The organism is Streptomyces sp. NPDC088097, from assembly GCF_044741845.1.
In the GTDB taxonomy this organism is placed as follows: Bacteria; Actinomycetota; Actinomycetes; order Streptomycetales; family Streptomycetaceae; genus Streptomyces.
On record NZ_JBIUTJ010000012.1, the window covers coordinates 1 to 40,419 of the forward strand.

Genomic DNA, 40,419 nt, shown 5'->3' on the forward strand with positions numbered 1-40,419 from the left:
TGGATCGGCAGCGGCATCAGCTCGGGCGTCTCGTCGCAGGCGTAGCCGAACATCAGGCCCTGGTCGCCCGCGCCCTGCTTGTCCAGCTCGTCCTCATCGCCCTCGACGCGCGTCTCGTAGGCCGTGTCGACGCCCTGCGCGATGTCCGGGGACTGCGCGCCGATGGACACCGACACGCCACAGGAGGCGCCGTCGAAGCCCTTCTTCGAGGAGTCGTAGCCGATTTCGAGGATCTTCTCGCGAACGAGCTGCGCGATCGGCGCGTACGCCTTCGTCGTCACCTCGCCCGCGATGTGCACGAGACCGGTGGTGATGAGAGTCTCCACGGCCACACGCGAGGTCGGGTCCTCGGTGAGGAGCGCGTCGAGGATCGTGTCGCTGATCTGGTCAGCGATCTTGTCGGGGTGACCCTCGGTGACGGACTCCGAGGTGAACAGGCGACGGGACACAACGCTCCCTGGGGTTGCAGCGGCTGCTGGCTGATCATTTGGCGGAACCACACCGGGGGCTGCGCCCGATCACGTTCCTCGTGCAGTTTATCGGTCGCCACCGTTTGCCGGACCACCCGTCTCGCCTTGTGGGAGGCATGTGACCTGCGGCACTCCATTGTTGCGCACGGATTCGGCGCCGAGAAGGGCGACGCCCGGGTGGGCGCGGACTACCGCCGCGGGACGAGGCGGGCGACCACCTGGTCCCAAATGACGTCCGCGAGGACTTCCTTGGGACCGTAGGGGACGGGCGTTTCCCCACCGTCGGAGGAGAGGATGACCGCTTCGTTCTCCTCGGAACCGAAGGTCTTGGCCTCACCGACCTCGTTGACCACGAGAAGGTCGCATCCCTTGCGCAGGATCTTGGCCCGGCCGTTGGCGAGGACGTCGTCGGTCTCGGCGGCGAAGCCGACGACCACCTGGCCCTGCCGGGCGCGTCCGGCGGAGATCTCGGCGAGGACGTCGGGGTTGCGCACGAGGACCACCGGTTCGGGATCCTGCCCGTCCTTCTTCTTGATCTTCCCGTCGGCGTACCGGGCGGGCCGGAAGTCGGCCACGGCCGCGGCCATCACCACGGCGTCGGCATCGGCCGCCGCCTTGAGCACCGCCTCGCGCAGCTGGAGGGCCGTGCCCACGCGGACGAGGTCCACCCCGGCCGGGTCGGGCAGCGCGCTGTTGGCCGCCACCAGGGTGACCCGGGCCCCGCGGGCGGCGGCGGTGCGGGCGAGGGCGTACCCCTGCTTGCCGGAGGAGCGGTTGCCGAGGAATCGGACCGGGTCCAGGGGTTCGCGGGTGCCGCCGGCGCTGATCACCACATGGCGTCCGACCAGGTCGGGGGCGGCCGCGCCGCGGGCCAGGACGCGCCGGCAGACCTCGTAGATCTCACCGGGGTCGGGCAGCCGACCCTTGCCGGTGTCCTTGCCGGTGAGCCGGCCGACGGCGGGCTCGATGACGACGGCGCCCCGCCGGCGCAGGGTGGCGACGTTCTCCCGGGTGGCGGGGTGCTCCCACATCTCGGTGTGCATCGCGGGGGCGAAGACCACCGGGCAGCGGGCGGTCAGGAGCGTGTTCGTGAGGAGGTCGTCGGCCAGCCCGTGGGCGGCCTTGGCCAGCATGTCGGCGGTGGCCGGGGCCACGACGACGAGGTCGGCCGCCTGTCCGATCCGGACGTGGGGCACCTCGTGAACGCTCTCCCAGACCGCGGTGGAGGCCGGGTTCCCGGAGAGCGCGGCCCAGGTCGCCTCGCCGACGAAGTTCAGGGAGGCCGCCGTGGGGACCACCCGTACGTCGTGGCCGGACTCGGTCAGCCGGCGCAGCAGCTCACAGGCCTTGTAGGCGGCGATCCCGCCGCTGACCCCCAGGACGACCTTCGGCTTGCCCACCGCGCACTCCTCGTTCCGCATCCGCTTGCATGTCCGACTACGTCACCTATGACACACCACAGGCCCGACAGATGATCTGCCGGGCCTGTGATGAAAGGAATCTCGGTGCCTTACTGAGCCGGGGCCTCAATGGCCTCGGAGGTCAGCAGACCCGCGTTGATCTCGCGCAGCGCGATCGAAAGCGGCTTCTCGTGGACGTGGGTGTCCACCAGCGGGCCGACGTACTCGAGCAGGCCCTCACCGAGCTGCGAGTAGTACGCGTTGATCTGACGCGCGCGCTTGGCCGCGTAGATCACGAGGCTGTACTTCGAGTCCGTGGCCTCGAGCAGCTCGTCGATCGGCGGGTTGATGATGCCCTCGGGCGCAGTGATGGAAGAGGACACGCTCTACCTTCCGAAGATGTGTGAAAGATCAGGCATTGAGCGGCGTCCACGAAAGAGTGAACATCGTTCAACGATCAGACAACTTCCATCAAGGCTAGCAGCTCGCGCGCCACGTCCTCGACGGAGGTGTTGACCAGGGTGGTGTCGAACTCGGACTCGGCAGCCAGTTCGATCTTCGCGGTGGCCAGCCGGCGTTCGATCACCTCGGGGGATTCGGTGCCGCGACCGGTGAGGCGGCGGACCAGTTCGTCCCAGCTCGGGGGTGCGAGGAAGATCAGCTGGGCGTCGGGCTTGGACTCGCGGACGAGTCGGGCGCCCTGGAGGTCGATCTCCAGCAGCACCGGCTCGCCGTTGTCCAGGCGTTCCGATACCGCGCCGCGCGGTGTGCCGTAGCGGTTGCCCGCGAACTCGGCCCACTCCAGCAGCTCGCCATTGGCGATCAGCTTGTCGAACTCGTCGTCGTTGACGAAGAAGTAGTGGACTCCGTGTCGCTCACCGGGCCGCGGCTTGCGGGTGGTGGCCGACACCGAGAGCCATACCTCGGGGTGGACTTTGCGCATATGCGCGACGACCGTGCTCTTACCGACCCCGGAGGGGCCGGAGAGCACGGTCAACCGCGGACGAACCTCTGCTGCCATAGAGCGATTATCCAGCTTCTCGGGACTGCCTGAGAACGCCGGGAGAACTTCGGGCGACGCCTCAGGCGCCGTTGCCGCCGAACTCGCGCTCCAGAGAAGCGATCTGGTTGGAACCGAGACCTCGAACACGTCGGGACTCGGAGATGCCGAGGCGCTCCATGAGCTGCTTGGCACGGACCTTGCCGACGCCGGGCAGCGACTCAAGGAGGGCGGAGACCTTCATCTTTCCGATGACGTCGTTCTCCTGACCCAACTTGATGACGTCGTGGAGAGTGGCGCCGGAATGCTTGAGTCGATTCTTCACCTCGGCCCGCTCCCGGCGAGCCGCGGCGGCCTTTTCGAGCGCTGCTGCGCGCTGTTCAGGGGTAAGGGGCGGAAGAGCCACGCCTACGTCACCTCGGATGTCGAACTGTCGGATACGGACCGGCGCGGAGCCTGGGGGCACCACGCCTCACGAGCTCCCGAACAGCGGTGTTGCTCGTTCGCTGCTCGTTCACTCTCGTCGGAGACTAGCGGCCATGACCGCTCCAGTCAGCGAGAACGGACGAAAAGTCCTGGTCAGCCTCGACTGAACGGTACATCACGGACAAAATACCCCGGTTTTGTCCGAGGAAGTACGTTCGATTTCCGTCAGACAGTGTCGTGAGCACGTCCGACGGCCGCACGGAACGAGCCGATCCCGCGTCGCGCGAGGGCCGCGCGGAGGTCGTCGCGGATCCTCAGCGGGGCGGACGGGTCGTTGAACAGGGCCGTGCCGACCGCCACGCCCGAGGCGCCCGCGAGGACGAACTCCAGGGCGTCCCGACCGGAGGCGATCCCGCCCATCCCGAGGATCGGCACCTCGCGGACCGCGCCGGCCCGCATGGCCGCGAAGACCTGGAAGACGCAGCGGACCGCGACGGGGCGGATCGCGGGACCCGAGAGGCCCCCGGTGACCCCCGCGAGGGCCGGGCGCATCGTGTCGGTGTCGATGGACGTCCCGACGACGGTGTTGATCATCGAGAGGCCGTCGGCGCCCGCCTCCGCGCAGGCGGCCGCGATGTCCGTGATGCGCGTCACGTCGGGGGTGAGCTTGGCGTAGACGGGCAGCGCGGGGTCGGCCGCCGCCCGCACCGCCGAGACCACTTCGTGGGAGGCGTCGGGGTCGCAGGCGAAGACCAGGCCGCGGTCCGCGACGTTGGGGCAGGAGATGTTGACCTCGATCCCCACCACTCCCGGCTGTCCGGTCAGCCGCGCGGCCACCTCGGCGAACTCCTCGGTCCGCTCCCCCGCGACCGATACGAGGACCCGTGCGCCGCGCTCGGCCAGCCAGGGCAGCTCGTGCGCGACCAGGTGCTCGATGCCGCCGCCCTGGAGACCGATGGAGTTCAGCATGCCGCTGGGGGTCTCGGCCATGCGGGGGGTCGCGCGGCCGGAGCGGACGTAGGGCATGACGGTCTTGGTGGTGAGGGTGCCCAGCTCCGCGAGGGGGGTGAAGCGGTCCAGCTCGCGGCCGTGACCGGCGCACCCGGACGCGGTGGACACCGGGTTGGGGAGGACGACCTGGGTGCCGAGCGGCGCCGACATGTCCACGAGCGCGGGGTCGAGGGGATTCACGGGCGGGCCCCCTTCGGGATCATGGCGGACGCGCCCTCCAGGTCGGGCGGGAGGGTGCCGACCTGGTCCCAGCGGACGGTGGCCCCGTCGAACACGGGTCCGGAAGTGCAGGAGCGAACGAAGCGGGTGACCCCGTCGGGGCCGGTCACGGGCAGCACGCAGCTCATGCAGAGGCCGATCCCGCAGGCCATGGCCTCCTCGACGGCGGTGTGGCTGGTGGCCCCCGCCGCGGTGGCGAGGGCGGTCACGGCGCGGAGCATGGGCATCGGCCCGCAGGAGTAGACGTCGGCGGCGCCGAGCGCGGTCAGGACGGCGGGGAGGGGGTCGCTCACCCGGCCGCGTTCGCCTTCGGAACCGTCGTCGGTGACCACGCGCACGAACGGGGTCAGGGCGCGGGCCTCGACCACGCCGAAGAGCCGGCCGGCCGTCGCGGCCCCGAGGACGAAGGCGACCCGGCCGCCGCGGGCGAGGATCTCCTCGGCGAGGCCGAACAGCGGGGCGGAGCCGTAGCCCCCGGCGACGAGGACGGCGTCGCCCGCCGGGAGCGGGAAGGGCCGGCCGAGGGGGGCGATGAGGTCGACGGTGTCGCCGGGGCGGTGGCGGGCCAGGGCCCGGGTGCCGCGGCCGGCCTCGGCGAAGACGAACTCGACGGTGCCGGCCTCCGGGTCGGCCCGGTGCACGGAGAAGGCCCGTCGCAGGAGCGCGGCGGAGTCCGGTCCGCCGATGGCCAGGGCCCCGAAGTGCCCGGGCCGCACCCCGCGCACCCCCGGAGCATCGAGGACGAGCCGGTGGTAGGCCCCGACGGGCTCGACGCGGAGGATCCTCGCGGTGGTCTGCACTGGCGGCACGGTGGCGCTCCGCTCGGGGGTAGGGGGTTCGTACGCCTCCCCCGGCCCCATGCTCCCCCGCGCGCGCCACGCGACCCCGCGTCCACAAGCCCCCACCTCCAGGGCCCTCCGCCCCGCCCCCGGCGGGCCCTGCGCCCCCCGGCGCGGTCGGGTCGGGGGGCGGGGGCAGCGGCGTTACGCGGAAACGGCCTCGCGGACCTCGTCCGCGAACCGCCGGGCCGAGGCCCGCAGCGCCGCGACGTCCGGGCCGTGCTTCAGGACGCCCCGTGAGACGTTCGGGACCACATTGGCGACGGCCGCGCCGAACACCGCCGGGAGGTCGGCCGCCGTCGCGCCCTGCGCGCCGATGCCCGGGGCCAACAGCGGGCCGTTGATGTCCAGGTCGAAGGAGGACAGGTCGCCCAGGGTCGCGCCGACCACCGCACCGAAGGAGCCCATCGGCTCGGCCCCGGCGTTCTCCGCGGCCAGGTGCGCCAGCATGGTCGCGCCGATGGTCCGGCCGTCCTCGCGCACGGCCCGCTGCACCTCCGCGCCCTCCGGGTTCGAGGTCAGCGCCAGGACGAACAGGCCCGCGCCCGACTCCCGCGCCAGGTCGAACGCCGGCTTCAGCGAGCCGTAGCCCAGGTACGGGGAGACCGTCAGCGCGTCCGAGAACAGCGGGGACGTCGGATCCAGGAAGGCGGCGGCGTACGCGGCCATCGTCGAGCCGATGTCGCCCCGCTTGGCGTCCATGACCACCAGCGTGCCCGCGGCCCGCGCGTCGGCGACCGTACGCTCCAGCACCGCGACGCCCCGCGAGCCGAACCGCTCGAAGAAGGCGGCCTGCGGCTTGAAGACGGCCACCGACTCGGCGAGCGCGTCCACGACCGTGCGGGAGAACCGCTCCAGGCCCGCGATGTCGTCGTCCAGGCCCCAGGAGGCCAGCAGCGCCGCGTGCGGGTCGATGCCCACGCACAGCGGGCCCCGGGCGTCCATCGCCGCCCGCAGGCGGCTTCCGAAGGGGGTCACAGCGGTCACGGGGCTCACAGCGCGGCCTTTCGGTTCCCGGCGCCCACCGCTTCGGCGAGCGTCGCGTAGGGGCTGGCGGCCAGGCGCGCGGCCAGGCCCTTGTGGATGGCGCGGGCGTAGAACGGGCCCTCGTAGATGAAGGCGCTGTAGCCCTGGACCAGGGTGGCGCCCGCGAGGATCCGCTGCCAGGCGTCCTCGGCGTTCTCGATGCCCCCGACGCCCACCAGGACGATCCGGTCGCCGACGCGCGCGTACAGCCGGCTCAGGACCTCCAGGGAGCGCTCCTTGACGGGGGCTCCGGAAAGTCCGCCGGTCTCCTTGACCAGCTCCGGGGCGGACTTCAGACCCAGGCCCTCGCGGGCGATGGTCGTGTTCGTCGCGATGATCCCGTCCAGACCCAGCTCCAGCGCCAGGTCGGCGACCGCGTCCACGTCCTCGTCCGCGAGGTCGGGTGCGATCTTCACGAGCAGCGGGACCCGGCGGTCGGTCACGACGCGGTCCGCGGCCTCGCGCACGGCGGTCAGCAGCGGGCGCAGGGAATCGGTGGCCTGGAGGTTGCGCAGCCCGGGGGTGTTCGGGGAGGAGACGTTGACCACGAGGTAGTCGGCGTGGCGGGCGAGGCGCTCGGTGGAGACCACGTAGTCCGCGGCGGCCTCCTCCTCCGGTACCACCTTGGTCTTGCCGATGTTGACGCCGACGACGGTCTTGAAGACCGGCACGCGTGCGGCCAGGCGTTCGGCCACGGCCGCCGAGCCCTCGTTGTTGAAGCCCATCCGGTTGATCAGGGCGCGGTCGGGGACGAGGCGGAAGAGCCGCTTCTTGGGGTTGCCGGGCTGCGCCCGGCCGGTGACCGTGCCGATCTCGATGTGGTCGAAGCCGAGCATCGACATGCCGTCGATGGCGACGGCGTTCTTGTCGAAGCCGGCCGCGAGCCCGAAGGGGCCGTGCATGCGCAGGCCGAGGGCCTCCGTGCGCAGCTCCTCGTATCGGGGCGCCAGGGCCGCCGCCACGAAGGTGCGCAGCACCGGCGTGCGGGCGGCGAGGCGGATCCAGCGGAAGGCCAGGTAGTGGGCCCGCTCGGGGTCCATCCGCTTGAAGACCAGGTCGAAGAAGAGTTTGTACATGGGCTGAGGATCCTTCTGCGCTCATGAAGAGGGGGACACCCGGCGCGCGTTCGGCGCGTCCGGTGTCCCCCTCTTCGGTACGGGCTGCTAGTCGCGGGCGGCGGTCAGGCGCTCCGCGTGCTCCTGGAGGGAGCAGACGCCCACGTCACCGCGGTTGAGCGCGTCGATGCCCTGGACGGCGGCGGCGAGCGCCTGGACCGTGGTCAGGCACGGCACGGAGCGCGCCACGGCCGCCGTGCGGATCTCGTAGCCGTCGAGCCGGCCGCCGGTGCCGTACGGGGTGTTGACGATCAGGTCGACCTGGCCGTCGTGGATGAGCTGGACGATGGTCTTCTCGCCGTTCGGACCCTCGCCCTCGCTGAGCTTGCGCACGACGGTGGCGTTGATGCCGTTGCGGCGCAGGACCTCGGCGGTGCCGGAGGTGGCCATCAGCTCGAAGCCGTGGGCGACGAGCTCGCGCGCCGGGAAGATCATCGTGCGCTTGTCGCGGTTGGCGACGGAGATGAAGGCGCGGCCCTTGGTGGGCAGCGGGCCGTAGGCCCCGGCCTGCGACTTGGCGTACGCCGTGCCGAAGACGGAGTCGATGCCCATGACCTCGCCGGTGGAGCGCATCTCCGGGCCGAGGACCGTGTCGACGCCACGGCCCTGGATGTCGCGGAAGCGCGACCAGGGCATCACGGCCTCCTTGACGGAGATCGGCGCGTCGAGCGGCAGGGTGCCACCGTCGCCGTTCTTCGGGAGCATGCCCTCGGCGCGCAGCTCGGCGATGGTGGTGCCGAGCGAGATGCGGGCGGCGGCCTTCGCGAGCGGGACGGCGGTGGCCTTCGAGGTGAAGGGAACGGTCCGGGAGGCGCGCGGGTTGGCCTCCAGGACGTAGAGGATGTCACCCGCCATCGCGAACTGGATGTTGATCAGGCCGCGGACGCCGACGCCCTTGGCGATGGCCTCGGTGGAGGCGCGCAGGCGCTTGATGTCGTAGCCGCCGAGGGTGATCGGGGGCAGGGCGCAGGCCGAGTCGCCGGAGTGGATGCCGGCTTCCTCGATGTGCTCCATGACGCCGCCGAGGTAGAGCTCGTTGCCGTCGTAGAGGGCGTCCACGTCGATCTCGATCGCGTCGTCGAGGAAGCGGTCGACCAGGACGGGGCGGGTCGGGGAGATCTCCGTCGACTCCGCGATGTACGACTCCAGGCGGGTCTCGTCGTAGACGATCTCCATGCCGCGGCCGCCGAGCACGTAGGACGGGCGGACCAGGACCGGGTAGCCGATCTCGTCCGCGATGGCCTTGGCGCCCGAGAAGGTGGTGGCGGTGCCGTGCTTGGGGGCCGGCAGGCCGGCCTCGGCGAGGACCTGGCCGAAGGCGCCGCGGTCCTCGGCGGCGTGGATGGCCTCGGGCGGGGTGCCGACGACGGGGACGCCGTTGTCCTTGAGCGCCTGGGCGAGACCGAGGGGGGTCTGGCCGCCGAGCTGGACGATGACACCGGCGATGGGGCCGGCGAGGGACTCGGCGTGGACGATCTCCAGCACGTCTTCGAGCGTCAGCGGCTCGAAGTACAGGCGGTCGGAGGTGTCGTAGTCCGTCGAGACGGTCTCGGGGTTGCAGTTGACCATCACGGTCTCGTAGCCGGCGTCGCTGAGGGCGAAGGAGGCGTGGACGCAGGAGTAGTCGAACTCGATGCCCTGGCCGATGCGGTTCGGGCCGGAGCCCAGGATGATCACGGCGGGCTTGGTGCGGGGGGCGACCTCGGACTCCTCGTCGTAGGACGAGTAGAAGTACGGGGTCTTCGCGGCGAACTCGGCGGCGCAGGTGTCGACCGTCTTGTAGACCGGGCGGACACCGAGCGCGTGGCGGACCTCGCGGACGACGTCCTCGCGCAGGCCGCGGATCTCGGCGATCTGGGCGTCGGAGAAGCCGTGGCGCTTCGCCTCGGCGAGCAGCTCGGGGTGGAGCTTCTCGGCGGCGGCCAGGTCGTCGGCGATCTCCTTGATCAGGAAGAGCTGGTCGACGAACCACGGGTCGATCCTCGTGGACTCGAAGACCTCCTCCTGGGTGGCGCCGGCGCGGATGGCCTGCATGACCGTGTTGATGCGGCCGTCGGTGGGGCGCACCGCGGTGGCGAGCAGCTCTTCCTTGTCGCCGACCGGGCCAACGAAGGTGAACTGGCTGCCCTTCTTCTCCAGGGAGCGCAGGGCCTTCTGGAGGGCCTCGGTGAAGTTGCGGCCGATGGCCATGGCCTCGCCCACCGACTTCATGGTGGTGGTGAGGGTGGAGTCGGCGAGCGGGAACTTCTCGAAGGCGAAGCGGGGGGCCTTGACGACGACGTAGTCGAGGGACGGCTCGAAGGAGGCCGGGGTCTTCTCGGTGATGTCGTTGGGGACCTCGTCGAGCGTGTAGCCGATGGCCAGCTTGGCGGCGATCTTGGCGATCGGGAAGCCGGTGGCCTTCGACGCGAGCGCCGAGGAGCGCGAGACGCGCGGGTTCATCTCGATGACGATGACGCGGCCGTCCGTCGGGTCGATCGCGAACTGGATGTTGCAGCCGCCGGTGTCGACGCCGACCTCGCGGATGATCGCGATGCCGATGTCGCGCAGCCGCTGGTACTCGCGGTCGGTCAGGGTCATCGCGGGGGCGACGGTGATGGAGTCGCCGGTGTGGACGCCCATCGGGTCGAAGTTCTCGATGGAACAGACGACGACGACGTTGTCCTTGGTGTCGCGCATCAGCTCCAGCTCGTACTCCTTCCAGCCGAGGATGGACTCCTCCAGGAGCACCTCGGTGGTCGGCGAGAGCATGAGGCCCTGGCCGGCGATGCGGCGCAGCTCGTCCTCGTCGTGGGCGAAGCCGGAACCGGCGCCGCCCATGGTGAAGGAGGGGCGCACGACGACGGGGTAGCCGCCGAGGGTGTCGACGCCGCCGATGACGTCGTCCATCGTGTGGCAGATGACCGAGCGGGCGGACTCGCCGTAGCCGATCTTGGCCTTGACGGCTTCGACGACGCCCTTGAAGAGCTCGCGGTCCTCGCCCTTGTTGATGGCCTCGACGTTGGCGCCGATCAGCTCGACGCCGTACTTCTCCAGCACACCCTGCTCGTGCATGGAGATGGCGGTGTTGAGCGCGGTCTGGCCGCCGAGGGTGGGGAGGAGCGCGTCGGGGCGCTCCTTCGCGATGATCTTCTCGACGAACTCGGGGGTGATCGGCTCGACGTACGTGGCGTCGGCGATCTCCGGGTCGGTCATGATCGTCGCGGGGTTGGAGTTGACCAGGATCACCCGCAGGCCCTCGGCCTTGAGGATGCGGCAGGCCTGGGTGCCGGAGTAGTCGAACTCGGCGGCCTGTCCGATGACGATCGGGCCGGAGCCGATGACCAGGACGGACTGGATATCGGTGCGCTTAGGCACGCTCGGCCTCCATCTGGGCGGTGCTCATCAAAGTCGTGAAGCGGTCGAAGAGGTACGCGGCGTCGTGCGGGCCGGCGGCCGCCTCGGGGTGGTACTGGACGGAGAAGGCCGGCTGGTCGAGCAGCTGGAGGCCTTCCACGACGTTGTCGTTCAGGCAGACGTGGGAGACCTCGGCGCGGCCGTAGGCCGTGTCGGAGACCTTGTCGAGGGGCGCGTCCACGGCGAAGCCGTGGTTGTGCGCGGTGATCTCGACCTTGCCGGTGGTGCGGTCCTGCACCGGCTGGTTGATGCCGCGGTGGCCGTACTTCAGCTTGTACGTGCCGAAGCCGAGCGCGCGGCCCAGGATCTGGTTGCCGAAGCAGATGCCGAAGAGCGGGGTCTTGCGCTCCAGCACGGCCCGCATGACGGCGACGGGGCCGTCGGCGGTGGCCGGGTCTCCCGGGCCGTTGGAGAAGAACACGCCGTCGGGGTTGACCGCGTAGACGTCCTCGGCCGTGGCGGTGGCGGGCAGCACGTGCACCTCGATGCCGCGCTCGGCCATCCGCTGCGGGGTCATGCCCTTGATGCCGAGGTCCACGGCGGCGACGGTGAAGCGCTTCTCGCCGATGGCGGGGACCACGTAGGTCTCCTTGGTGGCGACCTCGGCGGAGAGGTTCGCGCCCTTCATCTGCGGGGAGGCCTGCACCTTGGCGAGCAGGGCCTCGTCGCGGACGCCGGACCAGGCCTCGCCGGAGAAGATGCCGACGCGCATGGCGCCGCGCTCGCGCAGGTGGCGGGTCAGGGCGCGGGTGTCGATGCCGGAGATCCCGACGACGCCCTGCTTGGTCAGCTCCTCGTCCAGCGAGCGCCGGGAGCGCCAGTTGGAGGGGACGCGGGCGGGGTCGCGCACGACATAGCCGGCGACCCAGATGCGGGAGGACTCGGGGTCCTCGTCGTTGACGCCGGTGTTGCCCACGTGCGGGGCGGTCATGACGACGACCTGCCGGTGGTACGACGGGTCGGTGAGGGTCTCCTGGTAGCCGGTCATGCCGGTGGAGAACACGGCCTCGCCGAAGGTCTCCCCCACAGCGCCGTAGGCGCGGCCGCGGAAGATCCGACCGTCCTCCAGGACGAGTACGGCGGGAGCTTTGGCTGCTCCCCTGGTGGAGGTCGTCATCGTTCGGCGCCTTCCGTCGTGATGGATGAGTTCATGTGGTTGATCGCTTCGACCCAGGCGGCGTGTTCGGCCGCGCGGTCGGAGCGGAATCCGGAGTCGATCAGCTTGTCGCCGTGCGCCCATGTGACGACGAGGAGACCGCCCTCGGTCAGTACCTTGCCCGCGATTCCCTTGTCGAGGCGGGCGCCGCGCAGCCGCGCGGCCGGTACGAAGAAGTCGGTGGCACCCGGACGGACCACGTCGAGCCCCGCGTCGGTGAGCGTGAGCTCCACCCGACTGCGGACGCCCAGGCCGTGGGCCACGATCCGGTCGAGCCACTGCCCGGCGGTGGTGGACCCGTGGTACCGGCCGGTCAGGGCCAGCCGGTGTGCGGGAAGACCGTCGGGGGCGACGGGAAGCTCCGGCAGATCGCTCTGCAGGGTTCCGCGCCATTTCCAGCCCTGCCGCATCAGCCAGTACACGAACGCGATGAAGACGAGGAGACCGACCACCCACGCGATGCGTGCGCCCAGGTCCGTCACCTCCGCCGACTGTCGCTCGGCGGCCTGTGCGGCCAGTTGGATTACTGCAGGTGTCACGCCAGTTTCCCGTCCACGACCGTTGCCCGGCCCCGCAGGAAGACATGAGTGACGCGCCCCGGCAGTTCACGGCCCTCGTAAGGCGTGTTGCGGCTGCGGGAGGCGAAGTGTGCGGGGTCCACGACACCACGGTACGAGGTATCGACCAAGGTCAGGTTCGCGGGTTCACCTGCCGAGACGGGGCGTCCGTGGTTCGGAAGGCCGCCGATGCGCGCCGGGGCGAACGACATCCGCTCGGCGACGCCCGCCCAGTCGAGCAGTCCGGTCTCCACCATCGTCTGCTGGACGACGGAGAGCGCGGTCTCCAGGCCCACCATGCCCATGGCGGCGGCGGCCCACTCGCAGTCCTTGTCCTCGTGCGGGTGCGGGGCGTGGTCGGTGGCGACGATGTCGATCGTGCCGTCGGCGAGCGCCTCGCGCAGGGCCGTCACGTCGCGCTCGGTGCGCAGCGGCGGGTTGACCTTGTAGACCGGGTCGTACGAGCGCACCAGCTCGTCGGTGAGCAGCAGGTGGTGCGGGGTGACCTCGGCGGTCACGTCGATGCCGCGGGACTTGGCCCAGCGGACGATCTCGACGGAGCCGGCGGTGGAGAGGTGGCAGATGTGGACGCGGGAGCCGACGTGCTCGGCGAGGAGCACGTCGCGGGCGATGACCGACTCCTCGGCGACGGCCGGCCAGCCGCCCAGGCCCAGCTCAGCGGAGACGATGCCCTCGTTCATCTGGGCGCCCTCGGTGAGACGGGGCTCCTGAGCGTGCTGGGCGACGACGCCGCCGAAGGCCTTCACGTACTCCAGGGCGCGGCGCATGATCACGGCGTCGTCCACGCACTTGCCGTCGTCGGAGAAGACGGTGACGCGGGCGGCGGACTCGTGCATGGCGCCCAGCTCGGCGAGCTGCTTGCCCTCCAGGCCGACGGTGACGGCGCCGATGGGCTGCACGTCGCAGTAGCCGGACTCCTTGCCCAGGCGCCAGACCTGCTCGACCACGCCGGCGGTGTCGGCGACCGGGAAGGTGTTGGCCATGGCGAAGACGGCGGTGTAGCCGCCGGAGGCGGCGGCGCGGGTGCCGGTGAGGACGGTCTCGCTGTCCTCACGGCCCGGCTCGCGCAGGTGGGTGTGGAGGTCGACGAGGCCCGGCAGGAGGGTCAGGCCCTCGGCCTCGACGACGGTCGCGCCGTCGGCGGACAGGCCCGTTCCGACCGCGGTGATGGTCTCGCCGTCGATCAGGACGTCCTGCGCCTCGCCACCGAGCACCTTCGCGCCACGAATAAGGATCTTGCTCATCTTTACTTGCTCTCCTCGGTACGCGGGGACGTGCTGGTGGTGACGGCGGGCTCGGATCCTCCGAGCAGCAGGTACAGGACGGCCATGCGGACCGAGACGCCGTTGGCGACCTGCTCGATGACCGTGCAGCGGTCGGAGTCGGCGACCTCGGCGGTGATCTCCATGCCGCGGACCATCGGGCCGGGGTGCATGACGATGGCGTGCTCCGGCATCCGGGCCATGCGCGCGCCGTCCAGGCCGTAGCGCCGGGAGTACTCGCGCTCGGTCGGGAAGAAGGCCGCGTTCATGCGCTCTCGCTGCACACGCAGCATCATGACCGCGTCCGACTTCGCCAGCACGTCGTCGAGGCTGTACGAGATCTCGCAGGGCCAGGTCTCGACGCCGACCGGCACCAGGGTGGGCGGGGCCACCAGGGTGACCTCGGCGCCCAGGGTGTGCAGCAGGTCCACGTTGGAGCGGGCCACGCGGCTGTGCAGGACGTCGCCGACGATCGTGATCCGGCGGCCGTCCAGGCCCTTGCCGAGCCCGGCGTCCCGGCCCACCAGGCGGCGGCGCATGGTGAAGGCGTCGAGCAGGGCCTGGGTGGGGTGCTGGTGGGTGCCGTCGCCCGCGTTGATGACGGGGGCGTCGATCCAGCCGGAGTTCGCGAGCCGGTAGGGGGCCCCCGAGGCGCTGTGGCGGATGACGACGGCGTCGACGCCCATCGCCTCCAGGGTCTGGGCGGTGTCCTTGAGGGATTCGCCCTTGGAGACGCTGGAGCCCTTCGCCGCGAAGTTGATCACGTCGGCGGAGAGGCGCTTCTCGGCGGCCTCGAAGGAGATCCGGGTGCGGGTGGAGTCCTCGAAGAAGAGGTTGCAGATCGTGCGGCCGCGCAGGGTGGGCAGCTTCTTTATCGGCCGGTCCGCGACGCGGGCCATCTCCTCGGCGGTGTCGAGGATCAGGACGGCGTCGTCGCGCGTGAGATCGGCGGCCGAGATGAGGTGGCGCTTCATCTGGGTGCTCCGTAAGTCGGGAGGGCGGGCGGACGGGCTGGGATGCGGGCAGGGCAGGCCTCGGCGCGGACCCGGCGGGGGTCCGTAGCGCGCGGGGGAACTACTGCCCGGGGGCCCGGTCGGTCCGCTGGCCGAGCAGCACGGCGTCGCGGCCGTCCTCCTCCTGGAGCTGGACCTTGACGGTTTCGCGCAGCGAGGTGGGGAGGTTCTTGCCCACGTAGTCGGCGCGGATCGGCAGTTCGCGGTGGCCCCGGTCGACGAGGACCGCGAGCTGTACGGCGCGGGGGCGGCCGATGGCTCCGAGGGCGTCGAGGGCGGCCCGGATGGTGCGGCCGGAGAAGAGCACGTCGTCGAGGAGGATCACCAGGCGGCCGTCGATGCCGTCGCCGGGGATCTCCGTGCGGCCGATCGCCCGGGCGGGCTTCAGGCGCAGGTCGTCGCGGTACATGGTGATGTCGAGGGAGCCGACCGGGATCTTGGTGCCGGTGATCTCTTCGAGCTTGGCGGCCAGCCGCTGGGCGAGGTACACGCCGCGGGTGGGGATGCCGAGGAGCACCACGTCGTCGGCACCCTTGGCGCGTTCGACGATCTCGTGGGCGATGCGGGTCAGGACCCGGGCGATGTCCTGCGCCTCCAGTACGGGGCGCATCGCCTCTCCGGTGGTCCGACCGTCGTTCCGGGATTCGTTCTCGGAAATGTGGTTGTCCATGAAAAGGACCCCCTTCTCCGCCTCACGGGACGGACCTTAAAGGACGTCTGATGTACGTGCCCCACGGTACCAGGGGCGGGCGGCGGGCCTCGCACCGGCCCGGGCGGATCCCCATGTCGAGGGGGTCGACGACCATTCGGCTTGACGCATCCACGTAACGCTGCGTAACCTCACAGTGAGTTACCAGCCGCGCGGCGGAGCCGCACGTGGTCATGTCGTCACAGCGTCCGGGAGCGTTATGTCCAGCGAATACGCCAAGCAGCTCGGGGCCAAGCTCCGCGCCATCCGCACCCAACAGGGCCTCTCCCTTCACGGAGTCGAAGAGAAGTCCCAGGGCCGTTGGAAGGCCGTCGTGGTCGGTTCCTACGAGCGCGGGGACCGCGCCGTTACCGTCCAGCGCCTCGCCGAGCTGGCGGACTTCTACGGGGTCCCGGTCCAGGAGCTGCTGCCGGGTACGACCCCCGGCGGCGCGGCCGAGCCGCCGCCGAAGCTCCGTCTGGACCTGGAGCGCCTCGCGGGCGTCCCCGCCGAGAAGGCCGGCCCGCTCCAGCGGTACGCCGCGACCATCCAGAGCCAGCGCGGCGACTACAACGGCAAGGTGCTGTCGATCCGCCAGGACGACCTGCGCACCCTCGCCGTCATCTACGACCAGTCCCCGTCGGTCCTGACCGAGCAGCTCATCAGCTGGGGCGTCCTGGACGCGGACGCGCGGCGGGCCGTGGCGCACGAGGACATCTAGTCCTCCCGTAGCGCGGCGGGCTCACAGGGCCCAGCAGAAACGTACCGGCGGGTGCCGGGATCCCCACGAGGGGTCCCGGCACCCGCCGTTTCTCATGGGGCGTCGAACGTGGGGGGGCGAACGTGGGGTGTCGAACACGGCTCCGGACACGACTCAGGACATACGGAAGGGCCCGCAACGCGTGCGTTGCGGGCCCTTCCGTATGTCCGTGCCGCGCCTCAGCTCTCGCTGCGGCGCAGGTTCGGCTTGAGGTCCTTGAAGCGACCCAGCAGGCCGTTCACGAAGGAGGGCGAGTCGTCCGTGGAGAACTCCTTCGCCAGCTGGACCGCCTCGTCGATCGCCACGGCGTCCGGGGTCTCGTCGACCCAGATCAGCTCGTAGGCGCCCAGCCGCACGATGTTCCGGTCCGCGACCGGCATGCGGTCGAGGTCCCAGTCCACGGCGTAGGTCACGATCAGGTCGTCGATGCGGTCCACCTTGTCGGCGTACCCCTCGACGAGGTCCATGGTGAAGGCGCTGACCGACGGCTGCCGGTCGTCCGACCGCGCGTGGCGGATCCAGTCCGCGAGGACCTCGCGCACGGGCACCCCGCGCTGGTCGGCCTCGAAGAGGATCTGGAAAGCGCGCTTGCGCGCGTTGCTCCGGGCAGCCACGGTTAGCTGTTCACCCGGCCGAGGTAGCCGCTGGTGCGGGTGTCGACCTTGACGGTCTCGCCGATCGTGACGAAGAGCGGGACCTGGATCTCGTGACCGGTCTCCAGGGTGGCGGGCTTGGTGCCACCGGTGGAGCGGTCGCCCTGGACGCCCGGGTCCGTGTGCTCGATCTTCAGCTCGACGGCGGCCGGGAGCTCGACGTAGAGCACCTCGCCCTCGTGCTGCGCGACGGAGGCGGTGAAGCCCTCCAGGAGGAAGTTGGCGGCGTCGCCGACGGCCTTCTTGTCGACCATCAGCTGGTCGAAGGTGCTCATGTCCATGAAGACGAAGTACTCGCCGTCCATGTAAGAGAACTGCATGTCACGGCGGTCGATCGTGGCCGTCTCGACCTTCGTGCCGGCGTTGAAGGTCTTGTCGACGACCTTGCCGGAGAGCACGTGCTTGAGCTTGGTGCGCACGAAGGCCGGGCCCTTGCCGGGCTTGACGTGCTGGAACTCGACGACGGACCAGAGCTGGTCACCGTCGAGCTTGAGCACCATGCCGTTCTTGAGGTCGTTCGTGGAAGCCACGGTTCGGAAATCTCCTGCACTGGAAGACCGCGGGTGCGCGCACTGCCCGACACTGCGGGCTAGAGCGCGAGCAGCTCCTTGGTCGTAATGGTGAGTAGCTCGGGACCGCCGTCCGCCTCGGGGCGTACGACGAGCGTGTCATCGATCCGGACACCTCCCCGGCCCGGGAGGTGAACCCCCGGTTCGACGGTGACCGGCACGCAAGCGTCCAGTTTACCCATTGCCGTAGGTGCAAGCTGCGGGTCCTCGTCGATTTCGAGACCGACACCGTGTCCCATCCATCCCGCGAGGGCCTCACCGTGTCCCGCGGAGTCCAGAACCGAGCGGGCGGCGCGATCGACCTCGCGGTACGCGGCCCCCGGCAGGAGGGCCTCCCGGCCGGCCCGCTGGGCCGCGAACACCAGGTCGTACAGCTCGATCTGCCAGTCGGCCGGGGTGGTGCCGATCACGAAGGTACGGCCGATCTCACAGCGGTAGCCCCGGTAGTTCGCGCCGAGGCAGACGGAGAGGAAGTCGCCCTCCTCCACCCGCCTGTCGGAGGGCCGGTGCCGGGAGCGGCCCGAGTGCGGGCCGGTGCCGACGGAGGTGGGGAAGGCGGGGCCGTCCGCCCCGTGGTCGACGAGGCGGCGCTCCAGCTCCAGGGCGAGGTGGCGTTCGGTGCGCCCGACGAGGATCGACTCCAGCAGCTCGCCCAGGGCCTGGTCGGCGATCTCCGCCGCGATCCGCAGGCAGGCGATCTCCTCCTCGTCCTTGACCAGCCGCTGCTGTTCCACGGCGGTCCCGAGGTCGGCCAGCCGCAGCTTGGGCGCGACGGAGCGCAGGGCCCGGTGCCGGCCGACGGTGAGGTGGTGTTCCTCCACGCCCAGGGACTCGGCCTGCCGGGAGGCCGCCAGATCGGCGGCGGCCACGGCCGGATCGGCCCCCGAGTTCGGCAGCACGGACAGCCGCAGCTGCTCGTCCAGGCGCCCCTCGTCGGCCTCGCCGGTGGGCGCGGTGGCACAGATCAGCACGTCCTCGGCGGTCCCGACCAGCAGGACGGCCCCCAGCGGGGACGCCCCGGCGAGGTAGCGGACGTTGGCCGGACGCGTGATCAGTGCGGCGGAGTTGCCCGCGACGGCGCAGCGGTCGCGGAGCAGGCCCCTGCGGGCGGCGTACACGTCTGACATGTCTTCGAGCGTACGAGCGCACCGCGCATCCGGCCTGGCGAGCGCGTCCGGACGTGGCCCCTCGACGCCCCGCGCGGGGCGTCTACCAGGCCTGGGGGTTGGCCATGGCCCGGGCCAGGGCCTCGTCCAGGGCGCGGGCGGTGCCCTCGACGTCGAGGTGGGAGTTGTCGATGATCGGCAGGCCGGATCCGTACCAGCCGGCCATCCGGCCGTGGATCCGGGCCACTTCCTCGTCGGAGAGCCGGCGGTTGCCCGCCCGGGCGGCGTTGCGCTCCAGGACGATGTCGAGGCCGGGGAGCAGCACCACGGGCAGTAGACCGGCCCCCACGTGCCGCTTCCAGCCGCCGAGGCCGACCACGGGCCGGTCGGGGAAGACGGCGTCGTCGAGGATGCAGGAGATGCCGTTGGCCAGGAAGTTGCGGGCGGCGAAGCCGCAGGTGCGTCGGGCCAGGCGGTACTGGGCCTCGGAGTGGTCGTTCCACCCGGACTGGGGGTCCGCGAAGCCCGAGCGGACCCATTCGCGGACGTCGTCCAGGCTGACGTGGGCGGTCGGCACCGGGCGGGTGTTCGCCCAGTGCCGGGCCACGGTGGTCTTGCCGGCCCCCGCCGGGCCGATGAGCAGCACGGCGAGGACGGCGCCGCCGGTCCCCGGACCGGGGGGCACCGGCGGCGCGGCCGCAGGCAGCGGGACGTGTCCCGTGGCCTCGGGCACGGGGACCACCGGCCATCCCTGTGCGGGGGGTATCGGCGGCTGCGGGGGCCCCGCCGGTTGCTGAACCGGCGGACCCCACTCCCCCACTCCGTGCTGCATCCGCGCCACTCCGTCTCGTTCAGGCGACTGATGCGAGAACGTTATCTCAGGCCTCGACCTCTTCGGCCAGCGCGCGCAGCGCCAGCCGGTAGGAGCCGAGCCCGAACCCCGCAACGGTCCCGGTGGCCACGGCCGCGATGACCGAGGTGTGCCGGAACTCCTCACGGGCGTACGGGTTGGAGATGTGCACCTCGATCAGGGGCGCGGTCCGCTGGGCGGCCGCGTCCCTCATGGCGTACGAGTAGTGCGTGAAGGCGCCCGGGTTGATGACGACGGGCACCTTGCCGTCCGCCGCCTCGTGCAGCCAGCGCACGAGCTCGCCCTCGTCGTTGGTCTCGCGGACCTCCACGGCGAAGCCGAGCTCCTCGCCCACGGTGCGGCAGCTCTCGACGAGACCGGCGTACGAGGTGGCCCCGTAGACGTCGGGCTCGCGCGAGCCGAGCCGGCCCAGGTTCGGGCCGTTCAGGACGAACACGCGCCGGGTCACGCCGCGACCTCGCCGAAGGCGGCGAACAGCACGGCCGGGTCGGGCCCTTCCAGGACGGTGGGCTTGCCCAGTCCGTCCAGGACGATGAAGCGCAGCATGTCGCCGCGGGACTTCTTGTCGAGCTTCATCGTCTCCAGCAGCTTGGGCCACTGGTCGCCGCGGTAGGTCAGGGGCAGTCCGACGGAGGCCAGCACGGCCTTGTGCCGGTCGGCGGTCGCGTCGTCCAGGCGCCCGGCCAGCCGGCCCAGTTCGGCCGCGAAGACCATGCCGACGGAGACGGCCGCGCCGTGGCGCCACTTGTAGCGCTCGTTCTTCTCGATCGCGTGCGCGAGGGTGTGGCCGTAGTTGAGGATCTCGCGCAGTCCGGCTTCCTTGAGGTCGCTGGAGACCACGTCGGCCTTGACCCGGATGGAGCGCACGATCAACTCGGCGGTGTGCGGACCGTTGGGCGTACGGGCCGCCTGCGGGTCCTCCTCGACCAGGTCGAGGATCACCGGGTCGGCGATGAAACCGGCCTTGATGATCTCGGCCATGCCGCTGACGTAGTCGTTGACCGGCAGCGAGTCCAGGGCGGCGAGGTCGCAGAGCACCCCGGCCGGCGGGTGGAAGGCGCCGACGAGGTTCTTGCCCTCGGCGGTGTTGATGCCGGTCTTGCCGCCGACGGCCGCGTCCACCATCGCCAGGACGGTGGTGGGGACGGCGATCCAGCGCACCCCGCGCAGCCAGGAGGCCGCGACGAAGCCCGCGAGGTCGGTGGTGGCGCCGCCGCCCACGCCGACGATGACGTCGGTGCGGGTGAAGTTGGACTGCCCGAGGGCCTTCCAGCAGTACGCCGCGACCTCGATGGTCTTGGCCTCCTCGGCGTTCGGCACCTGGATGGCGACGGCCTCGTAGCCCTGCGCCGCCAGGTCGTCCCGCAGTGCCTCACCGGTGGAGGCCAGGGCCTCCGGGTGGATCACGGCGACCCGGCGGGCCTTCGTGCCGATCAGGGAGCCGAGCTCGCCGAGCAGCTGCCGGCCGACCAGCACGTCGTACGCGTCGTGCCCGGCGCTCGCGCCGACGTTGATCCGCGTCACCTGGTCTGTCATACGTCCTTCAACTCCAGAGCGTCGAGGACCGCCTGGGCGACCTCTTCGGGGGTGCGGTCGTCGGTGGCCACCACGACGCGCGCGACTTCGGTGTACAGGTGGCGCCGGGCGTCCATCAGCTCGCGCCACTGGCGGCGCGGGTTGACGGCGAGCAGCGGGCGCGCGGCGCCGAGGCCGACGCGGCGCACGGCCTCCTCGACGTCCATCGACAGGTAGGCCACGGGCAGCCCGACGAGCAGCTCGCGGGTGCCCGCGTCGAGGACGGCGCCGCCGCCGAGGGCGAGGACCCCCGCGTGCTCGGCGACGGCGGCCGCGACGGCCTGCCGTTCCAGCGCGCGGAAGTGCGGCTCGCCCTCGTCGACGAAGAGGTCGGAGATCTCCCGGCCGGTGGCCGCGACGATGTCGGCGTCGGTGTCCCGGTAGGGGACGCCCAGGCGGTCGGCGAGCAGGCCGCCGACCGTGGACTTGCCGGACCCCATGGGTCCGACGAGGACGACCAGTGGTCCGGTGGCCGTCACCGGATCTGCAGGTTGTCGAGGTAGGAGCGCACGTTGCGGCGGGTCTCGGGGACGGAGTCGCCACCGAACTTCTCCACGACGGCGTCGGCCAGGACCAGGGCGACCATGGCCTCGGCGACGATGCCGGCGGCGGGCACGGCACAGACGTCGGAGCGCTGGTGGTGCGCGACGGTGGCCTCGCCGGTGGCCACGTCGATGGTGGCGAGGGCCTTCGGCACGGTCGCGATGGGCTTCATCGCGGCCCGTACGCGCAGCAGCTCGCCGGTGGTCAGACCGCCCTCGGTGCCACCGGAGCGGCCGGAGGTGCGGCGGATGCCCTCGGGGGTGGAGACGATCTCGTCGTGGGCCTGCGAGCCGGGCACGCGGGCCAGGTCGAAGCCGTCGCCGACCTCCACGCCCTTGATGGCCTGGATGCCCATCAGGGCGGCGGCGAGGCGGGCGTCGAGGCGCCGGTCCCAGTGGACGTGCGAGCCGAGGCCGACGGGCACGCCGTAGGCGAGGACCTCGACCACACCGCCGAGGGTGTCGCCGTCCTTGTGGGCCTGGTCGATCTCGGCGACCATCGCCTTCGACGCGTCGGCGTCGAGGCAGCGCACCGGGTCGGCGTCGAGCCGGTCGACGTCGGCGGGGGTCGGGTAGACGCCGTACGGGGCCTTGGCCGCGGCCAGCTCGACCACGTGCGAGACGATCTCGATGCCGGCGACCTCCTTGATGAAGGACCGGGCGACGGCGCCGAGGGCCACGCGGGCGGCCGTCTCACGGGCGCTGGCGCGCTCCAGGATCGGGCGGGCCTCGGAGAAGCCGTACTTCTGCATGCCCGCGAGGTCGGCGTGGCCGGGGCGGGGACGGGTGAGCGGCGCGTTGCGGCCGGTCTCCTTGAGCAGCGAGGGGTCGACCGGGTCGGCCGACATGACGGTCTCCCACTTCGGCCACTCGGTGTTGCCGATCATCACGGCGATCGGGGAACCCTGCGAGAGCCCGTGACGGACGCCGCCGAGGAAGGTGATCTCGTCCTGCTCGAACTTCATCCGGGCACCGCGGCCATAGCCGAGTCGACGCCGGGCCAGGTGATCGGCCACCAGCTCGGTGGTGACCGGGACGCCGGCGGGAAGACCCTCCAGCGTCGCGACCAGTGCCGGTCCGTGCGACTCTCCTGCGGTCAGCCAACGCAACCTGCTCAACGATGCTCCTCTTGCTCGCGCCTGGCACTGCGGCGGCGCGATCGGGTGCGCGGCCCTGACCCGCCGTACCCCCGATCCTCCCACGTCCGACCCGGTATCCCGGCGCCCGGTCCAACAGTCGGACGCCCGGTGCGGCCTTGGGGCGCCCCGGGTGCGACGGGGGCGGGCCCGGAAGGTGCGTCAGGAGGCCTTCCCGCGGTCCCGCAGCCAGGTGAAGGCCGTCCAGGCTCCCATCAGGCCGGCCACCGACAGGATCGTGATCTTCGCCCAGGCCGGCAGGGAGCCGAAGGCCACCCGCGTCAGGCCGATGAGCGCGAGCGGCACGTCCCACTTCGATGCCAGGACCAGGTCCACCTGGTCCGTCGTTCCCCCGCCCACAAGGTCCCCTCACGCTTGGAATCGCAGGAAACGATCTTAGACGACGGTGCGTTCAGTGCCGGGCCGCGAGGGCCGCCTCGCCGGCGGCGCGCATGGCGGTCAGGGGGCCCGGGGTGCGGCCCGTCATCTGTTCGACCTGGAGCACGGCCTGGTGGACCAGGAGGTCCAGCCCGCCCACCAGTGCGCCACCGCGGCCCGACCAGGCGGCGGCCAGTGCGGTGGGCCAGGGGTCGTAGAGCACGTCGAAGAGGGTGCCGGGCGCCTCGGGCACGGCGCCGGCGAGGGCGTCCGTGGCGCCGGCCGGGGTGGTGGCGATGACCAAGGGGGCGGTCAGGGCCCCGGCCGCCCGCGACCAGTCGGCGGTGCGGACGGGGACGCCGAGCCGCTCGCCCCACTCCCGCATCTCGTCGGCCCGGGCGCGCGAGCGTACGTACGCGGTGACCTCGCCGGTGCAGATCCGCGCGAGCGCGGCGAGCGCCGACGAGGCGGTGGCCCCGGCACCGAGGATGGCGGCGGAGGCCACCTTCTCGACCCCGCGCTCGTGCAGGGCCGCGACGATGCCGGGGATGTCGGTGTTGTCGCCGAGGCGGCGGCCGTCCTCGGTGAGGACGACCGTGTTGACCGCCTCCACCGAGGCGGCGGTGTCGCTGACGCCGTCGAGCAGCGGGATGACCGCCCGCTTGAGCGGCATCGTCAGCGAGAGCCCGGCCCACTCCGGGCCGAGCCCCGCCACGAACCCGGGGAGCGCGGCCTCGTCGATCTCGAACCGGTCGTAGGACCAGTCGTCGAGGCCTAGCTCCCGGTAGGCGGCGCGGTGCAGCACCGGTGAGAGGGAGTGCTCGATGGGCGAACCCAACACCGCGGCCCGTATCCGTGACATGTACTGCTACCCGCCGTTCTTCTGCTTCTGCCGTGCCTGGAACTCGTCGGCGAGCTTCTGGTGCTCCTCGTAGGTCTTGGTGAAGGTCGTCTTGTCACCGTCGACCGACACGAAGAACATCCAACCGCCGTGGTCCGGGTTGAGCGTAGCGGTCACCGCGTCCGCACTCGGGTTGGCGATCGGGCCGGGCGGCAGCCCCTTCACGAAGTGCGTGTTGTAGGGGTGGTCGAACCCCTGCGCTTCCTTGAGGTTGAAGTTGATCTCGCTCTGGTTCTTCACGTAGTTGTACGTCGAGTCGAACTGGAGCTTCTGGTTCGTGACGTCGTTGGTCTTCTTGAGGCGGTTGTAGACCACCTCCGCCATCTTCCGGAAGTCGTCGTGGTTCTTGCCCTCGGCGTTGACGAGACTCGCGATCGTGATCACCTGGAGCGGGTTCTCCAGGCCCATGTTCTTGGCCTTGGCCTCGACCCCGAGCTCCGCGTACTTGTCCGAGGCGTTCTTGACCATCTGCTTGAGCAGCGACTCGGGGGTGCTGTCCTTGCTCAGGTCGTAGCGCGTCGGGTACAGGAAGCCTTCGAGCGGGTCCATGATCTTCGGGTCGTTGTTCGCCCAGGCCGGCAGACCGAAGTTCTTGGCCTCACGCTTGGCGATGTCCAGCGTGGTGCCCTCCTGCTTGCCGAGCTTCTTGTCGATCGCCGCGTAGATCTGGGCGTTGCGCCAGCCCTCGGGGACGGTGAGGACGTTGAGCTTGGTGGGGTCGATCATCACCTCGACGGCCGCTCGCGCGGACATCTTCTTCTTCAGCGTGTAGACGCCGGGCTGGATCGACTTGCCCTTGGGGTTGGCGGTCGCCGCGTCCACGAAGGACTGGGCGCTCGCGACCACGCCGGCGCCCTTGAGGATGCGACCCATCTGGCCGAGGCCCGCGTTCTTGGGGATCTCCACCTCGACGGACTCGTCCGAGCCCTCGCCCGCGAAGTCCTCGGCCGAGGCGAACCGCTCCTTGATGTACGAGTAGCCGTAGTAACCGCCACCGCCGAGCACGGCCATGACGACGACCGCGGCGATCAGGCAGTTGGGGCCCTTGCGTCTGGGTTTGCCGCCCTTGCCGCGGCCCGCCCGCCGGCCACCGCGGCCGCCGGGCTCGTCGCCGTCGTCCGAGCCCCGGCCGCCCGTCGCGAGGAAGGACTCCTCGGGCTCCTCGTCCAGGGGCTCCTCGACCGGGTCCGGCTCCAGGTGGCGCAGGCCGGGCGGGGTCGGCGGCGGATAGGCGTCCGCCGTCGGGTACAGGTCGGGGGCCTCGCCCTGGTAGCCCGCGAGGGGCTGTTGGGCGTACGGCTCGGAGCCCGCGTACGGGTCCGCCTGGACGGCGGCCATGTAGGGGACCTGGTCGGGCGCCGGCACCCAGAGCTGCCCCTGGGTGTCGTACATCGGCTGCTGTTGGGGGTGCTGGGCGTACCCCTGCTGCTCCGCGTACTGCTGCTGCACGTACTGCTGGTGCTGCTGCTGCTGCACGTACTGCTGCTGTTGCTGCTGCTGCGCCTGCGCGTACTGCGGATCCTGCGGAGGGGCCTGGCCGTACTGCGGCTCCTGCGGGTACTGCTGCTGGAGCGGGTCGACGCCGTAAGGCACCTGGCCCTGCTGGGTCTGGGGCGCGGCCCATCCCTGGTCCCCGTAGAGGGGGTCCTCGGGGTGCCACGGTTCGGAGCCACCGCCCCGGCCATACTCGGTCATCGGTCCCCTAGAGCCGCGAGACGAAGGCCACGGCCTCTCTCGGCCGCGACACCCGGTGCCGCCTCTTTAGTGGTGGGCGACGGCTGTTCGAATGCCGTCTCATCGCGCGGAACGTTACCGTATCGCGATCAGACAACCACTTCGACGCACTCACCGGGCGGATTACCTGATACCCGTTCGGTCTCCAGGGCGTTCTGCAAGATGACGATCGCGGCTGCCTGGTCGATGACCGAGCGGCCCTTCTTCGCGTTCTTCCCCGCGGCCCGCAGGCCCTGGGCGGCGGTGACCGTGGTCATCCGCTCGTCGACCAGACGGACCGTCACCGGCTTGATGCCCTTGGCCAGCTCGTTGGCGAAGACCCGCACCTTGGCCGCGGCCGGCCCCTCCCGCCCGCTGAGCGAGCGGGGGAGGCCGACCACGACTTCGAGGGGCTCGTACTCCGCGACGAGCTGCCGCAGCCGCCGGTGGGCGAAGGGGATGTCCCGTCCCGGGACGGTCTCCACCGGTGTGGCCAGCACCCCGTCGGGGTCGCAGGAGGCGACCCCGATCCGGGCGTCGCCCACGTCGATGGCCAGTCGGCGACCGCGGCGCAGCGTCATCGTCAGACCGTCTCGACGACGAGGCGTTCGACCGCGGCGATGGCCTCGGGCACGGCGGCCGGGTTCTGGCCACCGCCCTGGGCGACGTCCGGCTTGCCGCCGCCGCCACCACCGAGGGTCTTGGCGGCGGTGCGGACCAGGTCGCCGGCCTTGAGGCCGCGCTCGCGGGCGGCCTCGTTGGTGGCGATGACGGTCAGCGGGCGGCCGTTGGCCGTGGTGAAGAGGGCCACGACGACGGGACGGTCCCCCTGGATGCGCCCGCGGACGTCGAGGACCAGCTTGCGCAGGTCGTCGGCGCCGGTGCCGTCCGGGACGGTGCCCACGACGAGGGCGACGCCGCGGATGTCCTGGGCGCCGGCGGCGAGACCGGCGGCGGCCTGGAGGACCTTCTCCGCGCGGAACTTCTCGATCTCCTTCTCGGCGTCCTTCAGCTTGCCGAGCATGGAGGCGATCTTCTCCGGCAGCTCCTCGGGGCGGCCCTTGACCAGCTCCTGGAGCTGGGCGACGACCGTGTGCTCCTTGGCGAGGAAGTTGTACGCGTCCACGCCCACCAGGGCCTCGACGCGGCGCACGCCGGAGCCGATGGAGGACTCGCCGAGCAGCTTGACCAGGCCGAGCTGGGCGGTGTTGCCGACGTGCGTGCCGCCGCACAGCTCCTTGGAGAAGTCGCCGATGGTCACGACGCGCACGCGCTCGCCGTACTTCTCGCCGAACTCGGCGATGGCGCCCTGCTTCTTCGCCTCGTCGATGCTCATGATCTCGGCGGTGACGTCGAGCTCGCGCGAGAGCACGTCGTTGATCTTCTGCTCGACGTCGGTGAGGACCGTGCCGGGGACGGCGTTCGGGGAGCCGAAGTCGAAGCGGAAGCGGCCGGGGCTGTTCTCGGAGCCGGCCTGGGCGGCCGTCGGGCCGAGGGCGTCGCGCAGCGCCTGGTGGGTCAGGTGCGTGGCCGAGTGGGCGCGGGCGATGGCCCGGCGGCGGTTGATGTCGATGGCGGCGTACGCGGAGGCGCCCACCGTCACCTCGCCGACCTGGACGACGCCCTTGTGCACGGAGACACCGGGGACGGGCTGCTGGACGTCGCGGACGACGATGACGGCGCCCGAGTCGAGCTTGATGCGGCCCTGGTCGGCGAGCTGGCCGCCGCCCTCGGCGTAGAAGGGGGTGCGGTCGAGGACGACCTCGACCTCGTCGCCCTCGGAGGCGGCGGGCGCGGAGACGCCGTTGGCCAGGAGGCCGACGATGGTGGACTCGCCCTGGGTGGTGGCGTAGCCGGTGAACTCGGTGGCGCCGGAGCCGTCGGCGATGGCCCGGTAGGCGGACATGTCCGCGTGGCCGGTCTTCTTGGCCCTGGCGTCGGCCTTGGCCCGGTCGCGCTGCTCCTGCATCAGGCGGCGGAAGCCGGGCTCGTCCACGGCGAGGCCCTGCTCGGCGGCCATCTCCAGGGTGAGGTCGATCGGGAAGCCCCAGGTGTCGTGGAGCAGGAACGCCTTGTCGCCGGAGAGGACGGTGCCGCCGCCGGCCTTGGTCTCGCTGACGGCGGTGTCAAGGATGTTCGTGCCGCCCTTGAGGGCCTTCACGAAGGCGGCCTCTTCGGCGAGCGCGACGGTCTCGATGCGCTTGCGGTCGGTGACCAGCTCCGGGTACTGCTGCCCCATCGTGCCGATCACGACGTCCACGAGGTCCTGGACGACCGGGCCGGTGGCGCCCATGAGGCGCATGTTGCGGATGGCGCGGCGCATGATGCGTCGCAATACGTAGCCGCGACCCTCGTTGCCGGGGGTGACTCCGTCGCCGATGAGCATGACGGAGGTGCGGATGTGGTCGGCGACCACGCGCATCGAGACGTCGGTGCCCTGGGCGGCGCCGTACTGGACACCGGTCAGCTCGGTGGCCTTGTCCATGACCACGCGCAGGGTGTCGGTCTCGTACATGTTCTGCACGCCCTGCAGGATCATCGCGAGGCGCTCGAGGCCGAGGCCGGTGTCGATGTTCTGCGAGGGCAGGTCACCGAGGATCGGGAAGTCTTCCTTCCCGTCGCCCGCGCCGCGCTCGTACTGCATGAAGACCAGGTTCCAGATCTCCACGTAGCGCTCGTCGTTGGCGGCGGGGCCGCCCTCGATGCCGAACTCCGGGCCGCGGTCGTAGTTGATCTCCGAGCACGGGCCGCAGGGGCCGGGGACGCCCATGGACCAGAAGTTGTCCTTCTTGCCCAGGCGCTGGATGCGCTCGGCGGGCACGCCGATGACCTCGCGCCAGATCCGCTCGGCCTCGTCGTCGTCGAGGTAGACCGTGATCCAGAGCTTCTCGGGCTCCAGGCCGTAGCCACCGTCCGCCACGGAGCTGGTGAGCAGCTCCCAGGCGTACTTGATGGCGCCTTCCTTGAAGTAGTCCCCGAAGGAGAAGTTGCCGCACATCTGGAAGAACGTGCCGTGGCGGGTGGTCTTGCCGACCTCTTCGATGTCCGGCGTACGGACGCACTTCTGCACGCTCGTGGCGCGCGGAGCCGGAGGCTTGGTCTCACCGAGGAAGTACGGCTTGAACGGGACCATGCCCGCGTTGACCAGCAGCAGAGTCGGGTCGTCCGCGATGAGCGACGCCGAAGGGACAACGGCGTGACCGCGCTCCTCGAAGAAGCTCAGCCAGCGGCGGCGGATTTCTGCCGACTCCATCAGTGGTCCTCATTCCGGTTGTACGTAACCGCCGAGCGGTTCGTGCGGGGGGTGGTCTGGTCGTTCGGGTCGTGCTCGATCGCCCGCAGTCGGCGCGGCCCGGGAAGGGCGGTGACGTTGTCGGGGCGGTCGGGGTCCTGGGTGAGACCCAGTACGTCGTTCAGCTCGTCCTCGCGCTGCGTCATTCCCGCCTTGACGTCGAGGGCGAAGTCCTTGAGGCGGTGGCCGGCTTCGACGGCCTTGTCGGCGGCCTGCACGGCGAGGCTCTCCGGGGTCAGCTTCTTGAGCTGACGGTTGACCTTGGTGGTGGCCCACACGCCGGCTGCGGCGCCTGCGGTGAACCAGAAGGCTCGGCGGAACATCGGAGGTCTCAGCCCTTTCGGTTCCGGCGCCGGGCGGCCGGCACCGTACGGCCGACGACGACGGTTCGCCGGGATGTCTTGGGGGGTGCGTCCTGTGTCCGGCCCAGCGCCTTGCGCACGCCGTAGCCGAAGGCCGCGACCTTGACCAGCGGGCCGCCGAAGGTGGAGGCCACGGTGGAGGAGAGCGCGGAGGCGTTGGAGGTGACCTCCTGGACGTCGCTCGCGATGGCGTCGACGCGGTCGAGCTGGGTGCGCGCGGAGCGCACCGTGGTCGAGGCGTCCGCCAACAGCGGGACGGCCTGCTCGGTGACCTCGGCCACCAGTCTGGTGGTCGCCTTGAGCACCTGGGCGAGCCTCACCAGCACCACGGCGAGGAAGGAGACCAGGATGGCCCAGAAGACGGCCACGAGGATCCCGGCCACTTCTCCACCGGTCACGTTGCACCGCTCCCTGAACCTAGAAGATCTACGGAGAAAACTCTGCTCCGACCCTATCGCGCCGGGCATCGGCCGCAGAACCGGAATTCCGGGGGGCGAAACGGGAAAACCCGCCGCCCCCCGGAGGGGACGGCGGGCTGACACCAGCCTGTGAGGGCTACGTCTGCCGGATGATCAGCGGGCGTAGTACTCGACGACGAGCTGCTCGTCGCAGATGACCGGGATTTCCTTGCGGTTCGGGTCGCGGTCCAGGCGGAAGGCCAGGGCCTTCAGGTTGACCTGCAGGTAACGGACGGTCTCGCCCTCACCCGCGTAGCCACCCTCGCGGGCAACCTGGAACGGAACCTTCTCGCGGCTGCGCTCGCGCACCGTGATGACGTCGTCCGGACGGACGCGGAACGACGGCTTGTCGACCTTGTCGCCGTTGACCTCGATGTGGCCGTGAACGACCATCTGGCGCGCCTGGTAGATGGTGCGGGCGATGCCCGAACGCAGGACCAGGGCGTCGAGGCGACGCTCGAGCTCGACGACCAGCGCCTCGCCCGTCTTGCCTTCGGCCTTCTTGGCGCGGTCATACGCGCGGGCCATCTGGCGCTCGGAGATGTCGTACTGCGCGCGCAGACGCTGCTTCTCCAGCAGACGAACCTTGTAGTCCGAGTTCTGCTTGCGGCCACGGCCGTGCTCGCCCGGCGGGTAGGGGCGGGCCTCGAAGTACTTGACGGCCTTCGGGGTCAGCGCAATGCCGAGGGCACGCGACTTCTTGACCTTGGGTCGCTTCTGGTTCACGTGGAACCTACCTCCATGTAAGTTAGGTGAGGCTTACCTTAGCGAGGAGGACGTAATGTCTCGACCACATGGGATCCCCCTGCCCAGTGCGCATCGAAGTTCAGATCCAAACGAAACAGGATCTGCTTTCGACGACGGTAGGCAAGGTCAGCCGCGTCCCAGGGAAGGCGTTCGGCAGCTCACCGGAGCCGAACGCGTACGAACCCTCGTAGAGTCCAACGCCTCAGTATCCCTCACCCTGCCGGATGCTCGTGACACGCACGAGCCCGACGAGTTCGGGGCAGGAGTGCCGGTCACACGGACCGTCACCCCGGACGGGGACGTGATTCTCCTTGTTTCCGGGGAATCCGCGGCAGCCAGGGCCGCCGCTCACGCCCAGGACGACGACCTCACCGCCGTGATCGAGATCACGGACGTGGCGCCGGTGTCCGTGCCCCATCGTATCCGAGGCCTCGCCCGGCTGACCGGGTGGCTGACCCCGGTGCGCGGGGACGACCGCGCCGGCTGCGCCGCGCTGCTCGCCGAGCGCCGGCCCGTGGGCGAGCTGCTGGGGATGTCCGAGTCCCTGGACGCCCCCCACAGCGGCCGTCCCGCCTGGATGATGCTGCGCCTGGAGGTCGGCGAGATCCGGGTGGAGGACCTGTGGGGCTCGGAGTCCGTGGACCCGGACCACCTCGCCGGAGCCGAGCCCGACCCGATGACCGCCCACGAGGCCGAGCTGCTCCAGCATCTGAACGCCGCCCACGCCGACCGGGTCGCCGACCTGTGCGGGCTGCTCGGCGCCCGGGCGAGCGCCGGGATGACGGCGGTACCGCTGGCGCTGGACCGGCTCGGACTGCGGGTGCGCTTCACCGAGGGCCCGGGCAGCGCCCCCTTCGACGCCCGCTTCGACTTCCCCGAGCCGGTGGCGGACGTCTGCGGCCTGCGCCGGGCGATGCACCACCTGTTCGCCGCCGCCTCTCACTGAGGGCAGTCGGCGAGCAGTTCCCCGAGGGCGAGCTTCTCCGGCGGGGTCACCGAGAGTCCGTACTTGGCCTTGATCCCGGTGTAGCGGCGCCCGTACTCGCACCAGTACGCCCGACGGGGCGGCCGCCACTTGTCGGCGGTCTTGCTGCCCTTGTCGTAGTTGGTCTGCTTGTCCGCGGCGAGCAGCACGTCGAGGTCGTTGGCGTACTCCAGCCTGCGCTGCGGGGTCCACGCGTACGCGCCGCCCCGCCAGGCGGCGCCCAGGGCCACGACGTGGTCGGTCTGGATCTGCGAGGCGCGCCGGTAGGAATAGGGGAGCTGCTTGCCGGTGTACGGATCGTGGAGCACCCCGGACACCACCACGCAGGGGTTGCGGTCGCCCTCCCGCAGCTCGCTCAGGTCCCGGCGCAGTACGTCGTCGCGGGTGTCGCAGCCGTTGCGCCCGCCGATGGCGTCGGTCTCGTCCGACCAGTACCTGCCGAAGTTCTCCCGCTTGTACGTCTCCCAGTTCTTGCCCCACTCCACCGGGAGCCCGCCCAGTTGCTTCCCGGCGGTGGCGGCGGTCGGGGGGAAGCCCGGGCTCGCGAGCGGGACCCCGGCGACCAGCGCCGCCGCGCTCGCCCGGGCCCCTTCCGCGTCCTCGTGGTGGCAGCCGGCGAGCAGCAGCGCGGCGGTCACGGCGAGGAGCGGGGCCCGGTGTCGCATGCGAGGGAGCCTAAGGGCTGTCCCGTCATCCCCGCCGGGTCAGGACCCGCCGCGCAGGCGTTCGCGGACCTTGTCCACCACGTCGGCGTAGCGGGCCTCGGCCCCGTAGCGGGTGGGCTCGTAGTACCGCTTGCCGTGGATCTCGTCCGGCGCGTACTGCTGGGCGGCGATGGCTCCGGGGACGTCGTGCGGGTACACGTACCCGACCGCGTGGCCGAGCTTGGCCGCCCCCTTGTAGTGACCGTCGCGCAGGTGCGTCGGCACGGTCCCGACCAGGCCGGCGCGTACGTCGGCCAGCGCGGCCCCGATCGCGGTCGTGGCGGTGTTCGACTTGGGGGCCAGCGCCAGGGCGATGGTGGCGTGCGAGAGGGTCAGGGCGGCTTCCGGGAAGCCGATCATGGCCACGGCCTGGGCGGCGGCCACGGCGAGGGGCAGGGCCGAGGGGTCGGCCAGGCCGATGTCCTCGCTCGCGGAGATCATCAGGCGGCGGGCGATGAACCGGGGGTCCTCCCCCGCGTCGATCATCCGGGCCAGGTAGTGCAGGGCCGCGTCCACGTCGGAGCCCCGGATCGACTTGATGAGGGCGCTGGCCACGTCGTAGTGCTGGTCGCCGTCCCTGTCGTAGCGGACCGCCGCGCGGTCCACGGCCTCCTCCACGGTTTGGAGGGTGATCTCTCCCTCGCCTTGGGCGATGGCCGAGCCGGCGCCGGCCTCCAGGGCGGTCAGTGCCCTGCGGGCGTCGCCGCCGGCGATCCGCAGCAGGTGCGCCTCGGCGTCGGCGGGCAGGGTGACGGCTCCCCCGAGTCCGCGTTCCTCGGTGAGCGCCCGCCGCATGAGGGCGCTGAGGTCCTCGTCGGTCAGCGGTTCCAGGGTGAGCAGGAGGGAGCGCGACAGCAGCGGGGAGATGATCGAGAAGTACGGGTTCTCGGTGGTCGCGGCGATCAGGGTGACCCAGCGGTTCTCGACGGCCGGCAGCAGGGAGTCCTGCTGGGCCTTGCTGAAGCGGTGGATCTCGTCGAGGAAGAGGACGGTCTCCTTGCCGTACCCGCCGGCGGCGCGCTTGGCGCCCTCGATGACGGCCCGGACCTCCTTGACCCCCGCCGTGATCGCGGACAGTTCCACGAACCGCTTGCGGGTGGCCTGGCTGACCACGTAGGCGAGGGTGGTCTTGCCGATGCCGGGCGGGCCCCAGAGGATCACCGAGGAGGCGCCGGCCGGTCCGCCGTCACCCTCCTCCACCAGACGGCGCAGGGGCGAGCCCGGTTTCAGGAGGTGCTGCTGGCCGACCACCTCGTCCAGGGTGCGCGGGCGCATCCGGACGGCGAGCGGGGAGCTCGCGGGGTCCTTCTCCCGCCGGTCCTCGGCAGCTGCGGTGAAGAGGTCTGGTTCCACACCGAAAGCCTATGCGAGGCCGCTGACAGTGCGGGCCGGGCGGCTCAGGAGGTCCAGAAGTCCCACCAGCGGGTCAGGATCAGCATGCCGATGATCCCGACGTGCAGGACGGGCAGCACCCAGGTGAACTCGTCGAAGAAGCTCCGGAGCCAACCGGGGGCGGGCAGCAGCCCCTGGCGCACGTTGTGCGCGGTGACGTACCAGAACATGACGATGGTGGCGACCCAGGCCAGGCAGCACCACAGGCACAGCGAGTTGATGTTGTAGAGGGACTGGTAGGTCAGCCAGGCGCAGAACACGACGCCGAAGAGGGTGCCCGCGTTCAGGGTCAGCCAGTACCAGGGGCGGAAGCGGGCGCCGGCGAGCAGGCTCATCCCGACGCAGACCACGATCCCGTAGGCGACGAGGCCCATCATCGGGTTGGGGAACCCGAAGGCGGAGGCCTGCTCGCTCTTCATGATGTTGCCGCAGGAGACGATCGGGTTGAGGCTGCACCCCGGCGTGAAGTTCGGGTCCTCCAGCAGCTTGAACTTGTCGATGGTGATCACCCACGCGGCGAGCAGTCCCGCCGCTCCGGTGATCACGAGGAGCAGGGCCAGGGCCCGGCTGCCGCCGAAGGTACGCGGAGCGGTGTCCGCGCCGGCGCCTGTAGTCGTCATAACCGCCCGCTCCACATCTGCAAGGTCATCAAGCACGGGCCATTGTGCCGTACGGGCCCCCTCGTCCACCGTTCGAAAGGGATAAGGACGACGGAGGGCGGGCCGGGGACGTGATGTCCCCGGCCCGCCCTCCGGGCACGGGCGTCAGGCCAGGCGGGCCTGGACCTCGGTGATCAGGTCGGCCAGGGCGACCGGGGTCTGCTCGCCGGCCTCCATGTCCTTGAGCTGGACGACGCCCTCGGCGAGGTCGCGCTCACCGGCGACGACGGCGAAGCGGGCGCCCGAGCGGTTGGCGTCCTTCATGGCGCCCTTGAGGCCCTTGCCGCCGAACGCGAAGTCGGCCGCGATCCCGGCCCGACGCAGCTCGGTGACCTTCCCGAACAGCACCCGGCGGGCTTCCTCGCCCAGGGCGACCGCGAACACCGCGGTGGCGGCCGGGATGTCCAGCTCCACGCCCTCGGCCTCCAGGGCCAGGACGGTGCGGTCCACGCCGAGCGCCCAGCCGACCGACGGCAGCGCCGGTCCGCCGATCATCTCGGACAGGCCGTCGTAGCGCCCGCCGCCGCCGACCGCGGACTGCGAGCCGAGGCCGTCGTGGACGAACTCGAAGGTGGTGCGGGTGTAGTAGTCGAGCCCGCGCACCAGCTTCTCGTCGTCCTCGAAGACGACCCCGGCGGCCGTGATCAGCGCCCGGACCTCCTCGTGGTACGCCTTGCAGGCCTCGCACAGGTATGCGCGCAGCGCGGGCGCGCCGACCAGCTGCTTCTGCACCTCGGGGCGCTTGTCGTCCAGGACGCGCAGCGGGTTGATCTCGGCGCGGCGGACGGTCTCCTCGTCGAGGTCGAGCCCGCTCAGGAAGGCCTGGAGCGCCTCGCGGTAGACAGGGCGGCACTCCTTGTCGCCGAGCGAGTTCAGCAGGATGCGGAAGTTGCGCAGGCCCAGGGTGCGGTAGGCCTGGTCCGCCAGGATGATCAGCTCGGCGTCGAGCGCCGGGTCCTCGGCACCGATCGCCTCGGCGCCGACCTGCGAGAAGTGGCGGTAGCGGCCCTTCTGGGGGCGCTCGTAGCGGTAGTACGAGCCCGAGTACCAGAGCTTGGCCGGCAGGTTGCCCTGCTTGTGCAGGCTCGCCTCCAGCGCCGCGCGCAGCACGGAGGCGGTGCCCTCCGGGCGCAGGGCGAGGTTCGAGCCGCCCTTGGTGGTGAGGGTGAACATCTCCTTGGTGACGATGTCGGTGGACTCGCCGACGCCGCGCGCGAAGAGGTTCACGTCCTCGAAGCCGGGGGTCTCGATGTAGCCGTACCCGGCCTTGCGCAGCGGGGCGGAGATCGCCTCGCGGACCGCCAGGTACTTGGCCGAGTAGGGCGGGATCAGGTCGTACGTGCCCTTGGGGGCCTTGAAGGTGCTCACGGAAGTCTCGTCACATTCCTCGTCGTGGAGCGGCGGTGCCGTCTCCGAGGCCGGACGCGACCTCCCGCAGGTACGGGTTGGTCGCGCGCTCACGGCCGATGGTGGTCTGGGGACCGTGGCCGGACAGCACCACCGTCGAGTCCTCCAGCGGCAGGCACACGCGGGCCAGCGACTGGAGGATCTCGGCGTGGGAGCCGCCGGGCAGGTCGGTGCGTCCGATGGAGCCGGCGAAGAGCAGGTCACCCGAGAAGAAGACCGGCGGCACGTCGGCCGCCTCGGGCATCCGGAAGGTCACCGACCCCTTGGTATGCCCGGGCGCGTGCGCCACGGAGAACTCCATCCCGGCGAGCTTCAGGCTGCTGCCGTCGGTCAGCTCGCGGACGTCGTCCGGCTCGCCCACGGTCAGCTCCCCCATGAGCGGCATCCCGATGGAGCGGCCGAGGGCCTTCTCCGGGTCGCTCATCATGTAGCGGTCCTCGGGGTGGATCCAGGCCGGTACGTCGTGTGCTCCGCAGACCGGGACCACCGAGGCCACATGATCGATGTGGCCGTGGGTCAGGACGACCGCGACGGGCTTGAGCCGATGCTTCTTCAGCGTCTCCTCGACACCCTGGGTGGCCTGGTGGCCGGGGTCGATGATCACGCACTCCTCGCCTGCGGCGGGGGCGACCAGATAGCAATTGGTCCCCCAGGCCCCGGCGGGGAACCCGGCAATCAGCACGTTCGTCCTCAATCGTCGTCCGGTGGGAGGCAGCGGATCGGAATCTGCTGATCAGAGCCTACCGGCGCCCCTCATTACACAGCGAACCCATATACGGTACGGCCTAACCCAGCCCGGACAGCGGTACCAGAGACGCACAAGGAGACGACCCGGTGGTCACGAGCGATCAGCGTCGGCGACAGCTCGCCAGGGAGAAGTACGAGCGCCAGCAGCAGCGGCGGGCCGAGGCCCGACAGAAATCCCGTCGGCGCCTCGCGGTCATCGGCGCGGCCTCGGCCGTGGTGATCGCCGCTGTGGTCGGTCTGATCGTCGGCGGCGTGTTCGACGGCGAGGACGGGACGAAGGAGCCCGCGGCGGACTCCGCCTCCCCCTCGGCCTCGCCGAAGCCCAAGAAGTCCCCGCCCGCGATGGCGATCGACACCAAGGCGAAGTACACCTTCGACCTGAAGACGAGCGCGGGCGACGTGAAGTTCGAGATGGACGCGGCGAAGACCCCGCAGACCGTCAACTCCTTCAAGTCCCTCGCGGACCAGGGATTCTTCGACAAGACCAAGTGCCACCGCCTGACGACCGGCGGGATCTTCGTCCTCCAGTGCGGCGACCCGGAGGGCACCGGCATGGGCGGCCCCGGCTACACCATCCCGGACGAGAACCTGGACGCCCTGGGCAAGCCGAACGAGCAGGGTCAGGTGATCTACCCGGCCGGCACGGTGGCGATGGCCAACACCGGCCAGCCCGGCTCCGGCGGCAGCCAGTTCTTCCTCGTCTACAAGGACAGCCCGCTGGCCCCCTCCTACACCCCGTTCGGCAAGATCGACGCCGCCGGGCTGAAGGTCCTGGAGGACGTCGCCAAGGCCGGCACGGCCGACGGAGCGCAGGACGGCGCCCCGAAGACCCCGGTCACCATCGAGAAGGGCACCGTCACCCAGAACTGATCGGGCACGCGGCCCGGGCCCGGTCGGACGCCCCCGTACGTCGATATTCCGTCGTGCGGGATGCGGACAGCCGGCCCGGCGGTCGCCTATGTTGGCGTTGTGCAGGGCGGGCGCTGCCCGCCCCAGGAAACTGTGGACGATGCCCGGGGGTGAACCCCCACGGGCATCAGGTGGAGGAGGCGCTGTGAGCAGCGACCCGTGGGGCCGAGTCGACGAGACCGGCACCGTGTACGTGCGTACTTCCGACGGCGAGCAGGTCGTCGGTTCGTGGCAGGCGGGCACCCCTGAGGAGGCCCTGGCCTACTTCGAGCGCAAGTACGAGGGCCTGGTGGTCGAGATCGGCCTCCTCGAACGGCGGGTGCGGACCACCGATCTGTCCGCCAAGGACGCCCAGACGGCCATCGAGCACCTGCGCACGCAGGTGGACGAGCACCACGCCGTCGGCGACCTCGCCGCACTGCGCGTCCGGCTCGACAAGCTGGTGGCGACGGTCGACTCGCGGCGCGAGGAGCGCAAGGTCGAGAAGGCCAAGCAGGCCGACGAGGCCCGTGGGGCCAAGGACGCCCTGGTCGTCGAGGCCGAGGAGCTGGCGCAGAGCGACCAGTGGCGCAGTGCCGGTGAGCGGCTGCGCGCCCTCGTGGACATCTGGAAGGGCCTGCCGCGGCTCGACCGCAAGTCCGACGACGAGCTGTGGCACCGCTTCTCCCACGCGCGTTCCGCCTTCTCCAAGCGCCGCAAGGCGCACTTCGCCGCGCTGGACGCCCAGCGCGAGGACGCCCGCAAGGCCAAGGAGAAGCTGGTCGCGGAGGCCGAGTCGCTGTCGAAGTCGACGGACTGGGGTCCGACCGCGGCCCGCTACCGCGATCTGATGGACAGCTGGAAGGCGGCCGGCCGGGCGCAGCGCGAGTCCGAGGACGACCTGTGGAACCGCTTCCGCGGTGCGCAGGACGTGTTCTTCGCGGCCCGCGGCGAGGTCTTCGCGGAGCGCGACGCCGAGCAGATCGAGAACCTGAAGCTGAAGGAGGAGCTGGCCGTCGAGGCGGAGAAGCTCGTCCCGGTGACGGACCTCAAGGCGGCCCGCGCCGCGTTCCGCTCGCTCAACGAGCGCTGGGAGGCCATCGGTCACGTCCCGCGTGACGCCCGCCCGAAGGTCGAGGGTCGGATGCACACGGTGGAACGGGCCATCCAGGAGACCGAAGAGGGCGAGTGGCGGCGTACGAACCCGGAGGCGCGGGCCCGTGCGGCCGGTCTGACGGGCCAGCTGCAGGCGGCCGTCGACAAGCTGCGCGGACAGGTCGACTCCGCGCGCGCGGCGGGCAACAACTCCAAGGCGGACAAGCTGTCCCGCGAGCTGGAGGGCCGCCAGGCGCTGCTGGACCAGGCACTCAAGGGCCTGGAGGAGTTCGGGGGCTGACGCACCGGCCTTCCCGGTCGTACGTCCGGCGGGGCGCCACCGATCGACTCGGTGGCGCCCCGCCGTTTGCGCGGGGCGCGGATGTGCGTCCTACTTGTTACCCGGATTCAACACAGGGTGCGCGCGGGGAGCACCCACCACCTGTGTACCGTTGTACGGTGCCGCCCCGGCGGCCTTCTGCCGGGCGACGACCAGGATTGAATGTGACGCATACCCAGATACGCGCTGATGTCCCAGCCTCACTACTCGTTGCCGAGCCGCTCCCCCGCACGAAGGACTCCGGACTCCGAGGCGTCGGACGGCGCGTACTCGCCAACCTGAAGCGTGCGCGGAAGGCACTGCTGATCCACATCGCGCTGCGCGCGACCGGACTGGCCGTCATGGCGTTCTGGGCCCAGCGCAAGCACGTGCAGCCGTTGGAGATCCTGGGCGGGCGCTGGGACGCCGTCTACTACCTGCACATCGCGCAGAACGGGCTGACGACCCCGATCGCCACGCCGTCGCCCTGTGCCTTCGCGGGGCCGAGCTGCCAGATGGCGTTCTTCCCCGTCTATCCGATGATGATCCGCTGGACCTCGTACGTCACCGGGCTGCCCATGAACTGGGTGGCGATGGGGCTGGCGCTGCTGGCCTCGGTGGTCGCGGCGTGGGGCATCTTCGCCGTCACCGACAAGATCTACGGGCGCCGGGTGGCGCTGTTCACCTGCGCCCTGTTCGCGATCGTGCCGGCCGCGATGGTCCAGTCGATGGCGTACACCGAGCCGCTCTTCCTCGCCCTGTCCGTGTGGGCGATGTACGCGGTGATGACGAAGTCCTGGGTGACGGCCGGTGTGCTGGCCTTCTTCGCCGGGGCGACCCGCCCGTCCGGTTCGGCCATCGTCGCGGCCGTGGTCCTGGCCGGGGTCTGGGAGTACGTGCAGTGGCGCCGCAAGCGGCGCGTGCAGCGGCCCCCGGTGGGCCGGATCGTCACGGCCTCGCTGATCGCCCCGCTCGGCTGGTTCGGGTACGTGGGCTACGTGGGCTGGCACTTCGGCCGCTGGGACGGCTACTTCGAGCTCCAGCGGCGGTGGGGTTCCGTCTACGACGGCGGCTTCGACACCCTGAACGAGCTGAAGAAGACCTTCACCGAGGTGCACACCACCCTCAACCACGTGGTGGTCTCGCTGACCGTCGTCACCTCGCTCGTGCTGTTCGTGCTGATGACGCGCAGGCGCCGGCCCCCGATGGTCGTGTGGATCTTCGCCGCCATGATCATGCTGATGGCGCTGGGCGGCGCGGGCTTCTACTTCTCGAAGATGCGCTTCATCATGCCCGCGTTCCCGCTGCTGTTCCCCTTCGCGTTGGCGCTCGCCAGAGCTCGCCGGAGCACGGTGCTGTGGATCATCGGCTCCGCGACGGTGGTCTCCGCGCTCTTCGGAGGCAACCTCAACTTCGTCTGGTGGGGCTGTCCCTGATCCCCCGCCCGGTGCCGGCGGGGGGGGGGGGGGCCCCCCCCCCGCCGGGGGGGCGCCCCCCCCCCCCCGGCCCGGGGGGGGCACCCCGCGGGGCGGGGCCCCCCCGCCGACCTGCGGGCGGGCGG

General features: G+C 71.0%; 41 protein-coding genes. 5 read left to right on the top strand and 36 right to left on the bottom strand.

Translation table 11 applies throughout. The features are described 5' to 3' along the window. The 15 genes from ACIOD1_RS26735 to pyrR all read right to left on the bottom strand — a co-directional run. A partial coding sequence (locus ACIOD1_RS26735) for an S-adenosylmethionine synthetase N-terminal domain-containing protein (protein ID WP_365629709.1) occupies positions 1 to 449 on the bottom strand: 449 nt, incomplete at its 3' end. A 209-nt stretch (positions 450 to 658) separates the two neighbouring features. Next, positions 659 to 1,870, bottom strand: a complete 1,212-nt coding sequence (gene coaBC, locus ACIOD1_RS26740; RefSeq protein WP_401905095.1) for a bifunctional phosphopantothenoylcysteine decarboxylase/phosphopantothenate--cysteine ligase CoaBC — start codon at positions 1,868 to 1,870, stop codon at positions 659 to 661. A gap of 110 nt (positions 1,871 to 1,980) precedes the next feature. After that, positions 1,981 to 2,253 carry a DNA-directed RNA polymerase subunit omega gene (rpoZ, locus tag ACIOD1_RS26745; protein WP_004948662.1) on the bottom strand — a complete coding sequence of 91 codons (273 nt, stop codon included), beginning with the start codon at positions 2,251 to 2,253 and terminating at the stop codon, positions 1,981 to 1,983. A gap of 74 nt (positions 2,254 to 2,327) precedes the next feature. Beyond that, the gene (gene gmk / locus ACIOD1_RS26750; protein WP_365629715.1) at positions 2,328 to 2,891 is read right to left on the bottom strand and encodes a guanylate kinase; all 564 of its coding nucleotides are present in this window, start codon (positions 2,889 to 2,891) and stop codon (positions 2,328 to 2,330) included. A 61-nt stretch (positions 2,892 to 2,952) separates the two neighbouring features. Next, on the bottom strand, positions 2,953 to 3,276 hold the full coding sequence (gene mihF / locus ACIOD1_RS26755; RefSeq protein ID WP_365629719.1) for an integration host factor, actinobacterial type: 324 nt from the start codon (positions 3,274 to 3,276) through the stop codon (positions 2,953 to 2,955). A gap of 245 nt (positions 3,277 to 3,521) precedes the next feature. Further along, positions 3,522 to 4,487 carry a dihydroorotate dehydrogenase gene (locus ACIOD1_RS26760; protein WP_401905099.1) on the bottom strand — a complete coding sequence of 322 codons (966 nt, stop codon included), beginning with the start codon at positions 4,485 to 4,487 and terminating at the stop codon, positions 3,522 to 3,524. Beyond that, entirely contained in the window at positions 4,484 to 5,326 is an 843-nt protein-coding gene (locus ACIOD1_RS26765; protein WP_365629725.1) for a dihydroorotate dehydrogenase electron transfer subunit, read from the bottom strand. Before ACIOD1_RS26765 ends, ACIOD1_RS26760 begins: the two co-directional genes overlap by 4 nt. A 183-nt stretch (positions 5,327 to 5,509) precedes the next feature. Then, positions 5,510 to 6,352 carry an orotidine-5'-phosphate decarboxylase gene (pyrF, locus tag ACIOD1_RS26770; RefSeq protein ID WP_401905102.1) on the bottom strand — a complete coding sequence of 281 codons (843 nt, stop codon included), beginning with the start codon at positions 6,350 to 6,352 and terminating at the stop codon, positions 5,510 to 5,512. Positions 6,353 to 6,357: 5 nt separating this feature from the next. Continuing rightward, positions 6,358 to 7,467 carry a quinone-dependent dihydroorotate dehydrogenase gene (locus ACIOD1_RS26775; protein ID WP_365629731.1) on the bottom strand — a complete coding sequence of 370 codons (1,110 nt, stop codon included), beginning with the start codon at positions 7,465 to 7,467 and terminating at the stop codon, positions 6,358 to 6,360. An 87-nt stretch (positions 7,468 to 7,554) separates the two neighbouring features. Beyond that, positions 7,555 to 10,863, bottom strand: a complete 3,309-nt coding sequence (gene carB / locus ACIOD1_RS26780) for a carbamoyl-phosphate synthase large subunit (RefSeq protein ID WP_365629734.1) — start codon at positions 10,861 to 10,863, stop codon at positions 7,555 to 7,557. After that, the gene (gene carA, locus ACIOD1_RS26785) at positions 10,856 to 12,019 is read right to left on the bottom strand and encodes a glutamine-hydrolyzing carbamoyl-phosphate synthase small subunit (RefSeq protein ID WP_365629737.1); all 1,164 of its coding nucleotides are present in this window, start codon (positions 12,017 to 12,019) and stop codon (positions 10,856 to 10,858) included. The genes carB and carA overlap by 8 nt, the downstream gene beginning before the upstream one ends. Further along, entirely contained in the window at positions 12,016 to 12,597 is a 582-nt protein-coding gene (locus ACIOD1_RS26790; RefSeq protein ID WP_365629740.1) for a hypothetical protein, read from the bottom strand. The genes carA and ACIOD1_RS26790 overlap by 4 nt, the downstream gene beginning before the upstream one ends. Beyond that, positions 12,594 to 13,880 (bottom strand): dihydroorotase, encoded by a 1,287-nt coding sequence (locus tag ACIOD1_RS26795; RefSeq protein WP_365629743.1) that lies wholly within the window; start codon positions 13,878 to 13,880, stop codon positions 12,594 to 12,596. The genes ACIOD1_RS26790 and ACIOD1_RS26795 overlap by 4 nt, the downstream gene beginning before the upstream one ends. Before the next feature lie 2 nt (positions 13,881 to 13,882). Beyond that, positions 13,883 to 14,872 (bottom strand): aspartate carbamoyltransferase catalytic subunit, encoded by a 990-nt coding sequence (locus ACIOD1_RS26800; RefSeq protein WP_365629746.1) that lies wholly within the window; start codon positions 14,870 to 14,872, stop codon positions 13,883 to 13,885. A 100-nt stretch (positions 14,873 to 14,972) separates the two neighbouring features. Beyond that, complete coding sequence (pyrR, locus tag ACIOD1_RS26805; RefSeq protein WP_365629749.1) at positions 14,973 to 15,581, bottom strand: bifunctional pyr operon transcriptional regulator/uracil phosphoribosyltransferase PyrR; 609 nt, start codon at positions 15,579 to 15,581, stop codon at positions 14,973 to 14,975. Positions 15,582 to 15,819: 238 nt separating this feature from the next. Between pyrR and bldD the strand changes: the two genes are divergently transcribed. Beyond that, entirely contained in the window at positions 15,820 to 16,320 is a 501-nt protein-coding gene (bldD, locus tag ACIOD1_RS26810) for a transcriptional regulator BldD (RefSeq protein ID WP_007263032.1), read from the top strand. A 218-nt stretch (positions 16,321 to 16,538) separates the two neighbouring features. Here the strand turns inward: bldD and nusB are convergent, their stop codons facing one another. The 16 genes from nusB to rpsD form a co-directional block, all read right to left on the bottom strand. Next, a complete protein-coding gene (gene nusB / locus ACIOD1_RS26815) occupies positions 16,539 to 16,973 on the bottom strand; it encodes a transcription antitermination factor NusB (RefSeq protein WP_365629752.1) in 435 nt (144 codons plus the stop codon). A 2-nt stretch (positions 16,974 to 16,975) separates the two neighbouring features. Further along, positions 16,976 to 17,542, bottom strand: coding sequence for an elongation factor P (gene efp, locus ACIOD1_RS26820; protein WP_365629755.1), 567 nt, complete (start codon positions 17,540 to 17,542; stop codon positions 16,976 to 16,978). A gap of 59 nt (positions 17,543 to 17,601) precedes the next feature. Continuing rightward, entirely contained in the window at positions 17,602 to 18,708 is a 1,107-nt protein-coding gene (locus ACIOD1_RS26825; RefSeq protein ID WP_365629758.1) for an aminopeptidase P family protein, read from the bottom strand. 82 nt (positions 18,709 to 18,790) lie between these two features. Beyond that, entirely contained in the window at positions 18,791 to 19,519 is a 729-nt protein-coding gene (locus ACIOD1_RS26830; protein ID WP_365629761.1) for an AAA family ATPase, read from the bottom strand. A 46-nt stretch (positions 19,520 to 19,565) separates the two neighbouring features. After that, complete coding sequence (gene aroQ, locus ACIOD1_RS26835) at positions 19,566 to 20,006, bottom strand: type II 3-dehydroquinate dehydratase (RefSeq protein WP_365629764.1); 441 nt, start codon at positions 20,004 to 20,006, stop codon at positions 19,566 to 19,568. Beyond that, entirely contained in the window at positions 20,003 to 21,094 is a 1,092-nt protein-coding gene (gene aroB, locus ACIOD1_RS26840) for a 3-dehydroquinate synthase (protein WP_365629767.1), read from the bottom strand. The genes aroQ and aroB overlap by 4 nt, the downstream gene beginning before the upstream one ends. Next, positions 21,091 to 21,573, bottom strand: coding sequence for a shikimate kinase (locus tag ACIOD1_RS26845; protein ID WP_401905260.1), 483 nt, complete (start codon positions 21,571 to 21,573; stop codon positions 21,091 to 21,093). Before ACIOD1_RS26845 ends, aroB begins: the two co-directional genes overlap by 4 nt. A 35-nt stretch (positions 21,574 to 21,608) precedes the next feature. Next, complete coding sequence (gene aroC, locus ACIOD1_RS26850; protein WP_365629768.1) at positions 21,609 to 22,793, bottom strand: chorismate synthase; 1,185 nt, start codon at positions 22,791 to 22,793, stop codon at positions 21,609 to 21,611. 180 nt (positions 22,794 to 22,973) lie between these two features. Further along, complete coding sequence (locus ACIOD1_RS26855) at positions 22,974 to 23,171, bottom strand: hypothetical protein (protein WP_365629771.1); 198 nt, start codon at positions 23,169 to 23,171, stop codon at positions 22,974 to 22,976. 52 nt (positions 23,172 to 23,223) lie between these two features. After that, a complete protein-coding gene (locus tag ACIOD1_RS26860; protein ID WP_401905113.1) occupies positions 23,224 to 24,051 on the bottom strand; it encodes a shikimate dehydrogenase in 828 nt (275 codons plus the stop codon). Between the two features lie 6 nt (positions 24,052 to 24,057). After that, the gene (mltG, locus tag ACIOD1_RS26865; protein WP_401905116.1) at positions 24,058 to 25,785 is read right to left on the bottom strand and encodes an endolytic transglycosylase MltG; all 1,728 of its coding nucleotides are present in this window, start codon (positions 25,783 to 25,785) and stop codon (positions 24,058 to 24,060) included. 128 nt (positions 25,786 to 25,913) lie between these two features. Continuing rightward, a complete protein-coding gene (gene ruvX, locus ACIOD1_RS26870; protein WP_365629780.1) occupies positions 25,914 to 26,384 on the bottom strand; it encodes a Holliday junction resolvase RuvX in 471 nt (156 codons plus the stop codon). Between the two features lie 2 nt (positions 26,385 to 26,386). Next, on the bottom strand, positions 26,387 to 29,056 hold the full coding sequence (gene alaS, locus ACIOD1_RS26875; protein WP_401905119.1) for an alanine--tRNA ligase: 2,670 nt from the start codon (positions 29,054 to 29,056) through the stop codon (positions 26,387 to 26,389). Further along, the gene (locus ACIOD1_RS26880) at positions 29,056 to 29,418 is read right to left on the bottom strand and encodes a DUF6167 family protein (RefSeq protein WP_401905121.1); all 363 of its coding nucleotides are present in this window, start codon (positions 29,416 to 29,418) and stop codon (positions 29,056 to 29,058) included. The genes alaS and ACIOD1_RS26880 overlap by 1 nt, the downstream gene beginning before the upstream one ends. An 8-nt stretch (positions 29,419 to 29,426) precedes the next feature. Further along, on the bottom strand, positions 29,427 to 29,855 hold the full coding sequence (locus ACIOD1_RS26885; protein ID WP_365629789.1) for a DUF948 domain-containing protein: 429 nt from the start codon (positions 29,853 to 29,855) through the stop codon (positions 29,427 to 29,429). A gap of 174 nt (positions 29,856 to 30,029) precedes the next feature. Further along, a complete protein-coding gene (rpsD, locus tag ACIOD1_RS26890) occupies positions 30,030 to 30,641 on the bottom strand; it encodes a 30S ribosomal protein S4 (RefSeq protein WP_215033005.1) in 612 nt (203 codons plus the stop codon). A 286-nt stretch (positions 30,642 to 30,927) separates the two neighbouring features. On the opposite strand from rpsD, the gene ACIOD1_RS26895 reads away from it, so the two are divergent. Beyond that, positions 30,928 to 31,608 carry a DUF2470 domain-containing protein gene (locus ACIOD1_RS26895; protein WP_401905124.1) on the top strand — a complete coding sequence of 227 codons (681 nt, stop codon included), beginning with the start codon at positions 30,928 to 30,930 and terminating at the stop codon, positions 31,606 to 31,608. Here ACIOD1_RS26895 and ACIOD1_RS26900 read toward each other — a convergent pair. The 5 genes from ACIOD1_RS26900 to ACIOD1_RS26920 all read right to left on the bottom strand — a co-directional run bounded on the left by ACIOD1_RS26900 (position 31,602) and on the right by ACIOD1_RS26920 (position 36,491). After that, the gene (locus ACIOD1_RS26900) at positions 31,602 to 32,312 is read right to left on the bottom strand and encodes an HNH endonuclease family protein (RefSeq protein ID WP_365629796.1); all 711 of its coding nucleotides are present in this window, start codon (positions 32,310 to 32,312) and stop codon (positions 31,602 to 31,604) included. The genes ACIOD1_RS26895 and ACIOD1_RS26900 overlap by 7 nt on opposite strands. 39 nt (positions 32,313 to 32,351) lie before the next feature. Beyond that, positions 32,352 to 33,704: a replication-associated recombination protein A gene (locus tag ACIOD1_RS26905; protein WP_401905126.1), complete on the bottom strand. Its 1,353-nt coding sequence runs from the start codon at positions 33,702 to 33,704 to the stop codon at positions 32,352 to 32,354. A 44-nt stretch (positions 33,705 to 33,748) separates the two neighbouring features. Next, positions 33,749 to 34,363 (bottom strand): vitamin K epoxide reductase family protein, encoded by a 615-nt coding sequence (locus ACIOD1_RS26910; RefSeq protein ID WP_365629802.1) that lies wholly within the window; start codon positions 34,361 to 34,363, stop codon positions 33,749 to 33,751. Positions 34,364 to 34,507: 144 nt separating this feature from the next. After that, entirely contained in the window at positions 34,508 to 35,770 is a 1,263-nt protein-coding gene (gene hisS, locus ACIOD1_RS26915; protein WP_365629805.1) for a histidine--tRNA ligase, read from the bottom strand. 10 nt (positions 35,771 to 35,780) lie between these two features. Beyond that, positions 35,781 to 36,491, bottom strand: a complete 711-nt coding sequence (locus tag ACIOD1_RS26920; protein WP_365629808.1) for an MBL fold metallo-hydrolase — start codon at positions 36,489 to 36,491, stop codon at positions 35,781 to 35,783. A gap of 152 nt (positions 36,492 to 36,643) precedes the next feature. On the opposite strand from ACIOD1_RS26920, the gene ACIOD1_RS26925 reads away from it, so the two are divergent. From ACIOD1_RS26925 to ACIOD1_RS26935, 3 genes are all read left to right on the top strand, one after another. Continuing rightward, entirely contained in the window at positions 36,644 to 37,426 is a 783-nt protein-coding gene (locus tag ACIOD1_RS26925; protein ID WP_365629811.1) for a peptidylprolyl isomerase, read from the top strand. Between the two features lie 184 nt (positions 37,427 to 37,610). Then, on the top strand, positions 37,611 to 38,840 hold the full coding sequence (locus ACIOD1_RS26930; protein ID WP_365629814.1) for a DUF349 domain-containing protein: 1,230 nt from the start codon (positions 37,611 to 37,613) through the stop codon (positions 38,838 to 38,840). A 203-nt stretch (positions 38,841 to 39,043) separates the two neighbouring features. Continuing rightward, positions 39,044 to 40,294 carry a hypothetical protein gene (locus tag ACIOD1_RS26935; RefSeq protein WP_365629817.1) on the top strand — a complete coding sequence of 417 codons (1,251 nt, stop codon included), beginning with the start codon at positions 39,044 to 39,046 and terminating at the stop codon, positions 40,292 to 40,294. Positions 40,295 to 40,419 lie beyond the last annotated feature (125 nt).

What these genes read in the sequence shown, in the direction of transcription:
- gmk (WP_365629715.1), bottom strand. Translation starts at nt 2,891, where the DNA reads ATGGCAGCAGAGGTTCGTCCGCGGTTGACCGTGCTCTCCGGCCCCTCC.
- ACIOD1_RS26775 (WP_365629731.1), bottom strand. Translation starts at nt 7,467, where the DNA reads ATGTACAAACTCTTCTTCGACCTGGTCTTCAAGCGGATGGACCCCGAG.
- carA (WP_365629737.1), bottom strand. Translation starts at nt 12,019, where the DNA reads ATGACGACCTCCACCAGGGGAGCAGCCAAAGCTCCCGCCGTACTCGTC.
- ACIOD1_RS26795 (WP_365629743.1), bottom strand. Translation starts at nt 13,880, where the DNA reads ATGAGCAAGATCCTTATTCGTGGCGCGAAGGTGCTCGGTGGCGAGGCG.
- ACIOD1_RS26800 (WP_365629746.1), bottom strand. Translation starts at nt 14,872, where the DNA reads ATGAAGCGCCACCTCATCTCGGCCGCCGATCTCACGCGCGACGACGCC.
- pyrR (WP_365629749.1), bottom strand. Translation starts at nt 15,581, where the DNA reads ATGGACAACCACATTTCCGAGAACGAATCCCGGAACGACGGTCGGACC.
- bldD (WP_007263032.1), top strand. Translation starts at nt 15,820, where the DNA reads ATGTCCAGCGAATACGCCAAGCAGCTCGGGGCCAAGCTCCGCGCCATC.
- ACIOD1_RS26825 (WP_365629758.1), bottom strand. Translation starts at nt 18,708, where the DNA reads ATGTCAGACGTGTACGCCGCCCGCAGGGGCCTGCTCCGCGACCGCTGC.
- ACIOD1_RS26830 (WP_365629761.1), bottom strand. Translation starts at nt 19,519, where the DNA reads ATGCAGCACGGAGTGGGGGAGTGGGGTCCGCCGGTTCAGCAACCGGCG.
- aroB (WP_365629767.1), bottom strand. Translation starts at nt 21,094, where the DNA reads ATGACAGACCAGGTGACGCGGATCAACGTCGGCGCGAGCGCCGGGCAC.
- ACIOD1_RS26845 (WP_401905260.1), bottom strand. Translation starts at nt 21,573, where the DNA reads ATGGGGTCCGGCAAGTCCACGGTCGGCGGCCTGCTCGCCGACCGCCTG.
- ACIOD1_RS26860 (WP_401905113.1), bottom strand. Translation starts at nt 24,051, where the DNA reads ATGTCACGGATACGGGCCGCGGTGTTGGGTTCGCCCATCGAGCACTCC.
- mltG (WP_401905116.1), bottom strand. Translation starts at nt 25,785, where the DNA reads ATGACCGAGTATGGCCGGGGCGGTGGCTCCGAACCGTGGCACCCCGAG.
- ruvX (WP_365629780.1), bottom strand. Translation starts at nt 26,384, where the DNA reads ATGACGCTGCGCCGCGGTCGCCGACTGGCCATCGACGTGGGCGACGCC.
- alaS (WP_401905119.1), bottom strand. Translation starts at nt 29,056, where the DNA reads ATGGAGTCGGCAGAAATCCGCCGCCGCTGGCTGAGCTTCTTCGAGGAG.
- ACIOD1_RS26880 (WP_401905121.1), bottom strand. Translation starts at nt 29,418, where the DNA reads ATGTTCCGCCGAGCCTTCTGGTTCACCGCAGGCGCCGCAGCCGGCGTG.
- ACIOD1_RS26900 (WP_365629796.1), bottom strand. Translation starts at nt 32,312, where the DNA reads ATGCGACACCGGGCCCCGCTCCTCGCCGTGACCGCCGCGCTGCTGCTC.
- ACIOD1_RS26910 (WP_365629802.1), bottom strand. Translation starts at nt 34,363, where the DNA reads ATGACGACTACAGGCGCCGGCGCGGACACCGCTCCGCGTACCTTCGGC.